Raw genomic sequence first — 57151 nt, forward strand, 5'->3', positions numbered from 1 at the left:
TGAATGCCTCGTCGTACTTCGTCATGAAAAACACCCCAAAGATTGGATCAACGTCCAACTTTTGGGGTGCAGTTCAAGTTGGCTCGCGCCGTTTTGCTTTCAGTCCCGCATTGCGCGGGGCTGCCCCTCGTCAGACAAGCGCGCGCAGGCGGTCGACGTTTTGGTCGATCTGCTGCTTGAGCGGCGAACGCAGGGCGTGGAGGCCAATGCTATCGGGATATCGCCGGCCAGCAGGTCCAGCAAGGTCAGCACGGACTGGAGGCCGGCGCTGACGCGGAGGAGATCGTCACTGGCTTCGAGGATTTGGTCTTCGAGGGTGACGGCTTTACTGGGTGGGGGTGCGCTGGCTTGGCGCGGTGGCGGAACTGGGCGCGGTCGGCCTTGGCCAGGTTTTCGGCTAGTTGGGCCTGCTTTTGGGCGATGGTGGGCTCTTGGGGGCTCGGGAAAGCGTTACGTTGGACGCTTCGGCGCCCAGGAGGAACCATGGATGCCCCTCTATGGGAGTATGCGATCACGGCCAAAATCAGCCGTAGATTCGGTTAAATAGCGTATGTGGCGCCAAACGAGCGCATTCTCCTATTGTCATACATTCATTCGAGACTGACTGTGCAGGACGTACTGACTACCAAGTTGTCAACCATTGAAGACTAGCTTAGCGACGAAGCGGTTCTTTGCCACTTCGATGTTAATCCGACCTTTAAGAGCTTCCGCCTGCAGTGGTCGCCTCAGGAAACCGAGTTCTTCTGCAGGTTGGCGCGTGCCGCCCACGATGCGGGCTTGGACTGGTGGCATATGAGCAAAGGCCGCGCTGCAGTTCGCTTTGGGCGGAAAGAACCCGGCTCCGACCGTGCTGTGGCCGTACTGGGCGTCATACGTGGCGTGCGAGAACGAAGCCTGCGCTGGCGACGACCTGTTGGCCAGTTCGCTCTACGTAAGTCGATGCAGATCACCGAAGAGCTCGTGGCCCAAGTCGAGAGCACTCTGCTAAGCGAGCGCGAAGCCATCGACCAGTTTTTTGGATCGCGTACGGGGCGTGACGCGCTTTGGCCCGATCAGCTCGGTGTGGATCGAGGTGACGAGGATGCCGAGGAAGAGGACTCGGCCGGTGCGGTAGACGACGCGAGCGAAGTAGCCATCGGCCGCGCCAACAATATCATTTACTACGGCCCTCCTGGCACCGGGAAGACGTACACAATTAACCAGCATCTAGGACGGGAGTACATCCAAGACATCCCCCAGGGCGAAGACCCTGCTATGCAGCGTCAAGTGGTGCTCGAACAACTAGTGTCTCGCAGCTGGTGGGAAGTAATAGCGGCAGCCCTGATCGAGATGAATCGGCCCGCTCGCGTGGGAGATATCGCGAAGCACACGTTTGTGAAGGCGATGATTGCTGCGAGCGGAAGCCAAGCCAACATCCATCCCAGAATCTGGAGCGCACTGAATCCCCACGCGGTGGCCGACTCCATCAACGTCAAGGAAGACCGTCGAATGGCGCCCGCCGTTTTCGACAAATCCCCTGATTCCGAATGGCGGCTGGCAGGCGATTGGCATGACCACTGCGAGGAGCTGATTGAGCTCGTCAAGAATTTCAGGGACGGGGATGCCAAGTCCTCATCGGAACGGAAGCCAGCCCATGCGGAGCGCTTCAGCTTCGTGACATTTCATCAGTCTTACGGTTACGAGGATTTCGTGGAAGGACTTCGACCTGTCCTGGATACAGAAGCGCGAGGCGGTGATGTACGTTACGAAATTCGTGACGGAGCCTTCAAGAAGCTCTGTCAGCGTGCTCGTGTCTCGCCGAACCAGCGCTTTGCCATGGTAATTGACGAGATCAACCGCGGAAACATCAGCAAGATCTTCGGAGAGCTCATCACTCTGATTGAACCTGACAAGCGGGAAGGTTCGCCGGGTGCTGTCACCGTGACACTTCCATACTCCGGCGAGCAGTTTTCCGTGCCGCCCAACGTAGATGTCATCGGATCCATGAACACGGCCGACCGGTCCCTAGCCTTGCTGGACACGGCACTTCGCCGTCGATTCGAATTCGTTGCAGTCATGCCGGACACTCGAGATACGGACGGGAGCCCTTTGGGACAATTGCGAGTGGAGACGGGCGACAGAGTCATCCACATTCCCCGAATGCTCGCGACCATCAATGAGCGCATTGAAGCGTTGTATGACCGTGACCATGGCATCGGTCACGCCTATTTCGAATCTTTAAAGTCAGCGATCAAAGAAAAGGACGATCCCTTCAAGGAGTTGACGAACATCTTCCGCAACCGAATCCTTCCTCTCTTGGAGGAGTATTTCTTTGAAGATTGGAACAAGATCCGCCTTGTATTGGCCGACAATCAGAAACCACCGGCGGCGCAGTTCATTTCGGAAAGCAGCAATCCTGCCGGGGACTTCCGGCGGTTGTTTGGCGCGAATCACGGACTAGACACGGATTTAGGGAGGGCCCGCTACAGTCTTAACGAGAAGGCGTTCGCTAATCCGGACGCCTATATCGGTATCTACGCGAACGCGCAGTCCTGATGATTGCTCAAGATCCTGTCTGTGGCATCTCAGTTCGCGAATTTGATGCCGTCGTTTCGGATAGCCCCGGCATCACCTTCGATGACCGGCTGCATTCGGTTCCAATACCCGTTTACGAGTGGCTGGAACGGCAGTGCCTTCGCTCCAGCGACGAGGGGAGTCATGGTTGGGCGAGGCCGGTATTGCGGCAGGGGCGCCGTGCGGTGCAGTTTACTGGTCATGTAGGCGTCCTTCGCGGGCCAGGGAATTTCTGTATCGAGATATTACCCAAAATAAGCAAGCGCGGTGCTGAATCCATCACGGAGTCACGCAAACTGCTCATCGAGATGCTGTCGTCCCTTGGAGGACTCCGGCATTTGCTCGTTGCCAACGCTTCAATTGCGGCGGCGCGGATGCCATTGCTCGAAGTCTTTCTAATGGAGTTCCTGCAGGCGGTAAATAAGGTGGTAAAACGTGGCATTGCCTCTCAGTACCGCCACCAGCAAGATAATCTATCAGCCCTGAGAGGCAAGCTTCTGATAGCCTCCCAAATCCAGCATAATGCCTGCCGAAAGGATAGGTTCTACGCCGAGCATGACGTGTTTTCGGCGGATCGCGCCGAAAACCGCCTACTTCGCTCCGCGCTCGATGTTGCATTGAAGTGGTGTCGATCTGCGCAGACTGAACGCGCCGCACGGGAGCTTATCTTTGCTTTCAATGATCTTCTACCGTCGCGTGATCCCAAAAGCGACTTCCAGCATGTTCGACTCGATCGCAGCATGGACCACTACGCTGCGGCACTGGCATGGGCACGGCTAATCTTAGAAGAACGCTCCCCTGTGACGGGACGAGGCGAGCATGAGAGTGCATCCCTGCTGTTTCCCATGCCTGCCTTATTTGAGTCATTCGTCGCCCAGCATCTCGCATCCGCCATCTCTCCTTCACTAGCACTTAAGAGTCAGGTTCAGAGCCGTTACCTGGTACAACACAAAGACGAACACTGGTTCCGAATGAAGCCAGATCTACTCTTGAAGGAAGGCGAACGTAATGTTCTGCTGCTCGACACAAAGTGGAAATTACTTGACGGCATGAAAGGCAATAGCGTAGACAAGTACAAATTATCGCAAGCGGATATCTACCAGCTTTTCGCATACGGCCATAATTACCTCGGTGGAAATGGAGACATTGCACTCGTGTATCCAAAAACCGACGAGTTTAGCGTGCCGCTTCCTGCATTCGAATTCCCGTTAGCCACTGGACTAAAACTTTGGGTACTTCCCTTCTGCCTTAAGCAGCGGAGACTTTGCGTACCACAGCACCCTAAGTTCGAGAAATGGTTCAACTATGACGAAGCGTGCAATGAATCTTGAAATCGCAGCAAAGGTGGCATCCGTTCTAATCGGGATATTTACGCTCGCCAAGATCTTTCTCGAGATAAGAGGAGTTCGCCGGAGTCGCGCGCGCGACGAATATAGATTCGCAAAGGAATTCCTTTCATCAATAGAGGAAGAGAATATCCATCCTTTCGCGAGAGAGAAAGGCTATCAAGCCATATCCGGCGATGCCAGCCTTAAAGGGGAAGAGGTAGCCTATTTACTTTCTTTAAGAGAGCCAGAAAAGGCGCTCAGGAACTATGTAATGGGTCGATCCTATTTAAAGCATCTTCCGAATCGCGGCAACTTGCAAATTGATTTCGACAAAAAATATAAGGCAGAGAAATCAAGAAATCTCAGGAAATGGTCGTATACAACTATCTACGCAGCATTCTCTTTTGGCACCATGGCGCCGCTGATTTTTTCGAAATATATCTCAGATAATATAGCCAACATTTTCGCATTGTTTTTCATTTTTGCCATCACGCTGTTCCCAATTGGGCTGATAGCTCTACGGGAAGCTGCCAGAATTCATCGCGCAGAGCGCCTGGTTGAAAGCCAACACCGACATACACAGATTATCGCAGTCGACCCCCAGTGGTCCCACAAGGATCGATCCCGCTTCTCGGGGCAGTAAATCAACGCCGTTGCTCGGGGCGTTGGCGCCTTTGCATCTTCGGTCTATGCGTCGTTGCGTGTGTACTTCGCAGCAAGCGCGGTGGCTGGGAGAGCCTTGAGGCTCCGGCTTGTAGCGCAAGTACCAGGACGGCGCGAGACCAATTGGCTCGCGCCGTTTGCTCTTCAGAGCCGCCCATCCGCTGCGGGTAAGCAGGCTTTACCTCGTCAGACCAGCGCCTGCAGGCGGTCGGCGCTTTCGATGAGCTGTTGCCTGAGCGGCAAAAGCAGGGCGTGGAGGCCGATGCATTCGGGGATGCTGTCGCTCTGCAGGTCCAGCAAGGTCAGGGCGGACTGAAGGCCGGCGCTGACGCGCAGGATGTCGTCAGTGACTTCGAGGATGTGGTCCTCGAGGGTGACGGCTTTGCTGGGTGGGGGCGGGGCGGCTTTGGCTTGGCGGCGGAACTGAGCGCGGTCGGCTTTGGCCAGGTTTTCGGCTAGTTGGGCTTGTCTTTGGGCGAGGGTGGGCTCTTGGGGAGCCGGGGTGGTGGGTTGCATTGCGAACCTCCTTGCATCGGTGATAGAGGCCCGCCGTCCGCTGTCAATCGGGTGGGCGAGCGCGAAGCAGGGTTGACAGACCGGATGCAAGGGCCGGCGAGCCCGGGGGCTCCCCCGCCACTGCCCGCCCGTAAGGGTGTGCATAGGCGAAAGACGAGAGGATACCGCCTCGTGGCTCGTCCGGCTTGCATGGATTCAGGCTGTCAAACCTGGTCGACCATTGTGTTGGTGACGCGACCAGTCTCCACCGACAGAGCTTCCGGACCAATGCGGCAATTCTCAAAGATCCCTCTCGGCCGCAATTGGCAAAGCCCAAGTACATGCCTGCGCAGGCTTTGCCAGAACGAACCCCACTGCCGGATTCCTTATGTGGAGAATGGAATAGGTTGGATTTGATGTCACGACTCACCGGCGTCACCCGTACGGGGTAAGCGGAATGGTGTCCGCACCAGCATTTTCCTAATCTGCGGCATAGAAGATCGACCACGAACTCCACTACCAGCCAAGCATTGAAGAACCCCTGGGCCGTTCAGTCGCCCGGCAGACATGCCCCCGACCCCTCTAATTCGAGAAGCCCTCCAAGCCATTGCTTGCAGACGTCGCGCGCTACATAATGACCAAAAATATCAGAAATTTCTGATTGCAGTCATCGGTAGACGTCGCAGTCGCGGGGGAAAAATTGCGCATTCCACATGTCACGCAAGCGACCATCAGGTCGGCATTGGACGAGTTCGATCGGGTGCTGCGTGGTACCCAGAAATGGGAAGATTGGGAAGCCAAGAAGTCGCAGCTTTACGCGATCTCCGATCAAGGAAAGCTGTATCCGCCTACGCAGGTCCTATCGATGGCGACAGGTGTGCCCGTTTCACGTTTTAGCGGCGGCGAGCAAACAAACGCTTATCTTGAGAACCTGGGCTTCAGCATTGTCCGGCTCCCTAACGGGAGCCCCTCGTTCGCGGGGTTCGAACCGCCAAAGTTCGCACTGGGACGCGTCTACCATCGGCAAACGGAGATACACGATCGCTTTGGCGGCAGCCGCCAGAGCGGCATAGCGCCATCCAGCAAAGTACCAGCCATCTTCATGTTCACCGGCGAAAGCGGCGAGCAGTATGGCTACTTTGACGGCCGCGACGAGCTCGGCATGTTCTCGTACACAGGGGAGGGGCAAGTCGGCGATATGGAATTCAAACGTGGCAACCTTGCCATCCGAGAGCACGCCGCCAACGGGCAGGCGCTGCACCTCTTCAAATCACTGGGGAAAGGCAAGGGACAGGAGTATCTGGGCGAGCATGTCTGTTGCGGCCACAGGATTCGTCATGGCCCTGACAGGGAAGGGGCGCAGAGAAACATTATCGTATTTCAACTCATTCCAGTCGCGCTGGTGGACGAGGAGAACATTACGCTGCCCGAAGATGAGGCTACGGATGAGCCTGCGCCTTCCAACTTGGAAGAGGCTCGCAAGCGCGCCATTGAGGCCATTCACGAATTCGGCGACGAAATGGGCAAAGCGGCGCTACGAAAGCTCTATCGGCGCAGCAAGCGAGTACGGGACTACGTTTTGCTGCGAGCTGAAGGCATTTGCGAGTCATGCCAACAGCCAGCACCGTTTAAGCGAAAGGACGGCTCAGCGTATCTCGAACCACATCACACCACACGTGTGTCAGATGGAGGACTTGATCATCCGCGCTATGTTGCAGCCATATGTCCTGCCTGCCATCGCCATATTCATCACGGGGTCGGCGGAGATGAGAAGAATCTTGCGCTGATTTCCTCTATCGCTGCCAAGGAACCTCCAGCATGACAGCGCCCAAAAAGCTACGGGTCTCGCTACATTGCCATGCCGTAGCTGTGTGCCTGATGGCTTGAACACGTGAAGGCGTGAAGGCGCCAAGCCCATCCTGAAGCCCCTGTCTATGAGGCGCTGAAATGGATGGGGCTGTACGTGCGGACCTACGCTTCCCAACGATGGCGGCGGTGAGTCGCGGGCCGCCGCGAACGCCCGGTGATGCCGGGCAAGGCTCGCTAGGCGCCATAGCCATAGTCGCGAGGCCTAATGCAGCTAGAAGGGAGGTAGCGTTTGGAAGTTCTCGTTGAAACTTATCGCAATTCTGGGGGGCCGTCCCACGCGCGCGTAGTGGCGACCTCTCTGTAGGGTCGGGCCTGCACCGGCTAGTATTGGAATACTCTTCCATGCACGTAGTCCCCACAGATGCCCAGTAATCCAGTCAACCTCCAGTGAACGCTAGTTGAGCGCATGAGGACGCCCGATTACCAAGCTGCGTGGCATCGGCTCAGATTTCCTAGTAACGTTCCACCGACATTTCTTAGGTGATCGACTCCGAATCCGAGGCGGGCCTGCTCCTAATAATCACATTACCAGTCCGAGCGAAAATCTCCGCCCGCTTCAGGAGATTATAATCCAGCAATTCTGCTTTGCCTAAACTGCATTTTAGCAAAGTAATGAATTCCCGAAAATCCATTAAATGAAAAAAAGACTCCGTCATCGCAGTGGCTCCGCGCATCTGCTGCCCAATATCTAGCCAATCGCCCCAGTGCATCAGCTCAGTGACCAAAACTATGCAGTGCGGTGGAAAGGCCCTATCGACGGCAATCTCCTTTCCGGCTTGATCAAATATTGGTGCTCCCTGCTTAAATGCCTTGGCCGCACCGACAAGCTGAGTAATGGCTTTACTAATCTGCTTCTGCGTCCCTTTTGTCTTTCGCTCTTGATTCTTCTGATACCCCGCTTGCAGGACTGACAAATCTTTTGTCTCGAACAGAAAAGCCCCATGTAAGTAATGCGAAAATACGTCTGTTAGCTCACGCCTCCTTTCTCCAATCTGAACCTCCGGATTTTTGTAAAGAGTCAAAGGAAAAACGGATTCCATCGCCGCCCAAACTGCGCGCTCCAGCATTTCTCCTTCGTTGCTGTCATTGATGACCACTGTTTGTGATTCGCGAATGCTTACAAACGAGACTTCGTTGGCGGTCCAGGGACCGAGTGCTAACTGGCTTTGCACTATTTCAATCTGTTCTGAGTTCTCCGTGATTCGGGAACTGTCAGCCGAAATGCCGAAGCAGTCGAGCGCATGCGAGGCGAAGTCACAGAATGGACCCACATATAGCCCGGGTATATTGCCTAGTAAGGCTATGGCTGCCCTAGATGACTCGTCGTCGATATTTGCATCGGCCCAGGCCACGCACACATCCATTTCATTAAACAGAAAAACCGGGAAGCGTTTTTTATACAACATTTTCATCAACGCCTCATGCTCCTCCTCGTGGCGCTGCACACCCGAAATGAACAGGGGTGTATCTGGCATATCGCAGATACGTGCGCCTACACATACATAAGTATCCTTTTTTCCAAAAACCAATTGTAAAGCGCAACCCGCGATAAGTGCCTTGATGCTATTACTAGGCGCTTTTATCAGGACCGCGAAATCGTCTCCATTCGCAGGAACGAACCATACGGATGCTTCTTCGGAGCGCATTTCATCGTGGACGCGAGTGCTTGGGATATGCATAGATTCGTCGAGCTAGCTTTGTTGAGAAGTTCGGATCCCGCGACGCGCCGCTGTCGTCACGGGCCCGTCGCTGCACTTCAAATACTGAACGAGGTCCATGATGCGGCCAAAGACGGGCGACCAAGTAGTGCGATCACAAGAATAAACAACTCTACCGTGCGGGATTGCCTGCTGCCGCGATCGACTCTGCTATATAAGCAAGCCACAGTTGCCCATCGATTTGACGATTTTGAGTATCAATCGGAATCGGAATCACTTGATTTCTAAACCGTGAATCGATCCGCAAGCGTCGCAGCAGTAGTCGATGCTGCTCTTGCACCGATCCATCGACGGCGCGACACACCCAGTAGAGGGTACGTCCTTGCTCTTCAATCAGCTCTCGGAATAATCCATTAATATGACTATCATCAGAGTTAAATGCGAAGCCCACAACGATCACCGCATCCGACGTCGCAAAACTGTCAAACAACTCGACATATCGACGGGACATCTCGACGGAAGTTAATGGTTTGAGGCCGCTTTGCGTCAAAATAAAAGGAACGTATATCTGATCTTGCGGGCAATCCTCCGGGTTCGCGCATCGCAGAACAGAGTTCTTGTACGGGTTATAATAATCCGACACACTTCCATTTAGGTGCAGCACATCCCCAAGCTGGATTTCCAATCTTTCAGAAACAGACTCCAGAATGCTATTGTAGTTTGCGGTGCCGATGGCTGATATGTCGAGATCCAGCTCTTCGAGGCGGGACAAATCGTGGTAGTAGCCCTGGCCTGGGAGTTGCTCCATATCCGGAACCTGAGCGGCAATATAGTCACGAGCTGCGCGCAAAAAGATTGCCATCCGCGTAAATTTTGCCCACTCCGTCTTCGGGGAATAAAGGTATCGAAAATGACTATCAATCAGAGACTGATAATCCAAAACCGTGGTGAACAGATTCTCCAGTGCACGCTGGGCGATTGCAGATAACAGTTGGGTAATGGATGATTCCTCGCCAGCCGGGAAGTCTCGATCCTCCTCCAGCAAAAGCTCCAGCGCAGTCGTGCCGACCTTATTGAACTCCAATCTGAACATCCCAGATATATCGTCAAAAATTGGAATATCATCCGGCGCCGATTCAAATAGCTCTTGATTGAGGCGCTGAACCAACGTCTGGCCATGCGCGCCCACTAGCAGCTGCAAAAAGGCGCTTGCGTAGCGTTTTAAATCATCGGAGTTATCAGCAGTGCGGATAGTGTCCAGCATTGCCGAATAGAACTCTGAACTAAATAGTCGAACATCGTCGGCGAGTATCTCGTTTAGTCGAATGGTATGTGTATAGAGCCTGCTGCCAAATTCTTCATTGAGCGCTTCCGCATATTTTCTCGACACGAGCTCACGGTCAATGCCAAGCTGCTCGATGGCTTGATCACATTCTTCATCAAATGAATTTAGACGCCTGATTATCTCGCCTCTTCTATACTCAATGGAGGATTCGATAAGGCTTGTAAATTCGTTTCGCCCGAACGCGTGAATGCGGCTTTCCGCATAATTTTGTGGCAACCAATTCGTCGCGTAAGGCGACATTGCATCTATTCTTCGCAGCTGCTCCCGCAAAGCTGACTTGTATTCGCCAGGATCTTGACGAAACAAGTCAATGGCAAATTTTCCGCCCGAAGGAAGTCCATAACCGATCTCAGCTCCAGCCCCGAAGAAGAATCCGACCCTCATCAATCAACCCCTTCCGTCAAGAAAAAACTAGCAACAGGGCCAAGGCCCCAGTGATATTGGTTAGCAGGTTATCTTTCCCAACCATATGTAAGTCAATGCCTACCGATGGGTCCGAACCAAGCCTACACTCCTAAACACTTCCAACTCTCGCCATCCTGGTATGTAGGCACTCATGAGGGCCTTAAACATGCGGCCGTGAGTCGGAACCCGCAGGTGCAAAAGTTCATGGACAATGACAAAGTCCTGGAAAGCAGAATCTTGACTGGCAAGATCCGAAGCCAGAGTCACAGTTCCTGCCGATGAGCAGCCCCCCCATTTACGCCTCATCTCTTGCACACGAATGGCGCGTGGGTTGACACGTAACTTGACCGCCCATGCCAACGTTCGGCGCCGCAATTCCTGCATGGGATAGAGGGACGACTTCACTGGTCAGGCTCCGCCAACAGCAGCTTGACGATCAATTCAACAACGCGGGCGTGCTCATCCTGCAGCAAGGCAAGCAATGGCTTATAGAGCGATGCTCGCAGCCTTCGCTGTTCATCTGCGTTGACCATTGCATTCGGGAAGCGGCTGAGCAGTTCCTCCGCTTCCTTCGCGAGCGCCATCGCGTCAATAGTGGCAGTGTTGATGGCCAGATCATCGCGCAAGACCCAGCTCACTGCGAAAGCGCGTGCAGATAACTCTCGACGATCACGTCCTCATATGGGTCGTCTTGCGCCATGTTGCTCTTCTCCAAGGTTGCAGAGTTCGCCGGCGTGCGGCCGGCGAGCAGTCGTCGGACATTGTCCTCGTCATGATTGCTGACCGACATCCCACTTTCGAATGGCAGTTTGGGGCGCGCCGAATATCCAACGTACAAGCCATCGCCGCATTCATTGCCTTTGCCGGTCACCTGCTGTCTACTGGCATCGTCGACGGCATATCGAATCCAGCGCACCTATCGCGAGCTGTGCCTTGGCCCCTGTAATTATGGCGTGCTCGGTGTTTGTCCGTTTGATGCGCGTGCCTCGCCGGGTAGGCTTCTCCGAAGGTGGCTTGGGGAGTGGGCGCCTAGTTTCCCACTGAGCGTCGCCCCGAGCCCACACGAGCTCATCCCCTGGACGAGCATTGGGTAGACTCGGTTTCGGGGACGCCCTTCCAACGGCCAACTTCGCCCAATATCCGCGTTCTGGACGGGGTACATTGAGCAATGTACATACCCTGGCCATATAGCTGCCGGGCTCTCTTCTACCTGACCAGACTGCAATATCTCCAGCGTTCTGAAGGCCAGGTTCCACGGACATCTGGCTTCTGGGATGACTGGGCTGCGGCCAAGTCACACGCTCGCGGTACCCACGACATCCAGTGCCCAACGCAGCATCGGCCAGAACCGTGGTGGCAACAGCTCTTGGGCTCTATCAAGCGGTACCCACCGAAACTCGTGATGTTCTGGGCGACCAAGCTCGGAACTGACCGGGAGACTCACATCACCCTGGCTCGACAGCGCAAGGTATAGACGCGCGACCTTTCCTTTCGAGTACGGCTCGGTCTCGTGATAGTCCTCGCCCCAAGGCAATTCCAGGTCAGACAGCCCGGTTTCCTCCGCGGTCTCGCGGAGTGCCGTCTGCAACAGTTCTTCGCCAGGCTCTGGCAGCCCTTTCGGGAAGTCCCAGTTCCGATACGCACGTAGCACGAGACAGCACCACTGGCCGTCGAGTTGGCGCATCACCACCAGGCCTGCTGAACGCTTTACTACGGTCATTTTCCAATAGGTTTGCAGCGATGGTCAGCCTGGGTTCGCTCGGCGAACGGGTGTTCCTCAGACCCCGCTCAATCGTCGACCAGGATAAAGGTGCTCCCCATACTTCGTCACGATATTCAAGAAGTGGACTGATAGCTGCTCCGCCTCTTCAACCTGAGCAGCAAATTCATCCAGGGTCAGCTCAATCGATTTGTCCTCGCGATTTGGCGACATGTCCCAATCGAGAGGGACGAACACGAGCAGAGGCGTGGCGTCGGACAGTCGACCCGACTCGGTGAACAAGTGCTTTCCCGGCACGCCCCATCGTCCGTGAGCGTATTCGTTGCGAAGCCCTCTAGCCTTGTGCGCGCGGGCGAACCAGTGACGGAATTCCTTTTGCCCCTCATCATGAGAGGTGAACCAGGCGGCGGACACCAGCTCTTCAAGCGCTGTCAGCCGTTCATGCAGCCTTGATGTCCCTGGCTTGAGCAGCTTCCAAATGCTGGCGTCGTCTTTGTGTGCCCAGTACCCGAGTTGGAGGCCGACATTGAAATCTAGGCGTGCGATAGCATGTACGAGGCGACCCAGAAGCAAATGGAACGCGCTATCGAAATCATTTAGGGCAATCTCGGCCCATGCGTTTGAGCGCTTAGGTGGCATGCTGCGATGGTGCTAACGTTGCACGTATCGCGCAAGAAAATCGCGATAGCTGTCCAAGCAATTCACTTGCACCTTGTATCGGCCGGAAAGCGGTAGGGAGCCCTTACGAAACGAAGGTCTTCCAAGGCCATCGTACCCCAACTCCAGTTGAGCGTTTCCCGCGAGAAGCTCACACCAGCGCCGGACGTCTGTTGCCAGTTCGACCAAATCTTCTCGCAATAGACAGTGGTCGGTAAGCTGACCGTGGAAGATTTTGTTTCGTACTGCCAGCGCGTCTGAAACTATGCGCCTCAGGCCACCATACTCGGCGCCTACTATTTGCTCCACGGATAGCGGGTAAAGTGCGTCGATACCACGTTCAAAGCCGTCGAAATACACCCGCTTGTTGTCGCTCAACACTCCTCTAAGACCGGCGACGTGATGGTCGTCAAAGTCATCTGACTGAAATATGAGGTAGGTGAAGAGCTTCCGCATCTGACGCTCCATCTTTATGATGGACAGCGCGAAAACGTCGACTGCTCGTGTCGGCAGTTGGCTTTCCGCAATCATGTCGATGGTTGCGAACTCTTCTGTAAAGCTCAAGGCGCCTCCTTTCCGGGTAACCGCAGTCTCTTGCCACTCTGCCTACTGAAGCTCTTGTAGCGCTCGAACCAGCGCTATTGCCGCCGCCTTATGCCGCTCAGACCGGCCTAGCAGGTCCACAAATTGTCTAACAACCGTATCCTCCTCAGCAGCACCACGGGTCTGCACTTGCAAAAAATCTGCGACTTTTTGCAAATTTCTGGACACGAATTTGAACTCCGCGTGCTCGAATCTCGAAAGCTGACCGACATCAATCTGCAATGAGCCTGATAGTTCCGACAACGTTAAGCCGAGCGCTTTCCGCCGCAGCCGTAGCGCTCCTGCGAGTTCTTCTGCTTCTTGAACTGACTTGCGGTTTCTTCGCATCTTGCATATTATTTTGCAAATATTTTTGCAAATTGGCAAGCATGGCTATCTACGTTGACGACGAGCGCATCCCATGGCGAGGTAAGCAATGGTGCCATCTGGTTGCAGACTCTCTGGCCGAACTGCACGAGTTCGCTCGCCGTCTCGGCTTACGGCGCACCTGGTTTCAGGAGCGCTCGGTCTATCCTCACTACGACGTGACAGTGAGTGTCAGAGATAAAGCCCTGACGTTGGGTGCCTCGATGGGAGACCGGAGCACAATCATCACGTGCGCAAAGCAGCTAAAGGCCGAGCTTTACGCGGAACGGATAGCTGTGCCACAGTCCTAGGTAGAAAAATAGCTAGGAGGGTCACCCGTCATGTATCTCCCCGATGAAGTTTCGGGCAACCAGCGCCTGTCGCTTGCTGAGTACGAAGAACGCGCGTCTGCCTCAAACCAGTTTCAAGGAAAGCCCGGCGCATTCAATCAGCTCCGATACGGATTCTTCGGTGAGATTGGCGGAACCCTGGCTGCGATAAAGAAGTCGAATCGCGACCTTGGAGCCGCCGAACAAGCAAACGTCACCGAAGAGCTCGGTGACGCGCTCTGGTACCTGACAACCGTTGCCGTGGAGTGCAATCGGAGTCTGAACGACGTTGGCGTTGCTGCACTGAAAGAGCTACAACGCCGCCTAGAAGTCGACAACCGTAGTTCCATGGCTGGCAATCTCACGTTTTCGGAATTCGACGGGCTTACGGAGTACTGTCGGAGCAAAATTTCCCCCGACACACGCACGGAGACACTTTGTCGGCTGGGGAAGCATTGTGGTCAACTGATGGGACTCTCCGACCCCGAGGACCTCGGCGGCACGCTTGGCCTGCTTGGGGAACTGCTTGCAGATATGATTCTTGTCTGCGCCCAATTCGACCTAAAGTTTGCTCAAGTGGCACAGGCCAACTTGGAAAAGTTTGAATCTCGGTGGCCCAAGGAAGGCACTAAGCATCATCCGTTATTCGACGAGTCGTATTCGGCGCTGGAGCAACTCCCTCGGGAGTTTAAAATGCGGTTCGTCCAAGTTTTCGATGCGGACGGTGTCCCTTACGTCATTCAACAGATGAAAGGGGTAAACATCGGCGACCGCCTCACCGACAATCGCACCGAGCCAGACGGCTACCGATTCCATGATGTCTTCCATTTGGCGTACATCGCGCACCTTGGCTGGTCGCCTGTCATTCGTGGTCTTCTGAAGCTGAAGCGGAAGAGCAATCCCCAAGTCGACCGGGACGAGGACGGTGCCCGGGCCATGATTATCGAAGAGGGCATTGCCACGTGGATATTCAACCATGCGTTCCAGCGGAAGTACTTCACTGATACCCCTCCTGGCAAGCTGGAGTATGGAGTGCTGAAGCAAGTGCGGGAGATGGTGAGGGGATATGAGGTGTACGAATGTCCTCTCTGGCAGTGGGAGAAGGCCATTCTTGAGGGCTTCGAAGTGTTCCGTCAGCTTTGCGAAACAGGCGGTGGCGATGTGACGGTAAATATGACCGAACACACCATCACGTTTGAGCCGATGCAGGACGAAGAGAAGCCCACGCTGGCTATCGTTCCCAGAAAAAAGAAGATGGTCGTAGGGGCCGCGTTGCCGCCTGCGAATGATTGAAGAAAGAGTATGACCCCCCGTTCGTTCGTTGCCGCGCTGTCCGAGATTAACTTGGACGGCGTATTCAATCCCTACAGGAACCGCTGCGAAATTCACGACCTTGCGGACGCCCCAGCGGTACGCCGCAGGAACCTGCGCACCTATCTGAGCGCCATTGAACAGCTGGGAGTGGACACGATTTGGATGGGCCGCGACCTTGGGTACCGGGGCGGCCGGCGCACAGGCCTTGCGCTAACCGATGAACGACGGCTCGATGCTTTTGCACACTCGTATCCAGGCGCCACGCCGGCCAAGGCCACCAAAGGGCCTGTGGTTGCCGAGCGTACTGCTGCTGAGATTTGGGCAATCTTGGAGCGCCTCGAACGCCGCCCGCTCTTGTGGAACGTGTTCCCCTTCCATCCGCACGAGGCCGATGACCCTCTGACAAACCGGAAATTTTCCGCGAAGGAATTGGCTGCTGTTTCCGAGCTGAATCACGCGCTCTTCGCTTGGCTGGGCATCCGCCGAATTATCTGCATAGGCCAAGACGCAGCTAGCTACGCGCGGTCCTTTGGTATCAGCGTCGAGTGCGTTCGTCATCCGAGCTACGGCGGTGTGGCCGACTTCCGCAGGGGTATGCAGGAAATCTATGGCGACAGCTTGGCGCCCGTCGCCGGTACCCAGCAAGCCGCATTATTTTGAGGCAAGCCCCAAGACAGTCTTCGCTTTGGCGACACCCCCCCATTCCTTAACGTCCAACACGGCGTGCGAGGAAATGCAGGTGAGCGTCCCCATCTTGAGCCCCGCTTCCTTGGCCACGAAAGATTGAAGCTGCGCCAACCCCAATAGATTGCCAAGTGCACGGGCACAGTAGTGGTGCGACCGGTACATTGCGGTGAGATGTACGGCGTAGCCCTGCGCTTCCTTAACGCGTTTAAAGCTCAAGTGGGAGAGACATGGCATGCCGAGCCATTCGCGCCCATCAATTGCGGCGTTGTAGGTCGGGACGTCTCCCTCAAAATTGTCGTTGTCCTCCTGACCCGATGCCAAATCCACACCCGGGTCGGCGACGCCCAGTTCATACGACGACGTATAGGAAGCGATGGAGCCGTCTTTCTTCGCCGGCTGACCTTTGTCACTCAGGCGTTGGACAAGCAGTTCCAGAGGATTGAAGGTGTCGGTTCCATCCTTGGTGGCGCGCTCAATCATACGGAGCGCATACGTGCCCCACGTCCCTTGCTTCTTCCCGCGCTTAAGCATGGCCTTGTATTTGTCATAAAAGGCGGGACGCTCGTGACGGCGATACAAGTCCAGCGGGAAGATAGTCCCCGCCACCGTGCGGAGTGTCAGGTCCCGAGGAGCGAGCGCAGCATCGACTCGCTGCATCACGAGCACGTCGTCTGTGGCAATCGTCAGCGGGTCTTCGATTTCCAGGACGATGTTCATCGCCTTCCGTTTCGGGGCTTGCTCAAGATATTTGGCAGCAGCAAGCCAAGTCGGTACTACTCGTGAATGCGTGTCGAAAAGAACGGCCATGTTTTATTTTTACACCAAGAAACCCTCTTGCATATGCAGCAGCAGGTGTCGTTCCGGCACCCAAGCATGCCCCTGATTTCCCCATCCTTCGCCCCACGAATTCCGAAGCAGGACGTGCGCCTCGCCCGATGTGCGATGCGTCCCTACGCCTACGGCGACCATCGCATGGAATTGGTCGGGTATGACATAAGGGTCAAATTCAACAATACCGTCAGCAGGATAAAACAGCGACTTTGTAACCGCTACAATCACACCTACGGCGTGCCCCTGTCGGATATGAGCCACAACTTCCGGCAGCGACAAATCGCGCTTTTTCGTCTGGCTCACGTACAGCGGCCTCAGGTCGGCCGGAGGCGCCATCAGGGGGGCATCGTGCGTATCCCCACAATAGGGGTATATGCCTTCTTCCGGCTGTCCAGGGCTCTCAACGGCGGCGAGAATCTGCTCCATGGTGAAGCCGTCGCCTGGCTGCCAGTCCTGGCCAAGGCGTGCCGCGTGGTGACACATAAACTCCACGCTCAAATGCGGCGTCGCATTGGCGAAGGCATTCAGGTCTGACGTTGTGAACGCTAGGCACGTCGGACGTCTGCCCTGATTGCGGGAGGGGCCAAGTCGGTCAGAATGATTCACGTCAACTTCAATCATTCCTGACCTCGCACGTTCTCCAACCTACGTTGGCGTTCAGCCCGCGATAGACCGCCGTTCGGGTTCAGGTCATCAAACTCCGCGCTAAAAGACAGCGTGTCGTGGCTGTCTCCGCCCTTGACCCAGGGGGCTGTCTCATGAACAGCGATGTCGGCACGTTTAAGAGCGGCGCTTTCAGCCCCAACGATTCCATTGGTTGGGGCCAGTTCGTAACGCATTGTTCCGCTGCCCAGACCACCCACCACGATAGGAGCATCGCTGCGCTTGGATACCGTCCTTGCGTCGTGGACGAAAGGTTCGAGCGTAAACCCTTCACACCGCAACTCGTCCACTGTCCACAAATGGCCTGTACCAGCGTGATTTGGAAGGTCCAACACGAAGCGGTCGGTGGAGGCCGGTTCGATAATGCGGTCCTTGTCGGACTTGTCGAGAATCCAGACATCTCCCGTCAGCTTCACGGATGTGTCTTGAATGTTCAGCGCGTCCAGCTTCAGGGCCTTAGGCTTATTCGCAAGCAGGCGTTGCACGGAGGCTTGCGAAATCACCTCCATGCGAGCAAGCGACCAAGCCATCGCTTCGTAGCTCGTCCCCAAGCGGAGAGACAACTGGTACACGACATACGGCTTCTCGAGATGATTCTTCGACCACCCCTTCATCCGCATGATGGCGATGACGAGCCATCGCGGTGCCAGCAACGAGTAGGCAAACTGGTTCGCCTGGCGCTCGATGAGGTGCGCGCTCATCCCGATTTCTACCGTGTCGTCGGTAGTGCTGTCATGACCGAGGAAGTAGTGCCCTAATTCATGGGCACATGTCATATGCACCAAGCCCCGCGGACGGTCCACGTTGACGAGAATTCCGGCTTCACCGTCTTCCCGAAGGAAGCCGCCGAGCAGCTTCTTTAGCGGCCGATACATGACCGTTACTTCGGCCGCGCTAGCGAGCAGCGTTGGGTCGACGCGGGTGTAGCCTTGATTGATGCGGTCCTTGGCTGAGAACTCCTCCAAGACTTCCGCGGCGCGGCGTGCGGCCCCCAGCAATTCGTCACGAGCCATCATGGACCTCGACGTTTGGATTTGCCGGAGCTGCGCAGGAAGTCAGCAAAGCGGCCCAATTCTTCAAGGTCCTGCTCACTTAACCCATGAGTCGCGCGAGCCAGAAACGCAACCTTCGCATCGGTCTTCGACGACTCTCCCGTGAGCAGGTATGCCACTGTTTGCCCGTACAACTGGCTCAGCTTGTCGAGTTCTACAGCTTCGACCTTTCGAATGCCGGCCTCGATGTTGGTTACGGCCGGCCTGGAGATTCCAAGCGTTGCCGCGACGTCTTCCTGCGAAAGACCAACGTACTCACGCGCCTCTCTCAGCCTCTGAGCCAAAAGCAGACGCTGTTCGTCGGCCGAGTCAGCCTTCTCTTGGCTCATTTCTTCGTCGCCAAATGCTCAAGGACCTTGGCCGACAGAAGATTCACGAACTCGTCCTTCGTCTTGTAGCCGCCGGCCTGAATGACGGTGTTGGGCAATTTCGTCTGCACAATTTTGTCGAGGGTGAGCAGTACTTCGACCGCAGTCATGGATTCGATTGGTTCCAGCAGTTCATCAACGGTGCTCGGACCCCCCCCCGCAGGTATCAACGCGTGGTCATCCCAGAAAATTTCCAACGCCGATTTGATTTGCGCTTCGAGGTTTGCCATGGATGCTCTCCGGAGTGCAGAAGTCGATGTACGAAAATCGTACAAACAAGGTTCGATTTTGTCAACCGAACTTCTTTAGACCGGAAATGTGCGGCACGGGTGGGGGGAAGGTGTGCCGGCTTGGAAGGACTACGAGAGCGCCGAATTGATGTCGACGAAATATGCTTAAAGAAGCATTTTGATTAGTTAGTCCGACATCCTAAATCCTTGAATACAAGAGGATTTACGGAAATGTCGGACTAACTATTTGGCGCGTCGGACTAACTAATCGAAGTCACCAGCGACCGACCCTTACTTTACGGGGGGAATAGCACTCCACCGTCACCGACTTCGCCAGATTCCATGTTTCGCAGACACGTGGGAGGCACCGATGCAAGCCATAGAATTATCCATAATTCGGGACTATCAATAAAAGAGACCCATAAACTTCTCAGTTTATGGGTCCAAGATTCTCAGGTTATGGGTTTATCTACACTACATCAATCAAACATCAATATTCCGCGCCACCAACGCATTGGACTCAATAAAATTCCTCCGCGGCTCCACCTCATCCCCCATCAGCGTAGTGAAGATCTGATCCGCCGCAATAGCATCCTCAATCTGCACCTTCAACAGTCGCCGCTGGGTAACGTCGAGCGTCGTCTCAAACAGCTGCTCAGGGTTCATCTCACCAAGACCCTTATAGCGCTGACGCGAAACTCCGCGTTCGGCTTCAGCCAGCAACCACTGCATCGCCCCATGGAAGTCATTGACAGTCTGATCCCTCAGCTTGTCCCCTTCCCCGCGTTGCACCTTAGTCCCCTCAGGCGTCAGCCCCTGGAACGTCTTGGCCGCATTCGACAGCGCCGCATAATCCGCCCCGTGAACAAAGTCCGCATCCAGGTGCGACAACCGCACATTGCCATGATGCCGCCGCGCAATCATCAGCCGATGCTTGTCAGTCTTCTCATCAAACTGCGCATACACATCAGCCGTACCATCGTCGTTGACCGCAGCCCCAATCAACGTCTTGGCATGCATCTCCGCCAGCTTAGCCTTCAGCGCCACCGCTGAAGCCTCCGCCGCCGCAGCACTATCCAGATCCAGCGTCACGCCGTCCGCAATGGCACGCAGGGCGTCGGTATCCACCACGCGCGACAAGCGGCCAATCACGCCCTCGGTCAGCTGATACTGCCGCGCCAGCTCGGTCAGCGCATCCCCACTGATCTCCGACCCATCCGGCCGCACCAGTGACGCCTTCTCCATCGCCAGCTTCAGCAGGTAGGCATTGAGCTCGACATCATCCTTGATATACCGCTCTTCCTTGCCATGCTTGATCTTGTACAGCGGCGGCTGCGCGATATACACATAACCGCGCTCGATGATGTCAGGCATCTGCCGGTAGAAGAACGTCAGCAGCAGCGTGCGGATGTGCGAGCCGTCCACGTCCGCGTCGGTCATGATGATGATGCGGTGGTAGCGCAGCTTTTCCAGGTTGTAGTCGTCCTTGCCGATGCCGGTGCCCAGCGCGGTGATCAGCGTCAGCACTTCCTGGCTGGACAGCATCTTGTCGAAGCGGGCGCGCTCTACGTTCAGGATCTTGCCCTTCAGCGGCAGGATGGCCTGGAACTTACGGTCGCGGCCCTGCTTGGCGGAGCCGCCTGCGGAGTCGCCCTCCACCAGGAAGAGTTCTGACAGGGCGGGGTCTTTTTCCTGGCAGTCGGCCAGCTTGCCGGGCAGGCCCATGCCGTCCATCAAGCCCTTGCGGCGGGTCATTTCGCGTGCCTTGCGGGCGGCTTCGCGGGCGCGGGCGGCATCTACGATCTTGCCGCAGATGATCTTGGCGTCGCCCGGGGTTTCCAGCAGGAAGTCGTTCAGGGCCTTGCCGACAAGTTCTTCCACGGGCAGGCGCACTTCAGACGAGACCAGCTTGTCTTTGGTCTGTGAGCTGAACTTGGGCTCGGGCACCTTGACGGAGAGCACGCAGGACAGGCCTTCGCGCATGTCGTCGCCGGTGGTTTCCACCTTGGCTTTCTTGGCGACTTCGTTTTCTTCGATGTACTTGTTGATGACGCGGGTCATCGCGGCGCGCAGGCCGGTCAGGTGGGTGCCGCCATCCCGCTGCGGGATGTTGTTGGTGAAGCAGAGCACCTGCTCGTTGTAGCCGTCGTTCCACTGCATGGCCACTTCCACGGCGATACCGTCTTTTTCGGTATTGGCGTAGAAGATGTTGGGGTGCAGCACGCTCTTGGAGCGGTTGATGTATTCGACAAAGCCCTTCACGCCGCCGGAGAAGGCAAAGTCTTCTTCCTTGCCGGTGCGCTGGTCGACCAGCTTGATGTGCACGCCATTGTTCAGGAACGAGAGCTCGCGGATGCGCTTGGAGAGGATCTCGTAGTGGAACTCGACGTTGGTGAAGATCTCTTCGTCGGCCAGGAAGTGGACTTCAGTGCCGCGCTTGTCGGTGGCGCCGATGATCTTCATCGGCGAGACTTCAACGGGCTGGCCGTCGGGGCCGGGCACAGTCTCGACGATGCGGTTCTGCACGTCGCCCTTGGCGAATTCGATCAGGTGCACCTGGCCATCGCGGCGCACGGTCAGGCGCAGCCACTTGGACAGTGCGTTCACGCAGGACACGCCCACGCCGTGCAGGCCGCCGGATACCTTGTAGCTGTTCTGGTTGAACTTGCCGCCGGCGTGCAGCTCAGTCATGGCGATTTCCGCCGCGCTGCGCTTGGGTTCGTGCTTGTCGTCAAACTTGACCAGGGGCGGGATGCCGCGGCCGTTGTCGACGATGGAGATCGAGTTGTCGCTGTGGATGGTGACCTGGATCTCGGTGCAGTAGCCGGCCAGCGCTTCGTCGATGGAGTTGTCCAGCACCTCGAACACCAGGTGGTGCAGGCCGGTGCCGTCGGAGGTGTCGCCGATATACATGCCCGGGCGCTTGCGTACCGCCTCCAGGCCTTCCAGGATCTGGATCGAAGAGGCTCCGTAGGTGTTTTCCTGTTGCGGTTTCTGCTGTTCGGTCATGTCTTTCTACTCAACGGCTGATGCGAAAACCCGGCCGCGCCGGCACACTGGCAGGGCGTCTGGCTTTCCGCATGGCGGGTTACTAAAAACGGCAAAAGGGGCAGATCGTTTTCGATCCTGCCCCCGCTGCGAAGAGACGTCCCGCGATGAGGCGGGTGTCGTAGCGTGCCGTTTGCTGCTCCGGTATCTCTGTATCTGTAGTCCTGTTACCGGATCATCAGATGCGCATCGGCATGACGACGTACTTGAAGTTGTCGTCTTCCGGCACGGTAATCAGCGCACTCGAATTCGAGTCGCCAAGGCTGACCTGCACCTGCTCGGTCTTCAGGTTGGCAAGCACGTCGAGCAGGTAGGTCACGTTGAAGCCGATATCGAGCGCGTCGCCCGAGTAATCGAGTTCCAGCTCTTCCTGCGCCTCTTCCTGGTCGGCGTTGGTGGAGCTGATCTTGAGCATGTGCGTGTCCAGAATGCAGCGCACGCCCTTGAATTTGTCGGTGGTCAGGATCGCGGTGCGTTGTAGCGCCTGCTGCAGGCGCACGCGGTCGATCGCGAAGGCGTTCTTGTAGCCCTTGGGGATCACGCGCTGGAAGTCGGGGAACTTGCCTTCGACCAGCTTGGAGATCAGTTCGATATTGGCGAACGTGAACTTGACCTGGTTGGCGGCCAGCTGCACCGTCACCGGATCGTCGTTGTCTTCCAGCAGGCGCTGCAGTTCCAGGATGGTCTTGCGCGGGATGATGACTTCCTGGCGCGAGCCGACGCCGGCGGCTTCGGTTTCCAGTTCAACGCCGCAGTAGGCCAGGCGGTGGCCGTCGGTGGCGACTGCCATGACCTTCTTGCCTTCCACCACCAGCAGCATGCCGTTCAGGTAGTAGCGGATGTCTTGCTGCGCCATGGCGAAGTGGACCATCGCCAGCAGGTGCTTGAAGGTCTTCTGCGGCAGGCTGACGCTGGCGTTGAATTCGCTGGCTTCAGCAACGGTGGGGAATTCCTCTGCGGCCAGCGTCTGCAGGGCAAAGCGGCTCTTGCCGGATTGCACGGTCATACGCTTGTCGTTGAGCGACAGGGCCACGTCGCCGTCAGGCATGGCGCGCAGGATGTCCAGCAGCTTGCGCGCGGCCACGGTGGTGGCAACGCTGTCGCTGCCGACGCCGCATTCCGCATGCGTGGTGATCTGGATCTCGATGTCGGTCGAGAGGAAGGAAACGTTGGACCCGGACTTGCGAATCAGCAGGTTGGCCAGGATCGGGAGGGTGTGGCGGCGCTCCACGATGCCGCTCACGATTTGCAGCGGACGCAGCAGGTTGTCTCGCGAGGTTTTGACCAATTGCATTGAATTTATCCTTCGTCGTTTGTAATCGGCGACCGCAGAACGCAAACAACTCCGAATTCACTTAGGAATCAAGGAGTTAATATGCCATTGTACCAAGGATAAGCCGCTGCGGTGAAGCGGGGCGGGACCGGCGGGCGGGCCAGCTGTGCACAAAAAGCCACGCTGGCGCAAACCGTACTTGCCATCCCGTCCCGACTCACCGCAAAGCCTTATCAGTGGCCATTTTCCGGACACTTGCCCCGGCGTCGCTGACGTTAATTCCCCAGGCGCCACGGGATGTCCGTGGCGCGCACCCTACAGTATGCCAGCCCCGAGGGGCCGGCCCTTCAAAACGCCTTCCCGGGGGTACCCCGGGCATCGGCCATGCATCAGCCCTTGAGCGTTTGCTCCAGCACGTGCAGCTCGTGGTTCAGCTGCGCGTCCTTGCTGCGTTCGTCGGCAATCTTGCGCACGGCGTGCAGCACGGTGGTGTGGTCGCGGCCGCCAAAGAGCTCGCCGATCTCGGGCAGGCTCTTCTGCGTCAGCTCCTTGGCCAGGTACATCGCAATCTGGCGCGGCCGTGCAATATTGGCAGGCCGCTTTTTCGAGTACATGTCAGCGACCTTGATGTTGTAGAAATCCGCGCAGGTCTTCTGGATGTTCTCCACGGAGATCTGGCGGTTCTGCACGGTCAGCAGGTCCTTGAGCGCTTCGCGCGTCACCTCGATGGTGATGTCCTTGCCGTGGAAGTTGCTGAAGGCCAGGATCTTGCGCAGCGCGCCTTCCAGCTCGCGCACGTTGGAGCGCAGGTGCTTGGCGACGAAGAACGCGACCTCTTCGGGCACGTTGACGCTTTCCGCGGCGGCCTTCTTCATCAGGATGGCCACGCGCATTTCCAGCTCGGGCGGCTCGATGGCCACGGTCAGGCCCGAGTCGAAGCGCGAGATCAGGCGGTCATCGATGCCGCTGATTTCCTTCGGGTAGGTATCGCTGGTGATGATCACCTGCGCCCGGTTGGCGATCAGGGCCTCGAAGGCGTAGAAGAACTCTTCCTGCGTGCGGTTCTTGCCGGAGAAGAACTGGATATCGTCGATCAGCAGCAGGTCGAGCGAGTGGTAGTAGCGCTTGAACTCGTCGAACGCCTTGCGCTGGTAGGCCTTGACCACGTCGGACACGTACTGCTCGGCGTGGATGTAGCGGATGCGCGCGCGCGGGTTCTCCATGAGCATGTGGTTGCCGATGGAGTGGATCAGGTGGGTCTTGCCCAGGCCGACGCCGCCATAGAGATACAGCGGGTTGTACGACTTGCCCGGGTTGTTGGCCACCTGGATGGCCGCGGCGCGCGCCAGCTGGTTGGCTTTACCGGTGACGAAGTTGTCAAAGGTCAGGATCGGGTTCAGGCGCGAGCGCTCATGCACCGTGTCGCTGGGCTGGTGGCCCGGCATCGGCGTGGCGCCGCCCATCTGGGGCTGGTGCTGCGGGGACTGATGCTGCGGGTGCTGCGGCTGGTGCTGCGCCTGGCGGTAGGAGCGGGCGCTGGCCTCGGCGGGGTCCATGTGGACCACGTCGATCTCGGCCATGTCGGCGCCGTGCTGCGCGTGATGCTGGCCCGGGTACTGACCCTGGGCGCGCGCGCCGGCCGGGACCGGCGCCGCTGAGGGCATGCCGGCGGGGTTACCGTACTGCGGCTGGCCCATGCCGTACGCGGCTGCGGCGGGGTAGTCGCCGTAGCCGGGCTGCCCCGGCTGGCCGGGCATGGCAAACGGGGGCTGGCCGTTCATCGGCTGGGCGCCGGGATAGCCGCCCATGCCCGTACCCGGTGCTGCGTGACCATCCATGCCGCCCGGGCCCATGCCGGGCTGGGCCGGCTGCATATAGGCAGCGGCACGGCCCGACGCGGCGGGATCCAGCACGAACTGGACGCTGACCTGCGCTTCCCAGTACTCGCAGGCCAGTGCGGTGATGCGCCCCGAAAACTGGCTCTTGACCCAGTCCAGCTTGAAACGGTTGGGCGCGGCAATGCGCAGCGCGTGCGTTTCTTCATCGAACGCAACGGGCGCCAGCGGCTTGATCCACGTTTTGAACTGTTGCGGCGTCAGCTCGCGCTCTAGTTGCGCTGCTGCCGCCTGCCAGAAATCTTGCATTGTTTGTTGTTTGGTAATCGCACCCGGGTCCGCTTCTTCAGCAGCCCGGGCACGCCACAAGCGGCGTATATGCCGCGCTATCCGGGCCGCCCCAGCCGTATTGGGAATTAATTCCCTTCGGCTAGGCCTCCGCGGCATGCCATGCAGCCGCCAGCGAGCCTTCAGGCTCGCCGCACTGGCGTGCGTTCAGTCATGCGTTGCCGCGGTGGGGGCCCGGGTTGCGCCTGCGCCACGCAGCCCGTGTTGTGTTTGGACCCGGATTGTATACCCGCCGCTGAGTTATCCACAAAGGATAAGTCTGTGGACAACTTGTGCAAATGCGGTGGATTTGTGTGCACAACCCTTGCCGTGATGCGGCTTTGCGGGGTGTGGAAATGGGCAAAATCTCAGGCAAAACAGGGACTTCGCCTGTGGATGACTGCGCTGGAGGTGGCCTTCGGGACACATGCAGTTACCCACCGGCTGTTGTGGACAATGGGGCACCACGGGCCACAGGGCGCTGTGGCAATTGTGCCCTTGCACACAGACTTGCGCCTTGACAGCGCCGGAGAAAATCGTTTAAATGGCGGGTTCTGCGATGCGGCAGGGGATCACGTATGCGCATCGCCGGTCTGGCCTGTTCGTGCCGTCCGCGCTAACAGGTTAGCTACCTGCACACGCGTAAGCACGGCCGGCAGCAAGACAGAACCAGAATCGTCGGATACGCCGCTGCAGTTCCTCGCAAGCGGCAGCCCCATGCGAACCATACGCGGCGGCCACGGCACCCCGGCACCGGCCGGAGTCGGGCGAGCCAAGATCAACCAGAGAGTGCAACATGAAACGTACCTACCAACCTTCCGTTACCCGCCGCAAGCGTACCCACGGTTTCCGCGTGCGCATGAAGACCCGCGGCGGCCGTGCCGTCATCAACGCACGTCGCGCCAAGGGCCGCAAGCGCCTGGCCATCTGAGGCCCGGGCGACCGGCCTGACGGCGCGCCCGGCGCCGGCTGCAGCGTACCGCAGCCGTGCCGCGCAGCCGTCAATGCCCACCGCCTCGGCTTCAGGTCGGCCGGCAGCTTGCCGCAGGGCGCCGCTTTTGCGCCAGCAGTAGTATTCGCCAGCGCTCGCCAGTGTCACCCAGCGTGTCAGCCCATGCTTTCCCCAAAGCCGCGAGGCTAACAAAGACGGATGAGTTTTCATCCGTTTTTGCTTTGCGGCCCCGGCGGCGCAGCCCGCATTTCGTGCTCTATGTGCGCGCCAATGACCGTCCGGAAGGACGGCTTGGCGTGGTGGTCGGCAAGAAGTTCGCGCCGCGCGCGGCTGAGCGCAACCTGGTGAAGCGCATGGCGCGCGAGCTGTTCCGCCAGCGCCGTGAGCACCTGGCGGGGCGCGACGTGCTGCTGCGCCTGCAAGCCAAGTTTCCGCGCGCGGAATTTGCGACGCGCGCGGCGGTCCGAAGGGCATGCGCGGCGGAAATCGCCAGCCTGCTCGACGTAGCGGCCAAGCCGCTGCCGCCACCCGCACCGCCTGCCTCGCCCTCGGCACCGCCACCCGCGGCGCCACCGGCGAGCCCCTCGCAAAGCCTGCCACCAGGCCTTCCGGCCTGAACCGCCTGCCATGAAGCGAATCCTGCTAGTCCTGCTGCGTATCTACAAGATCGCCCTGAGTCCCTACCTGGGCTCGCAGTGCCGCTTCCTGCCGACCTGTTCCGAGTACGCCCGCGACGCCGTCATCCACTACGGCGCCGCGCGCGGCAGCTGGATGGCCGCCTGCCGGCTGTGCCGCTGCCATCCTTTCGCCCAAGGCGGGTATGATCCCGTGCCGGGCACGGAAGCTGACGACACTGCCAGGCCGGACACCCACGCGGGCCGTTCCGTCCATGCCGCCGCAGGCCATGCGCCTGTTGCGATCCGTCTGCCCAGACCCTGATTTCTCCGACCACAGCCAGACATGGATATCAAACGCACCATCCTCTGGGTCATCTTCTCGATGTCCCTCGTGCTGCTCTACGACAACTGGCAGCGCTCCCAAGGCCATGCGTCGATGTTCTTCCCGAGCACGACCCAACAGGCCGCCTCGGCGCCCGCCGCCAGCGGCGCTGCCGCGCAGGGCGACGTGCCCAAGGCCAACGTGGCGCCAGGCGCAGCGGGTACCGCTGCCCCGGCCGCGCCGCAGGCCGCGGCCCAGCCCACCGGCGAGAAGGTCGTGGTGACCACCGACACGGTGCGCGCCGAGATCGACACCGCCGGCGGCATCGTGTCGCGCCTGGAGCTGCTCAAGGAGCATGAGAAGGACGGCAAGCCGGTGGTGCTGTTCGAGCGCGACAACGTGCGCACCTACATGGCACGCTCGGGCCTGATCGGCGGCGACCTGCCCAACCACACCACGGTGTTCACCGCCGCCCCGGGCCCGCGCACGCTGGACGGCGCCGAGCAGCTGGAAGTGGCGCTGACCGCCGAGAAGAACGGCGTGAAGCTGGTCAAGACCTATGTGTTCCGCAAGGGCAGCTATGTGGTCGACACCAAGTTCGCGGTGACCAACGCGGGTGCCGCGCCGGTCTCGCCGACGCTGTACCTGGAACTGGCGCGCGACGGCAGCAAGGTCGAGCAGTCGCAGTTCTACAGCACCTTCACCGGCCCTGCCGTCTACACCGACGCCGACAAGTACCACAAGATCGACTTCGAAGACATCGCCAAGGGCAAGGCCAGCGTGCCGGCCGCCGCCAACAACGGCTGGGTGGCGATGGTGCAGCACTACTTTGCCTCGGCCTGGATCCCGCAGACCGGCAAGGAGCACAGCTTCTACGTCCAGCAGATCGACCCGCACCTGTACCGCGTGGGCGTGCAGCAGCCGCTGGGTGAACTGGCCCCGGGCGCCACGGTGACTACCGATGCACGCCTGTTCGCCGGCCCGCAGGAAGAGCACATGCTCGAGAAGATCGCGCCGGGCCTGGAGCTGGTGAAGGACTATGGCTGGCTGACCATCCTGGCCAAGCCGCTGTTCTGGCTGCTGGAGAAGCTGCACGGCTTCCTGGGCAACTGGGGCTGGTCGATCATCGCGCTGACGGTGCTGATCAAGCTGGTGTTCTTCCCGCTGTCGGCGGCAAGCTACAAGTCCATGGGCAAGATGAAGGACCTGCAGCCGCGCATGACGTCGATCCGCGAGCGTTACAAGAACGACCCGCAGAAGATGAACCAGGAGATGATGGGGCTGTACAAGACCGAGAAGGTCAACCCGCTCGGCGGCTGCCTGCCCATCGTGATCCAGATCCCGGTGTTCATCGCGCTGTACTGGGTGCTGCTGTCGTCGGTGGAAATGCGCGGCGCGCCGTGGCTGGGCTGGATCCATGACCTGTCGGTGCCGGATCCGTTCTACATCCTGCCGATCGTGATGGCCGTGTCGATGTTTGTGCAGACCAAGCTGAACCCGACCCCGCCGGACCCGGTGCAGGCCAAGGTCATGATGATCATGCCGCTGGTGTTCTCGGTGATGTTCTTCTTCTTCCCGGCCGGCCTGGTGCTGTACTGGGTGGTGAACAACATTCTGTCGATTGCGCAGCAATGGCAGATCAACCGCATGCTCGGCAAGGGCAAGGCGGCAGTGGTGGCGAAGAGCTGAAGCTGTTGCAGGTTGCGGCACGTGAAAAGCCCGGCAGTGATGCCGGGCTTTTTGTTTGGCGGATCGGGGCGCTGACAGCCATCACCCCTCGTTGATCACCGCCCGCCTATAGCGCAACCATGTCGAAATCCGCTTTCGCCATGCCGCAGTCCGGGCAGCTCCACTCCAGCGGGACCGCGCCCCACGGTGTGCCGGGCGCGATCCCGTGCTCGGGCATGCCGAGCGCTTCTTCATAAACGAATCCACAGATACGGCACTGCCAGATGGTCATGCGGCCCCCCGCAGCGAGGGCGCTCGGGTGGAGACACCGGCGGCGCGCGCGGTGTTTTCGATTTCTTCGACCAGCGGGGCGATGCGCGCCAGCTCGGCGCGGTTGTCGTCGTCCCACGGATGGAAGCCGGGGCGGAAGTAGCTGAGCCATTCCGGGATCATCTTGGGCAGCACCGCGGGCGAGGCCCACAGGAAGCGCAGCACGCTGCCAAACCCGGTCAGCTTGTTGCGGCAGCCCTTGTCGCCCATCACCAGCGCGATGTGGAACACGAACACCATGGCCCAGAACGTCACGGTGGTGGTCAGCATGGTGAAGGTGCGCAGGAAGTAGCGGTAGGGGCCGGGCTTCATCACCGTGTTCCAGACATCGTAGGCCACCGCCTTGTGCTCGGTTTCTTCCAGCGCGTGCCAGGTCCACACCTGCCGGTAGCCGGTCTCGGAGGCCGCGCCCATGTGGCGCGGATCCTGCAGCAGGCCGCCGGCCAGCATCGCGGTGTAGTGCTCCAGCGCGATGGTATGGGCCAGCTGCCACGACTTGGGCAGGATCTTGCGCAGCAGGTCCAGCAGCTTCCACACCGTGCGGTCCAGCGCCGCGGCGGGCAGGCCGGCGTCTTCCATCAGCCGGTTGTAGAGGATGTGCTCGCGCGTGTGCATCGCTTCCTGGCCGATAAAGCCGGCGATGGCGCGGCTCAGTTCGGGGTCTTTCACCTGGTCGCGGTAGTTGCGCACGCTGTCCATGAAGAAGCGCTCCCCGGCGGGGAAGAAGATCGACAGCGCGTTGATGAAATGGGTGACGTGACGGCCCCGTTCGTGCCAGTCGCTGATGCGTTCTGGCGGCAGGTGGGGATGCACGTCGCGGCGGACTGGCATCATGGCGGTCTCCTTGGGTGACGGCCGGCGCGTGCTGCGCCGGCGCAATTCATTGGCTGGCGAGGAATGGCAGCAGGTCTGCCGCCACGCGTTGCGGGTCTTCTTCCATCGGCACGTGGCCAAGCCCCGCGTAGCGGCGCAGCTGCGCGCCGGGGATGCGCTCGGTGAAGGCCTGCGCGTGCGCGGGCGGGATCCAGCGGTCGCGCTCGCCCCACAGCACCAGCGTGGGCGCGCGCACGCTGCCGAGCAGGTGGGTGTCAAGCTGGGCAAAGTCCAGCCTGGGCACCATCTTGCCGACGGCCTCGCGGCTGCCTTCGGCGTAGAAGAAATCAACGTAGCGGCGGAAGGTGGATTCCGGCACGCGCGAGGCATCGCCATAGACGTCGCGCGTGGCGGCGCGGATGATGAACTCGGGCAGCATCCACGGTGCCGACCAGCGCACCGGCGCATGGCGGAACAGGTCGATGTAGATCGGCAGCCGCATCGGGAAGCCGGCGGCGTCGATCAGCACCAGCTTGTCGACCGCATCGGGCCGGCGCACCGCCAGGTCCCACGCGATCAGCCCGCCCAGCGAATTGCCGATGATGCTGGCGCGGCGCACGTTCACCGCGGCCAGGAAGGCATCGATGAAATCGCGGTAGCGGTGCACGTCCATGGTTTCGATGCGCCCGCGCGCATCGCGCAGCGGCCCGGTCAGCCCGAACGGGGCGATGTCGAGCCGCAGCACGCGATAGCGCTGCGCCAGCATCGGCACCATCCCCTGCCACGTATGCAGCGAAGCGGCGAAGCCGTGGATCAGCACCAGGGTCTCGCCGTCGGCGGGGCCTTCATCGGTGTAGTGCACCATCGCATCGAGCACGCGCACCCAGCGCGAGGCTGGCAGCGCATGGCGCTGCGCCAGCGTGGCGCGCGACAGGCTGAACAGCCCTACGCGGCCTTGCCCGAACCAGCGCGTCAGCGCCCCCGGTGGCGCCAGCAGCGCAGCATCCTGTTCGATCGCAAGCCGGTTCACGGGCGCTCTCCCTGGCCGATCGAGGCCGGTGCCGCAGCGGGGCCCAGATCGCGCTTGCGGCGCGTTTCGCGCACCACCAGCGACTGGTAGGCAGCCGGCAGCAGCCGTGCCATGGCATCGGCGGCGTAGGCGTCAGGTCCGATCAGCACGCGCCGGCGGTTGCGGCGCACGCCTTCCAGGATCACGCGCGCGGCCTTGTCGGGCGAGGTGATGAAGAATTTCTCGAACTCATCCTTGCCATGCTGGGCGTCGCGCACCAGGAAGCCGTTGACGCTGGATGACACACGGCTGGCCTGGGCGATATTGGTCTTGATGCCGCCCGGGTGCACGGTGGTGGCCGACACGCCGCAGTCCATCAGGTCCAGTTCCTGCCGCAGCGATTCGGTGAAGCCGCGCACCGCGTACTTGCTGGCGTTGTAGGCGCCCATGCCGGGCTGGGCGAAGATGCCGAAGATGCTCGATGTATTGACCACGTGGCCGTCGCCGCTTGCCTTCAGGTACGGCAGGAAGGCCTTGGTGCCGTACACCACGCCCCAGAAGTTGATGCCCATGATCCATTCCAGGTCGTCGTAGCTCATGCCCTCGACGGTACTGGACAGCGCCACGCCGGCGTTGTTGAAGATCAGGTTGATGCGGCCGTGGGCCTCGGCGGCCGCGGCGGCCCACGCGTAGACCGCGGCGCGGTCGGCCACATCCACGGTGTGCTGCGTGATGCGGGCCTGCGGTGCGGCGGCCATGGCCTGGGCCACGGTCTGCGCCAGCCCGGCCTCGTTGCGGTCTGACAGCGCCAGGTGGCAGCCCTGCCGTGCCAGCGCCACCGCCAGCGCACGGCCGATGCCAGAGCCGGCGCCGGTGATGGCGGCAACCTTGTTGCGGAAGTCCTTCATGTCCGGTCTCCTTCCGGTGATGTCGTTCTTTTGGGTGTGAATCGGGGGGAATGCGCGTGTGCATCAGGCACCGGCGACCGTGGCGATATCGGCCGACCCGGGCTGCATTGCGGTCTCGTCCGGCAATGCGTGCCGCACCGGGTACAGGTCGTATTCGGTCATGCGGAAGCTCGCCGTAGCGCGGCGGAACTGCCAGGTGAAGCCCGGCCACAGCGTGGTGTTGCGGCCGCTGCGCGGGTCGATGTACCAGCTGGCGCAGCCGCCGGCGGACCAGATCGCATGGCCCAGCCGCCCCTGCAGCCGTTCGTTGAAGCGGCGCTGCACCGGCTCGCGCACGTCCACCGCCTGCACGCCTTCGCGGCGCATCTGCTGCAGGGCGTCGACGATGTAGGCCACCTGCGACTCGATCATGAACACCATCGAGCTGTGGCCCAGGCCGGTATTGGGGCCGACCACGAAGAACAGGTTGGGGAAGCCCGCCACGGTGGTGCCCAGGTAGGCCTGCGCGCCGTCGCGCCAGGCATCGACCAGGTCCACGCCGTCAAGGCCCGAGATCACGCCGCGCGGCATCGGGTCGGTGGCATGGAAGCCGGTGCCCAGGATGATGCAGTCGGCGGGCCGGCGCGTGCCGTCGCGCAGCACCACCGCGTCGCGCTCCACGCGGGCAATGCCGGTGGTGACCACGTCCACGTTGTCGCGCGTCAGCGCCGGGTAGTAGTCGTTGGAGATCAGCACGCGCTTGCAGCCGATGGTGTAGTCCGGCGTCAGCGTCGCGCGCAAGGCAGGGTCGCGCACCTGCCTGGCCAGATGGCGGCGCGCCACGCGCTCCACCACCTTCATGATCCTGGGATGCAGCACGAAGCCCAGCACGCGCGATTCCAGCATCCAGTAGATGCCGGTGCGCACCAGCGTCTGCGTGAACGGCAGGCGGCGGAACAGCCAGCGCTCCGCCGCGCTGACCTCGCGGTCCGGCTTGGGCATGATCCACGGCGGGGTGCGCTGGTACAGGTCCAGCTGCGCCACCTGGGGCGCGATCTGCGGCACGAACTGGATCGCACTGGCGCCGGTGCCGATCACGGCCACGCGCTTGCCGGCGAGCGCATAGGCGTGGTTCCAGTGCTGCGAGTGGAAGCACTCGCCCTCGAACGAGTCCAGCCCGGGGATATTGGGGTAGGAAGGACGGCTCAGCCCGCCCATGCCGGAGACCAGCACGCGCGCCCGCACCACCTTGCCGTCGGCCATCTCCAGGCGCCACACCTGCGCGGCCTCGTCCCAGGCGGCGTGGCGCAGTTCATGGTGCAGCCGCAGGTGCGGGCGCAGGCCGAAGCGGTCGGTGCAGCCTTCCAGGTAGGCGCGGATCTCCGGCTGGGTCGAGAACATGCGCGACCAGTCCGGGTTCGGCGCGAATGAAAAGGAATACAGGTGCGACTGCACATCGCAGGCGCAGCCCGGGTAATGGTTGTCGCGCCAGGTGCCGCCGACTGAGCCGGCCTTTTCGAAGATCAGGAAGTTGCGCTCGCCGCGCTCGCGCAGCCGTATCGCCATGCCGAGGCCGGCAAAGCCACTGCCGATGATGGCAATGTCTGTGTGCTCAAGGGCAGGGGATGCCTGCTGCGGCAACTCCGCGGGTGCATTCATGGGCGCTCCTCACCGTTATTACAGTGTTTATTGTGACATTGATTGATGTCATCGTAGGAAGCGCAGGGCAGGTGGTCAATGCCGTGAGTTGAAGGATGGTTCTAATTTCTGGGGATTTCCAGCGGCGTTTCACGCACATAAAACAAGGTGATGCCACCCCGCAGGCGCTTGCGCCGTGGGATTCGGTCGTGCGTTTGAAACCGGGAGATTTTTTTCAGGCTTCGCGGATCACGAAGGCGTGGCCGCAATATCGGGGCGCTAGGCCGCCTGTCCCTTGCGGCGCCAGCCGTGCGGCGTTTCACCGGTCCAGCGCTTGAAGGCGTGGGTGAAGGCACTCTGCTCGGAATAGCCCAGCCGCATCGCGCACTGCGCCAGGCTGATGCCGGGATCGGCAAGATACTGCTCCGCCAGCGCGCGCCGCACGTTATCCACAAGCTGTGAATAACTGATGCCCTGCGCCTGCAGCCGCCGCTGCAGGGTGCGCACGGGCATGCCCAGGTGCGTGGCCACGTCGGCAATCGGCAGTTCGCCCTGCGGCAGCCGCCCGCTGATATAGGCACGCGCCTGCGCCAAGGCGTCGGCCCCGGCCGGCGCGATCTGCTGCAGCTGGGTATCGGCGATGCGCGTCATTTGGGCCTGCATGCCCGCGTCGGCCTGCAGCGACGGCAGGTCGAGCAAGGCCCGTTCGATATGCATGGCATGGCGCGCGGCGTTGAAGACCACGGGGCAGCCGAACACCTCGGCATGCAGGCGGGTATCGGCCGGCGCGGGATGCGGGAATTCCACCTGGGTGGCCACGTACTGCTCACCGATCAGCCAGCGCGCGAACACCACCCAGGTTGCCATGTGCAGCTCATGCGCATGGCGCGACAGCGGGCCATGCCGGGCTTCCCAGGTCATGCAGGCGGCCTGCGGCGTTTCGATCAGGCGGGTGCCGCCGATATCGTTGGCCAGCACCTCATAGCGGATGCCTTGCAGGATGGCGTCGCGCACGGTGGGCGTGGTCAGCACCACGTAGCCCATCTCGGCATAGTGGCGCGGCGCGAAGGCGGCGCCGGCGCGCAGGCCGACATCGGGATCGCCGGTGACCTGCTCCAGCCAGTCGAGCAGCGCCAGGTAGGCGGCACCGGGAATGCGCGTGGCGGTCTGCGCACCGGTGGCGTGCAGCAGCTCGGGCGGCACGCCGACGGCGCGCAGCTGGTCGGCCGGGGCAATGCCCTGGCGCGCGCCGTGGTCGAGCACGGCGCGGAGGTAGGCGAGCGAGACGGTGCCCAGTGCGGTGCCCGCTTGCGCACCACTGGCACCGCCGTCGAGCTGGTTGGCGCGTGGCATCAAATCACCTGTCGTGCGGGATCAAGACCGGGCACCGATCTTTATCCAAACTCCGGGTAGCGTCAATGCGGGCCTGCCCCCGCCTGAATACAAGAGACCGACGCATGGAGACAATATGGCCCCCAATCATCCACACCGCCGTGCGGATGCCGATGCCGAGGCGCTGCACGCGCTGACGCGGCGCGGCTTCCTGAAAGTCGGCCTCGGCTTCTCGGCCGCGCTGGCCTGTACCGCGCTGGTGCCGTCGCTGGCCGGCTGCTCGTCGGCAGATCCCGCGCCGCAGGCCGGCATGACCTGGCTGCGCCCGCAAGACGTGGCGATGTTCCGCGCGCTGCTGCCGGCCATCGTCACCGAGCTGGCCGAAGCGCCGCCGCCGCGGCGCGCGGCCCTGGAGCAGGACGCGCTGCGCAATATCGACGCGACCTGCGCTGCGATGGGCGCGGGTGCGCAAGCCGAGCTGCGCAAGCTGTTCGGCCTGCTTGCCAGCATGCCGCTGCGCTGGGCGCTGACCGGCATCCGCCAGGACTGGAGCGCGGCCACGCCCCCGCAGGTGCAGGCCTTCCTGGCGCGCTGGCGCGCCAGCCGCCTGGCCACGCTCAATGCCGGCGCGGTGGTACTGGTCAAGCTCACCAGCGTGGGCTACTACGTGCTGCCGGCCGCGTGGGCGGGCAGCGGCTATCCCGGCCCCAACGCGGCCGTCTACAAGGCGCTGCACGCCTGATCCCCGACATGGCCATCGACAATCTCTACGACGCCGGCATCGCCGCCGGCTGGAAGGTACTGGACGCTGCCACCTTCACCACCACGCGCACGCTGGATGCCGACGTCGTCATCGTCGGCAGCGGCGCGGGCGGCGGCATCAGCGCCGAGGCGCTCAGCCGCGCCGGCCTGCGCGTGGTGCTGCTGGAAGAGGGCGCGCTGCGCACCTCGGACAGCTTCCGCGACATGGACGAGAACCGCGCCTATCGCGAGCTTTACCAGGAGGCCGCGGCCCGCACCACGGCCGACGGCGCCATCGCCATCCTGCAGGGCCGCTCCGTCGGTGGCAGCACCACGGTCAACTGGTCATCGAGCTTCCGCACGCCGCCGCAGACGCTGGCGCACTGGGCCACGCACCACGCCGTCACCGGCCACAGCGAGGCCGACATGGCGCCGTGGTTCAGGAAAGTGGAAGAGCGCCTGGGCATCGCGCCATGGGCGATGGCGCCCAATCCCAACAACGACGTGCTCAAGCGCGGCTGCTCGACACTGGGCTGGGAATGGCACGTGATCCCGCGCAACGTGAAGGGCTGCTGGAACTCCGGCTATTGCGGGCTGGGGTGCCCGGTCAATGCCAAGCAGTCGATGCTGGTGTCGACCATCCCGGCGGCACTGGCCAGCGGTGCGACGCTGGTGCACCGCGTGCGCGTGCGCACGCTGGACCATGACGGCAAGCGCGTGCAGTCGGTCACCGGCGAAGCGCTGGGCGCGGACGGCTATACGCCCACCGGCGTCGGCGTGGTCGTGCGCGCCAAACACTTCATCGCCGCCGGCGGCGCCATCAACACGCCGGCGCTGCTGCTGCGCTCGCGCGTGCCGGACCCGCATGAGCGGCTGGGATTGCGCACGTTTATCCACCCGGTGAATATCAGTATCGCGAAAATGCCAGAGCGCATTGATCCCTATTATGGCGCACCGCAGTCGATCGCTTCCGACCACTTCCAGTGGAAGGATGGCGCCACCGGGCCGATGGGCTACAAGCTGGAGGTGCCGCCGATGTTCCCCGGCATCAGCGCGGGCGTGCTCAACGGCGTGGGCGAGGCGCTGCGCCGCGACATGGCGCAACTGCCCCATACCAACGCCATGCTGGCACTGCTGCGCGACGGCTTCGTGCCAGAGAGCACGGGCGGGCGCGTGCGGCTGGCGGCCGACGGCAGCCCGCTGCTGGACTATGAGATGAGCGACTACGCCTGGGACGGCGTGCGGCGCGCGTGGCTGAGCATGGCGCAGGCGCAGTTTGCCGCCGGCGCGGAGCGGGTGCGGCCCGCCCACCTGGACGCCGCCGAGTACCGCAGCTGGCCCGAGGCGCGCGACGCCATCGCGCAACTGCCGCTCAAGCCGTTCCGCACCGCGCTGTTCACCGCGCACCTGATGGGCGGCTGCGGCATGAGCGACGATGCGCGCGGCGGCGTGGTGGACAGCCATGGCAACCACCACCAGCTGGCCAACCTGTCGGTGTTCGACGGCTCGGTGTTCCCGACCAGCGTGGGGGCCAATCCCCAATTGTCGGTGTTCGCGCTGACGGCACAGAATGCGCACGCGCTGGCACGGCGCCTCACGTCATGAGGTATTGGCCGCGCAAGCCTGCAATGTCCTGCGTTGCAGGCATCCGGCATGGCTGCTCGATGCAGGCTGCGGGCGACATTGTTGTGCGATTCCCCACGCCAGTGGCGCAATTAGAATGTCCACTCCAATTCAGCTCTTGTGAAACGCTCGAAGCGCTGGATAGGCTTCGTACAGCTGTTTCAAGCATCCGTATGCCGTCAGAGCAGGGAGCGGAACAGCGTAGCAAATTGCTAAGGGGTTTACGGCAGCAACAACGAGAGACGCCCCCATGAAGACCGGCAAAAGCTCGGCAGGAGACACCAAGGCCCGGATTCTCGACGCCACGGAAAAGCTGTTTACCGAGGTCGGCTATGAAGCCACCTCGCTCAGGCAGGTCACGTCGCGCGCCATCGTCAACCTGGCCGCCGTGAACTACCACTTCCGCAGCAAAGACATCATGATGCACGCCGTGCTGAGCCGGCGGCTGGACCCGCTCAACGCGCGGCGCCTGGCGCTGCTCGATGCGTGCGAAGCGCGCTGGCCCGGCAACAGCATCCGCTGCGAACACGTGATGGGTGCGCTGTTCGTGCCCGCGCTGCAGATGGCACGCGACCCGTCGGTGGGCGGGCCGTCGTTCCTGCGGCTGCTCGGGCGCGTGTATTCGGACACCTCGCCCTTTATCCAGCAATACCTGCTGGAGCACTACGCCCCGGTGTACGGGCGCTTCTTCGACGCCTTCTCGCGCGCCATTCCGGGGCTGCCGCGGCATGAGCTCGGCTGGCGCCTGCAGTTTGCGCTCAAGGCGCTGGCCGGCGTGCTGGCCGGCGAAGAACTCACCAACCTGCTGCCGGCGTTCACGCAGGGCCGGCAGATGAGCGATGCGCACGTGCTGGCCCAGCTCACCGCCATGGTGGAAGCCGTGCTGAACGTGGCGCAACCCAGCGCGGATGAGTTCTCGGCGCTGCAGTCGGTGTTCGAGCTCGGCGAGCAGCAGCAGGCCGAGCAGCGCGCCAGCAGGCTGGCCGCTGCGCAGTCTGCCGATGACCCGGGTGCCAGTTATGCCGCAATGGCGGCAACGATGGGCGATGCGGCCAGCCAGACCGCCGCCGCCCTCGGCAAGGCCCGCATCAGCGCACGCACCGTGCGCAATGAGGGCACCAAACGCGCAGCCGTGACCAGCATGCCGGTCCGCGCGCGCGAGCAGACCGTGAGCTTCCCCAGCAACCCGCTGGATGACTGGATGCGAATGCGCACCAGGACATAGCGGCGCGCGCCGCGCCCGGTTACCGCCGGGCCGGCGCCACCGCGCTCACGCAAACCTGAACCGTCGATCCATCCAGCGAGGCCACGCACAGGCCCCGCGGACCCCGTGCGCCTTATCGGATTTTCCAAGGGCGCGGCGGTGGCCCCGTTCGTCCCTGCGTTGCCCGCGCTCCGCCTCCTGGCGGACATCTTGAGGAGGAAGCTGCCATGTCGATCCAACCGCTTTACCTTGCCGCCGTCGCCGGTGCCGTCATCGGACTGCTGGCCGCACCGCTGGCCATGCCCCCCGTGGCCATGGCCCAGACGGCCACAACCACCGCCGCCGCGGGCACGGGCTATGACGGCCAAACATCCGCACAGCAAGCCGCACTGTTCTCGCGCCAGGTCGCCAGCGGCGAACTCGCGCGGCTGTCCGATGAGCAGGTGCTGGCCGTGTTCCAGGCGCTGCAGCCGGATGCGCTGCTGAAATGGGCCCGTGCCGAGATGAACCGCTATCCCGAGTACGAGTACTGGATGTCGCGCCAGGAGCGGCTCAACAACCAGTGGCAGGACCAGCCCGCCAAGATGCAGATCCGCTACCGCCACCAGCCGCGCCAGCTCTATGCCAAGTGGCTGCCCGGCGGCGCGCAGTCGGGCCAGGAAATCATCTACGACGAGACCCGCCGCAAGGACGAGATGTACGGCCACCTGGGCGGCGTGCTGGGCTTCACCTCGATGTGGATCGCGCTGGACGGCACCCTGGCGCGTTCGCAGTCCAACCACACCGTGCGCGACCTGGGCTTCCAGTTCGTGCTGTCGATGCTGGAGCGCGATGCCAGGTCCCTGCGTGCCGCCGGCCTGTCCGAGAAATACAGCAAGGCCGAGATCGTGCAGGAGCAGGGCGTGCGCATGGTGGCGCTGACCTGGGACCTGCCGGCCGGCGCGCCGCAGTACTACGCCAAGAAGGTGCAGCTGATGCTGGACCTGAAGCATCCCTATATCCGCGTGGAAACGGCCTGGGATGCCGACGGCAACATGGTCGAGAAGATCGTGTTCGACAAGCTGGTGCGCAAGACCTTCGAGGCCTCGGCGTTCGATCCGGCCAATCCTGACTATCGCTTCTGATATCGGCAAAGCGGCGCGCACCGTGCGTTTGAATCGGTGGCCGCGCCGCTTTGCCGCGCAGTCTGTGCAACACCCGCAATCCACAGCCACATGCGGCATGCACGCCAGGCGCGCCTGTTTGGAACGGCCGCTCTATTGACGCAAAAACACGCGAGCGGCGAGAGTCGCCGCACCCGGGAGGGATCCGGCCGCAGAGCCGGACACCAGATCCAGAAACAGGGGTCGCCAGGAAAAAATCAGGAGACAGGCAATGACCATGTCGATGCTTCGACGCAGTACTTTGGTTTTGACAGGGGTGAGCCTTGCCGCGGCGCTGGCCGGCTGCGGTGGCGGCGGCGGCGATGAAGAGGCGCCGCGCGCCGGCACGCAGGCACCGCAATGCGCTGACACGGGCACGTGCCCCGCGCAGGGGCCGGTCACCATCGGCGGCCCGCCGGGGTCGTTGTGCCCGGCGGCACTGGACTACAGCACCACCTTCACCGGCGGCTCCGGCGCGGGCGAACTGGTCAAGCTGCGCTTCGACACCGCGGCCCGCACCTACCAGCTGGAGATCATCGAGTCGCCGGTGCCCAAGCAACCCGGCAGCGTCAGCCCGACGCGCGCGGGCGTGACCTTTACCGGCACCTTTGCCAACATGACCTCGCTGCCGACTGCCGAGCAGAACCGCTGCGCGGTTGCGCTGCAGACAGCAACGGCGTCTGACGGCACCTCGCAGGCGAATATCGACAGCGCGAAGCCGCCGGTGATCTTCCTGGGCAACGGCGTTGCCGGCGGCGGCATCCCGGGTGCCACCATCTCCTATCCGGGCGTGCTCGGGCTGGGCGCGATCCCGGCCACCACGTTCCCGTTCTACCCGGTGCTGGCATTCGCGCAGACCGAGACCGACTTCACCAAGGTGGCCGGCAGCTACAACCTGCTGGGCTACCACCAGGTGCCGTCCGGCGGCTCGCTGACTTCGTCGAGCCACTTCACGCCCGCGACCGCGCAGACCACCGAGACGCTGAACGCCGACGGCAGCTGCACCGCCGCGGCCGGCAGCTGCCTCAGCACCGGCAACAGCTGGAAGCTGCGCAGCGCCGATGGCGCCTTCGAAAGCAGCAATGCCGATGGCAGCCGCCGTTACCCGTCGTTCCAGAGTGCGGCCATCACCAGCAACAACGCCAGCCGCGCCAAGGGGTTGATGGTGGTGGGCAAGCTCAACGGCGCGCTGGTGCCGCTGCTGGTGCGCACCGGCTACGCGCAGATCTCGCTGCTGCCGCTGACGGTCAATGTCGACGACGAATCGGGCCTGGCACTGATGGCGCCGGCGAAGGCGCTGGCCAGCGGCCGGCTTGACGGCGGCTATATCGGCTCGGGCAGCGACTTTGTCTACACCGCCTCGCTGGTCAAGGGCGCGCGCGTGGAGCTGCTGGACCCGATGACGATGAACCAGACCGGAGCCTTCCAGCTCGACTTCACGCAGAACGCGCCGGGCATGATCGCCACCACCGACAACAGCGGCACCACCGGTGCGCTGATTGCCAGCGGCCGGGTGTTCAGCCACCTGTCCGGCGCCGGCAGCGCCAGCCCGACCTTCCGCGTCGGCGTGCTGGCAGCACCCTGAGTCCACCAAGAACACACAAGACCGAGGAGACCACGCCATGCAACCCCATCGACTGATCCTGCCGCGGGCCTCGCGCCCATCCACGGTGCCGGCGCGTGCGCTGGCCGTGGCCGCCGCCGCCATGCTCGCCGCCTGCGGTGGCGGCGGCGGCGACGACGCGCCGTCCACGCCGGCCGCCGTGCAGACGCGGCTGTGCCCGGCATCGCTCGACTACACCACCACCTTCACCGGCGGCACCGGCTCCGGCGAGCTGGTGAAGGTGCAGATCGACACCACCAAAAAGACCTGGCAGGTGACCTTCGTGGATTCCTCGGTGCCGCGCCAGACCGGCACCGTGCAGCCCACGCGCAGCGACCCCACCAACGGGCAGAACGTGATGCGCGGCACGCTGAAGGCGGAGACGGGGTTGCCGACCGAGAAGCTTAACCAGTGCGCGTTCGAGCTGAGCGGCGCCAGCCTCGATCCGACCCGTCCGGCCAAGCTCTTTGTCGGCGAAGGCGTGGTGGGCGGCACCATCCCGGGCGCGCGCATCCAGTTCAACGGCGTGCTGGGCGCCGGCGCGGTGCCGGACACCACCTTCCCGTATTTCCAGTTCATCGGCTTCGCGCAGACCGAGACCGACCTGTCGAAGATTGCCGGCCAGTACAACGGCACGGGCTTCCACGAGGTGCCGTCCAAGCAGTTCCAGCTGGTGGCGCAGGACTACCGCATGGCGCTGGCTGCCGATGGTTCGTTCACCGTCTGCGACAACGCCACCAACACGTGCGAGCGCAAGGGCAACAACTTCGTGCCGCAGGCGAGCGGCGCGCTGCTGTCGACCAACTACAAGGCCGAGAGCCAGCCGCCCACGCTGGGCGGCACGCTGGGCAAGGCCTACCTGATCGTGGGCAAGCTGCGCGGCCAGCTGGTGCCGATCATGATCCGCGTGGGCTATGCCAATGACACGCTCGCCAACGGCCCGCTTGGTGCCGACGACGAGATCGGCATCGGCATGATGGCGCCGGCGGTAGCGGTCAGCGAGGGCACGGTCAACGGCGAATACGTCGGCGTCGACAGCAACTTCAACTACCGCGTGACGGCACTGATCGGCGCCGCGGCCACCATGATGGATCCGTTCCGGCCGCACGATGCGTCGCTCGCCATCCCGTACCGGCTGGACTTCTCGCAGCAGGTGCCCGGCGTGGTCCGCACTTCGCGGCGCGATGCACCCGCAGGCTCGCCGCCGACCGGCAAGCTGATGTTCACCGGCGGCGTGTTCGGTTTCCTGGAACAGCGCGACAGCGGCCCGTACTTCACCGTCGGCGCATTCGTGCAGTAAGCACGCTACCAGGCCCGGGCCATTGCAGCCCGGGCCACTGCGCCACGATTCGACCATACAGAGACATCCAATGCCGGGGGACACAAGATGAAAACCATACGCCTCACGCTCACACTGATGCTGGCCGCGCTGGCCAGCTTCGCCCTGCCTGCCCATGCCCAGAAGAAGGGCGACAACGTGGTATCCGCGGGCTGGTTCCATATCCAGACCCACGGCCAGAGCGGTCCGCTGACCACCACCTTGCTCGACGTGCCGATCAACTACCCGCTCGGGCTGCCATCCAGCTTCACCGCACCGGGCAGCAGCATCTCGTCATCCAACGCCAATACGCTGGGGCTGACCTTCAGCCACTTCGTCTCCGACCATATCGCGATCACCGCGGTGGGCGGCATCCCGCCGGAGTTCAAGCTCTACGGCCACGGCGAACTGATCCCGCCCGGCCCGGCCGGCGCGCTCGGGCGCCAGAGCCTGGGCGATCCGTCGCTGAACCCCATCGTCACCAAGGCACGCCAGTGGAGCCCGGCGGCGATGGTGCAATACCACTTCCTCGATCCGGGCACGCGTTTCCGCCCGTTCCTGGGGGTGGGGGTGTCATACAACTTCTTTACCAACATCGAGGTCAATCCGGCGTTTGCGAGTTCGGTCAACAACAACCTCGGCGCGATCCTGGCGGCGGGGGCGGGCATCCCGGGGCCGACGTCGGTGAGTGCGGATGCATCGTCGTCATGGGCGCCGGTGTTCAATATCGGCGGCACCTACAACTTCGACGAGCATTGGGGGCTGACGGCGGCGGTGACTTATATCCCGCTGAAGACGACGTCGACGATGACGATCAAGGCGGCCGACGGGACCGTGCTGTCGACGTCGAAGACCAAGCTGGAGCCGAATCCGCTGGTGTTCTTTTTGGCGGCTTCGTACAAGTTCTGACGGCTGAAAGAAGAAAAGCCAGCGGCAGTACCGCTGGTTCTTGATTGACCGATTGTGGTCTCCCTCTCCCGCTTGCGGGAGAGGGGAGCAAACCAGCGGCGCGGGAAGCGCTGCAGGCTGACCTTACTGCGTGACGGTGCCCGACGTAGCAGGCGTCCCCTGCTGCGCCACCGGACTGCTCTCCTGCAAGCCACCGCCCAGCGACCGGTACAAGTCGATCGCATTGTTCAGCCGCAGCTGCCGCGCCTGGATCAGCGCCTGCTCGGCAGTGAACAGCTGGCGCTGCGCATCGAGCTCGTCCAGGTAGCTGGCGATGCCGCTACGGAAGCGCAGGCGCGCCAGTTCATAACGTGCCTGTTCCGCGTTGCGCACCTCTTCCTGGCCGGTGACCTGGTCTTCCAGCGTGCCGCGCGCCACCAGTGCATCGGCCACTTCCGCGAAGGCCGTCTGGATGGTCTTCTCGTAGTTGGCGATCTGGATGTTCTTGCGCACATTGGCCAGGTCCAGGTTCGACAGGTTGCGGCCATAGTCGAAGATCGGCAGCACCAGTTGCGGCGCAAACGACCACGCGCGCGTGCCAGCATCGAACAGTCCCGAGAACGTCGGGCTGATGGTGCCCGCGCTGGCGGTCAGCGTGATGCGCGGGAAGAACGCCGCGCGCGCCGCGCCGATATTGGCGTTGGCCGACAGCAGCAACTGCTCGGCCTGGCGGATATCGGGGCGCTGCTCGAGCAGCTCCGACGGCAGGCCGGCCGGGATGTCGCTGATGATGCGCTCGTCCGACAGGCGCACCGGCGCCGGAAGGTTCTCGATGCTGCCGATGGGCTTGCCCACCAGTACTTCAAGCGCGTTCTGCGCCTGCGCGCGCTGGCGCGCCAGCTGCGCCGCGGCCACGCGGGCCTGCGCCACCAGCGATTCGTTGTCGCGCAGGTCCAGCGCCGAGGTGGCGCCCGCCTCGAAACGCTGCTTGGCCAGGCCGTAGGTGCTTTCACGCGCCTTCAGCGTGTCGCGCGCCAGGTCGTACTGCTCGGCGAAGGAGCGCTCGGCCAGGTAGGCCTTGGCAACTTCCGACACCAGCGAGATCTGCGCCGAGCGGCGTGCCTCTTCGGTGGCGAAGTACTGCGCCAGCGCGGCATTGGACAGGCTGCGCACGCGTCCGAAGAAATCCAGCTCATACGACGTGATGCCCAGGCCCACCTGGTAGACCTCGGTCACGCCGGGCTGGCCGAGCACCGTTGCCGACTGGGCAGCGGTGGTGCGGGCCCGGGTGTAGCCGCCGGTCGCGTTCACCGTGGGCAGCAGGTCGGCGCGCTGCACCTGGTACAGCGCGCGCGCTTCCTCGATGCGCAGCGCGGCGGTGCGCAGGTCGCGGTTGTTTTCCAGCGCGGTCGCGATCAGCGTCTGCATGCGCGGGTCGCGGAAGAACTCGCGCCAGCCGATGTCGACGGCGCGGCGGGTCTCGCCGCTCTTCACCTCGGCGGTGGCGTAGCCCTCGGGCGCCACCGGGAAGCTGTCTGCCACCGGCGGGGCAGGGCGGTCATAGTGGGGCGCGAGCGTGCACCCCGTCAGAACGCCGGCCACCAGCAGCAGTGTGGTCAGAGTCTTGGTCATGTTCAGATTTCCTCTTTCGGCTCGTGCCACTTCTGGTCCAGCATGCGCTGGCGCGCACTGCCCTTGAAGCGCTTGCGCACCACCACGAAGAAGACCGGCACCAGGAAGATCGCCAGCACCGTGGCGGTGATCATCCCGCCAATCACGCCGGTACCGATGGCGCGCTGGCTGGCCGAACCCGCACCGGTGGCGATCGCCAGCGGCAGCACGCCCAGGATGAACGCCATCGACGTCATCAGGATCGGGCGGAAACGCAGGTGCACTGCTTCCAGCGTGGCTTCGATCAGGCCCTTGCCCTGCGCCTGCAGGTCTTTGGCGAATTCCACGATCAGGATGGCGTTCTTCGCCGACAAGCCGATCGTAGCGATCAGGCCCACCTTGAAGTACACGTCGTTGGGCATGCCGCGCAGCGTCACGCCGAGCAGCGCGCCGAGCACGCCCAGCGGCACCACCAGCAGCACCGAGAACGGGATCGACCAGCTTTCATACAGCGCGGCCAGGCACAGGAACACAATGATCAGCGACAGCGTGTACAGGATCGGTTCCTGCGAGCCGGCCAGGCGTTCTTCATAAGACTGGCCGGACCACTCGAAGCCGAAACCCGGCGGCAGCTTGGCGAAGTTCTCTTCCATCACGCGCATGGCTTCACCGGTACTGCGGCCCGGCGCGGCCTGGCCCGCCAGCTTCACCGCCGGCATGCCGTTGTAGCGCTCCAGGCGCGGCGAGCCCATCACCCACTTGGAGGTCGCGAACGCGGCAAACGCCACCATGTCGCCGTTGCTGTTGCGCACGCGCAGCTTGGTCAGGTCGTCCGGCAGGCGGCGGTCCGAGCCTTCTGCCTGCACGATCACCTTGCGCACCCGGCCTTCATAGATGAAGTCGTTGACGTAGTTCGAGCCGAACGCAATCGACAGCGTCGAGTTGATGCTCGCCACCGTGACGCCGAGCGCCTTGGCCTTCTCGCGGTCGATGTCGATCTGCAGCTGCGGCGCATCTTCCTGGCCTTCGGGGCGCACGCCCATCAGCACCGGGCTCTGCGCGGCCATGCCGAGCATCATGTTGCGCGCTTCCATCAGCTTGGCGTGGCCCTGGCCGGTGCGGTCCTGCAGGCGGAAGTCAAAGCCCGAGGAGTTGCCCAGCTCGGAAATCGCCGGCGGGTTGAGCGGGAAGATAATCGCGTCCTTGATGAACGACAGCGCGCCGAAGGCACGGCCGACCAGCGCCTGCGCGGTCTCGCCGTCGCCGGTGCGCTCCTTCCAGTCCTTCAGGCGCACGAACGCGATACCGCCGTTCTGGCCGCGGCCGAAGAAGGAGAAGCCAGCCACCGTGATCATCTGGTCAACCACCTTGCTTTCCTTCTGCAGGTAGTAGTCCTCGATCTGCTTGAGCACGCCGATGGTACGGTCCTGAGTGGCGCCGTTGGGCAGCTGCACCACGGTGATCATGTAGCCCTGGTCCTCGTCGGGCAGGAACGACGACGGCAGGCGCTTGAACAGCACCACCACGCCGACGATGATGACCGCGTAGATGATCAGGTAGCGGCCGGAGCGCTTGAGGATGCGCGCGACCACGCCCTGGTAGCTGGTGGCCGAACGCGCGAAGGTGCGGTTGAACCAGCCGAAGAAGCCCGTCTTCTCATGGTGATGGCCGGCTTCCACGGGCTTGAGCAGCGTCGCGCACAGCGCCGGGGTCAGCGTCAGCGCCAGCAGCGCCGAAAACGCCATCGACGAGATCAGCGACAGCGAGAACTGGCGGTAGATGTTGCCCACCGAGCCCGAGAAGAATGCCATCGGGATGAACACCGCGGTCAGCACCAGCGTGATGCCGACGATGGCGCCGGTGATCTGGCCCATGGCCTTGCGCGTGGCTTCACGTGGCGAGAGTCCTTCCTCGCTCATGATCCGCTCGACGTTCTCGACCACCACGATGGCATCGTCCACCAGGATACCGATGGCCAGCACCATGCCGAACATGGTCAGCACGTTGATCGAGAAGCCGAACGCCAGCAGCGCGCCGAACGTACCCAGCAGCGCGATCGGCACCACCAGAGTCGGGATCAGCGTGGCGCGGAAGTTCTGCAGGAACAGGTACATCACCAGGAACACCAGCACCACGGCTTCGAGCAGGGTCTTGATCACTTCCTCGATCGAGATCTTGACGAAGGCCGAGGTGTCGTAAGGCACCGAGTACTGGTAGTCCGCCGGGAAGTTCTTGGACAGCTCTTCCATCTTGGCGCGCACCGCGGTGGCCGTGGCCAGCGCGTTGCCGGTCGGGGCCAGCTTGATGGCGATGGCCGCCGACGGCTTGCCGTTGGTGCGGGCCTGGGTCGAGTAGTCGGCGCCGCCCAGCTCGACCCGGCCCACGTCCTTGATGCGCACCGAGGACCCATCCGGGTTGGTGCGCAGCAGGATGTTGCCGAACTGCTCAGGCGTGGTCAGGCGGCTTTCGGTGGTGACGGTGGCGTTGAGCTCGGTGCCCTTGGGCGAGGGCGTGCCGCCCAGCTCGCCCACGGCGACCTGGATGTTCTGCTCGCCCACCGCGGCGGTGACGTCGGTCGGGGTCAGGTTGTAGCCCGTCAGCTTGGCCGGGTCCAGCCAGATCCGCATGGCGTACTCGGTGCCGAACAGGTCGGCCTGGCCCACGCCCGGCACGCGGCGGATCGAGTCGATCACCTGCGCCGAGACATAGTTGCCGAGCTGGATCGCGTCAGCCGTGCCGGACTTGGACGACACGGTCAGGAACATCATGTAGTTGTTCCCGGCCTTGTCCACGCGCACGCCCTGCTGGCGCACTTCAGCCGGCAGGCGCGCTTCCACGCGCTTGAGGCGGTTCTGCACTTCGACCGAGTTCAGGTCGACGTTCGAACCCGGCGCGAAGGCGATGGTGATGCTCGCCAGGCCGGACGACTCGCTGGTGGAGTTGTAGTAGAGCAGGTTAGGGGCGCCGTTGAGCTCCTGCTCGATCACCGAGGTGACGGAATCCTCCAGCGTCTTGGCCGACGCACCCGGGTAGGTGGCGGTGACCGAGATCGTCGGCGGGGCGATGTTCGGATATTGCGCGATCGGCAACTGCAGGATCGCCAATATGCCGCCCAGCATGATGATCAGCGCGAGCACCCACGCGAACACCGGCCGGTCGATAAAAAACTTGGCCATAAACTGGCTCCCTCTTGGTCTAGCGGTCTAGCCGTATTTGCCGTATTGGTGGTACGGCAGGGTTCAGCCTTGCTTGGCGTCAGACTTGGCTTGCTGCGGGCCCTCGGCCTTGGGGGCCGAGGCCGGCGCCGCCGGGGCGGAGGCCGTCGCCGCGGCCGGTGCCGAGGCCCCGGCCGGCTTGAACGGCACCGCCTTGGCCGGCGCACCGACCTTGACCTTCTGCAGGCCCTCGACGATCACCTTCTCGCCGCCCTTCAGGCCTTCGGTCACCACCCAGCGGTCGCCAATGGCCTGCGGCGCCTTGACCGGCACCGCCGCGACATTGCCGTCCGTGCCCACCACCATCACGCTGGCACCCTGCGCGCCGCGGATCAGCGCCCGCTGCGGCACGGTCAGTGCGTTCTCGTCCACGCCCTGCTCGATCTTCACGCGCACGAAGGTGCCCGAGAGCAGCTCGCGCTTCGGGTTCGGGAACTGCGCACGCAGCGTGATCGCGCCGGTGGTCGGGTCGACCGTCATGTCCGAGAACAGCAGCTTGCCGGTGTGCTCGTACTCGCGGCCGTCTTCCACGAACAGGCGCACGTTGGCGCCGCCGTTGACGCCCTTGACCACGCCGGACTCGATGGCGCGGCGCAGGCGCGTGACTTCCGAAGCCGGCTGGGTGAAGGTGACCCACATCGGGTCGACCTGCTCCACCAGCGCCAGCTTGGTCGCCTCGCCCTTGCCCACCAGCGCGCCCTCGGTCACCAGCGCACGGCCGGCGCGGCCGCTGATCGGCGCGGTCACGGTGGTGTAGCCCAGGTTGATCTGGGCGGTGCGCACCGCCGCCTTGGCCGAAGCCACGTCGGCGTTGGCCTGGCCGGCGGAGGCCACGGCGTCGTCGTACTCCTGCTTGCTGACCGCGTTGACGGCCACCAGGGGCTTGTAGCGGTCGGCCTTCAGGCGCGCCGAGACGGCATTGGCCTCGGCGCGCTGCAGCGCGGCCTGTGCCGAAGCCAGCGTGGCCTGGTAGGGTGCCGGGTCGATGCGGAACATCACCTGGCCGGCCTTCACTTCGCCGCCCTCGGTGTAGTTGCGCGACAGCACGATGCCTTCGACGCGAGCACGCACTTCGGCCGTGCGTATGCCTTCCAGGCGGCCCGGCAGTTCATTGACGACGGCGACCGGCGACGGCGTCACGGTCACCACACCCACTTCCGGCGGGGGCGGAGCGCCGCCTTCGGCCTTCTTGTCGCCACAGGCAACAAGCGCCACGGCAGACAGCGCCGCTAGTGCATAGGCAGCAACGCAACGGATACGTTGGGACTTCCTCATCGATAACCCCATGATGGCAATTTGAGATCTGCCGCATCGTCCCGACCTGTCATCCGACAAACGGAAACGACACAGCCCGCCGCACGGTTTGCGGCGGACAAAAGCGTGATGCTAGCCACAATTCGCGGCGTCGCAATGTCAAATGCGACGAACGGTGGCTTTTATGTAACGACTGGATTCATGACCGGCTGGCCTGCGGCAGGGATTGCCAGCTGTGCTGGGTATGTCACAGAAGGCGGCTGGCCGAATGCCGGGCAAGCGCGTATTATATATACATTCAAGCATGTATGTTAAGTCGATGTTGCAGAAGGGCCTTTCGGCGCACAACCTGCGCAGCGGGGCCGCTGGAATACGGATCCTGGCCCCGGTCAAACCCAACCGGCCAGTCCGAATTGCCTCCCTACCCGTTCGGAATCACGGCGCAAACCGCCGGCTCGGGTTAGGATGCGCGCCGTCGTGTCGGCTCGCAAGCTGCAAGCACATTGGCATGTGACGACAACGACCCGCCGGCGCGTGCGCCGGCCCGTGCGGCTGCCACAGCGGGGCCGCACCCAGGGAGAACTAACAAGGCTGGCCATGACGGCTCGATCGCGTCATGCCGCCGGCACCAGAGACAAAAATGGTCAGACGTACCAAGGAAGAGGCGCTTGAAACGCGCCACCGGATTCTCGACGCGGCCGAAGCCGTGTTCCACGCCCGCGGCGTGGCACGCCCGTCGCTGGCCGACATCGCCGAGGCGGCGGGTGTCACGCGCGGCGCGATCTACTGGCACTTCAAGAACAAGAGCGATGTGTTCGCCGCCATGTGCGACCGCGTCAACCTGCCCGTGGAAGCGCTGTGCGACCCCGAGCGGCTCGCGCGCCAGGAAGACCCGCTCGGCGGCATCCGCGACATCTGCGCCTATGTAATGCGCCAGACCGTGGTCAACCCGCGCTGGCGCCGGGTGTTCGAGATCATCTTCCACAAGTGCGAAATGGTGCAGGACAACGGCGCCATCTTCGAGCGCCAGCGCCAGTCGCACCAGGAAGGCCTGATCAAGATGCGCGAGCACCTGCGCCTGGCCCTGGAGCGCGGCCAGCTGCCCGCCGACCTGGACCTGGACCTGGCCGTCAACGCCTTCCATGCCGCCATCGGCGGGGTGCTGGCGCACTGGCTGTTCTCGCCGCAGGACTTCGACCTCGACGCCAACGCCGAGCGCATGTCCGACGCCTTCATCGATACCCTGAAGTTCTCACCGGCGCTGCGCCACGGCTACGTGCCGCGCCCGATGGCGGCGCTGGACCGGGAACTGTCCACGCTGTGCCAGCAGGCCTGCCCGAACGGCCAGCCGGGCGGGCTCGATACCGGCGACCTGGTCCCCTGAGCCGCGCGCTCAGCCGCGCATGGCCTCGCGCCAGCGCGCCAGGAATGCGCGCTTGCGCATCGCGTCCTGCGCGGCCAGCAGGCCCGGGCCGACGCTGATCGGCTTGAGCGCGTAGCCCAGCCGCTCGGACAATGCCGCCGCGGTGTGCACGCTGTCGGTATCGGTGCGGATGGTGTAGAGCTGCGAGGTCGACTTGGCCAGCAGCGCCTGGCCCTCGCGCGAGAGCAGGTAGTCCAGCCACAGCCGCGCCGCATTGGGCCGCGGCGCGCGCCGGGCAATAAACGCCACCCGCGACATCACCAGGGTGTAGTCGCGCGGGGCGATCACGTCGATGGCCGCGCCACGCTCCATCAGCGACAGCGCGTACGAACCCAGCAGGTTGTAGCCCATCACCAGCTCGCCGCTGGCGATGCGCTCGATCATCTCGGCAGTGGACGCCGACAGCTGCACCCCGGCGCGCCCCAGCGCCTGCGCCAGGTACCAGAACTCGCTGCCCATGCGCGCATCCTGCTGCGCCAGCAGGTAGCCCACGCCCGAGCGCTCCACGTCATACGTCACCACCTTGCCATGCCAGCGCGGCGCGTGCTCCTGCAGCAGCCGCGCCAGCCCGCTGCGGCTGCGCGGCGGGCGCATGCCGGCCAGGTGGTGGCGGTTGTAGACGATCACCGCGGGCTCGAAGGTGGTGCCCCAGGCCTCGTCGCGCCACACCGCCCAGCCGGGCAGGCCGCCGCGCTCGGGCGAGGCGTAGCGCTGCGCATGGCCGTCGTTGACGAGCTTGATCTGCAGGTCCATCGCCGTGCTCCACAGCACGTCGGCGAAGGCCGCACCGGGCGCGGGCCGGCTGCCGCCCAGCGCCGCGGTCTCGGCCAGGAAGCGCTGGTTCAGCTCGATCGTGTTGAGATCCTGGTAGTGCACGCGCATGCCCGGGTAGCGCGCCTCGAACGCGGCGATCAGCGGCTGCGCCACTTTCAGGTCGGTCGATGCATAGACCGTGACCATGCCTTCGCGCATGGCGCCGGCGATGGTGGCGTCATACCCGGACGGATACCCCGGCGGTGGCGCCGGGGGCCTAGACTGGGCATGAAGGGGCCACGCAGCCGACAAGGTGGCGCCGGCCAGCAGCGATGCGCCCAGCAGGCGGCGGCGCTGCCCCGAGGCAGGCGGCTCGCAGGCGCACGGCAGGGACGGCGGGGGTGGACGCGTGGGCACGGTGGTCGGAAACGGAAGAACTGCCTGTGGAAGGGAGCGGGCGCACGGACAACACGCGCCGGGACCAGCGGGGCGGGGGTATTATAGGCGCCCGCGGCGGGCGCGCTCCATCGGTGCAGCCCCCTGTTGTGCGGGCGTTTTCCGCCGCCGCGACTGAAACATGGACCAAACCGGCAGAGGAGGAGACCGGCATGCGCATCCTGCTGGTGGAGGATGAAATCGAACTGGCACGCTGGGTCGCCCGCGCGCTGGAGCAGGGCGGCTTTGTGATCGAGCATGTCGCCGACGGGCTGCAGGCCGAGGCCCGCCTGCAGGCCGAGGAATACGACGCGGTGCTGCTCGACCTGCGCCTGCCCGGCAAGGACGGGCTGGCCGTGCTCAAGTCCATGCGCGCGCGCGACGACCGCACCCCGGTGCTGATCCTGACCGCGCAGGACACGCTGGACGAACGCGTGCGCGGCCTGAACCTGGGCGCCGACGACTACCTGCCCAAGCCCTTTGCCATTGCCGAGCTGGAAGCGCGGCTGCTGGCGCTGATCCGCCGCAGCCGCGGGCGCGCGCATCCGCGCTTGCAGTGCGGCACGCTGGTGTTCGACGGCGAGACCCGCAGCTTCACGCTGGACGGCGCCCCGCTGGCGCTGACCCCGCGCGAATCGACCCTGCTGGGCGCGCTGCTGGCACGCAGCGGCCAGCCGCTGACCAAGGCGCAGCTGCTCGACAAGGTGTTCTCGCTCGACGCCGATGTCTCGCCCGACGCGATCGAGGTGCTGGTCTACCGGCTGCGCAAGAAGCTGGCCGGGCACGGCGTCACCATCGTCACCCTGCGCGGCTTCGGCTACCTGCTGGAGCCCGAGGCCGGGCGCTGAAGATGGCGCGGCGCCATCGCGTCCCGTCCTGGCGCCGCGGCAGCCTGCGCCGGCAACTGCTGTTGCTGCTGGTGCCGGCGCTGGCGGCGATGATGGCGATCGACACCTGGCTCACCTACGGCACCCTGCGCGACGCCGCCAACACGGCTTATGACCGCTCGCTCTATGGCTCGATCCGCGCCATCGACAGTGCCATCGGCATGGCTGGCGACAACGTCCAGCTGACCCTGCCCGATGCCGCCATGGAGATGTTCGAGACCGCGGCGCAGACCCATGTGTTCTACCGCGTGTCGACCGAGCGCGCCGGCCAGGTCGAGACCGTCACCGGCTACGACGACCTGCCGCTGCCTGCCGGCCCCCTCGTCAACAACCAGCCGCGCTTCTACGACGCCGAATATTTGGGCGAGGCCGTGCGCATCGCCGCGATGGCGCGGCCGGTATACCGCCCGGACGCGCGCATGCGCGTGATCATCCAGGTGGCCGAGACCGCCGAGCCGCGCACCACGCTGATCGGCACGGTCTGGCGCAGCGCGCTGGCGCGCGACCTGCTGCTGATCCTGCTGAGCGCCGGCATCCTGGTGGGCGGCGTCACCTACGTGCTGCGCCCGCTGGCGCGCGTGCGCGACGACGTGGAAGCGCGTTCGCCGGACGACCTGGCCCCGCTCACGTTCGAGCGCGTGCCCGCCGAGGTGCGCCCGCTGGTCGACGCGGTCAACCTGCACGTGTCGCGCTCCGCGGCGATGGCGCAGTCGCAGGCCCAGTTCATCGCCGACGCCGCGCACCAGCTGCGCACGCCGCTGGCCATCCTGAAGACCCAGGCCGAATACGCCCAGCGCCAGCTGCGCGCGCCCGACCCCGAAGCCGCGCGCCAGGCCGCTGGCGAAGCCGTGGGCGGCATCGTCACCCAGCTGGAGCAGGCCGCGCGCCTGACCAACCAGCTGCTGGCGCTGGCGCGGGTACGCCAGCACCACGGCGAAGCCGCCCAGGAAGCCGATGGCATCGACATCATCGACGCCGTCACCGTGGCCGAGCAGGTGGCGCTGGACTACTTGCCGCTGGCGCGCGGCAAGCAGCAGGACTTCGGCTGGGAGCCGGTGCCGGGGCTGAAGCTGCCGGTGCGCGCCGACCCCGCGCTGCTGCGCGAGGCGCTGGCCAACCTGGTCCACAATGCAATCCAGTACTCGCCACGCGGCAGCCGCATCACGCTGTCGGCCACGCGCGCCGACCAGACCGCCTGCCTGGTGGTGGAAGACGATGGGCCAGGCATTCCGGCCGAAGAGCGCGAGAAGGTCTTCGCGCGCTTCTACCGGCGCGTGGGCAATGCGGAGCCGGGCTCCGGGCTGGGGCTGGCGATCTCGCGCGAGATGGCGGCGCGCTTTGGCGGCACGGTGGAGCTTGGCGACGGCTTGCAGGGCACCGGCGTGCGCGCGGTGCTGAAGCTGCCCATCGGCGAATAACCCCTAACCATATAACTCCTCCGCCACCGTCGGATGCAGCTGCACCGTGGTCTGCAGGTGCGATTCGCGCACGCCCAGCCGCAATGCCACCGCCAGCGTCTGCACGATCTCGGGCGCGGCGTCGTCCATCAGGTGCGCACCGAGCACGCGCCCGCTGCGCGCGTTCAGCACCAGCTTGAACATCGACTGGTGGGAGGTGCCGGCAAAGCGGTTTTCCAGCGAGACAAAGCGCTTGACCACGGTGCGGATGCGATCGGGCTTGCCGGCGGCTGCGATCGCCTGGGCCTCGGTCAGGCCCACGGCGCCGATGGCGGGCTCGCAGAACACCGCGGTGGGCACGAAGTCGAAATCGGCGCGTTCGCCGCGCCGGCCGTACAGGCGGTCGGCCAGCCAGCGGCCCTGCGCGGTGGCCACCGGGGTCAGGTGCAGGCCGTCGACGGCGTCGCCGAGCGCGTAGATGCCGCGCACGTTGCTGCGGAACTGGCGGTCCACGCGGATGCCGCCCTTGTCGCCAAAGTCCACGCCAAGCGCCTCGAGCCCGAAGCCCTGCACGTTGGAAATGCGCCCGATCGCCGCCAGCGCGGCCTGCGCGCGCACAGCCTCGGTCTGGCCCGGGCGGTCGGTGGGGCGGTAACACACTTCAACCGCGCCGTTGGCCTGGCTCAGCAGGTGCACCCTGGCGTTCAGGTGCAGGCGCACGCCGCGCGCGGTCAGTGCCTCGGCCAGCGACCGGGAGATGTCGTGGTCGAAGTGGGGCAGCAGCCGGTCGCCGGCAACGATCAGGTCTACCTTGACGCCGTAGCGCGACAGGATCGAGGCCTGCTCCACGCCGATGTAGCCGCCGCCGATGACCGCGATCGAACCCGGCACGGTCTGCCAGGTGAAGACGTCGTCGGAACTGGCGGCCAGTTCGCCGCCCGGGACTTCGAGGTCACGCGGGCGCGCGCCGGTGGCAATCAGGATGCGGCGCGCGTGAATGGTCTCGTCGCCGACGCGCACTTCGTCCTTGCCGGTGACCAGCGCGTCGCCGCGCAGGATTTCCACGCCGGATTCGTGCAGGCGCTGGGTGTAGCCCGCGTTCAGCCGCGCAACCTCGGCATTGACGCGCACGATGGCGTCGCGCCAGTCCTCACGCCCGCCGGTATGCGACAGGCAGCCCGACAGGATGGCCGACCAGCCGGCGCCGTAGGACAGCATCTTCTTGGGCACGCAGCCGCGGTTGACGCAGGTGCCGCCGATGGCATCGCGCTCGACCAGGATCACGCGTGCGCCGTGCGCGGCGGCACGCCGCGCGCAGGCCACGCCGCCCGAGCCGCCGCCGATCACCACCAGGTCTGCCTTGCGCACCTTGTCGTTGCGCCGCGTGCGGCCGTCGCGCACGCGCGGCACCTGCTCCACCGGCGGCGCCGCGCTGACCTCGCGGGCGCGCCGCGGTTCCTTGGCCCCGGCGGGGGTTGTCTGGCGCTTAGTCATCCATGCCTCCTGTCGCGGCACGCGGGCCGCATCGACAACAATCAGGCCAGCGCCAGCAAACGAATCACTAGGCAGCGGGCCGCAGTTCGGTATTCAGGATCGACGGCCACTCGCGCAGGAAAGTTTCCCCGTCGCGGCGGCCCAGCTCGTAGGCGTGCGTCATGGCATCGGGCCGGGTGTAGTCCCAGCTCGAGATCGGCACGCGCTGCGAGGGCTGCAGGTACAGGCGGCGCTGGCCGCCTTGCTCAAGCACGAAACGGCGCGGGCGCGGATACAGCCTTGTCACCAGCACCAGCACATTGCCCGGGGTGGCATCGAGCGCGTCCACGGGCACGTTGTCGACCAGCCCGCCGTCCAGCACCGGGCGGCCGCCGCGGCGCAGCACCGGCGTGAACGGCGGCGTGGAGGCCGACTGCAGCAGCAAGTCGGCCAGCTGCTCGGGCGAATCGCAGTCCTGCGCGCGCACGAACTCCGGCCGGAAGCCCAGCTTGCGCCCCAGCCGCGGGTGCAGCGTCTTGAGCACATGCTTGTCGATGTTGTACGCCAGCAGCCCCGCTGCCACCGCCAGGCGCGGGCCGCTCCAGCGCGGGATATGGGCCACGCCGATGCGGATCTCCGGCGCCTGCTGCAGGTGCGAGAGGCGCCCGTCGGCGAAGATCGTCAGCAGCGCGGTGCGGTAGATGCCGTAGTGCGGGAACACGCGCTCATTGCGCAGCAGGTTGCCCCAGTAGGCATTGCGGCGGTTGTTGGACAGCACCTCGCGGTAGTAGTCCATGGTCTGGTGCGAGTCGTGCGCATAGACCATGCACGCCGTCGCCGCACCGGCCGAGATCGCGGCGATCACGCGCGGGCGCAGCTCCAGTTCCGGCGCGACCGTGTCCCACCAGCCCGCCTGCCACCAGCAGCGGTTGCCGCCGCCGGCAAAGACGACCTGGTCGAAGGGATGGGTGTGGCCGGAAGTCATGGACGCTGGCGTTGCGAGCGGATCAGAGCAGGG

Annotated in this window: 51 protein-coding genes (1 of these 51 cut by a window edge); 21 read left to right on the plus strand and 30 right to left on the minus strand. The window is 63.2% G+C overall.

Annotated features, from left to right (window positions below):
* The first annotated feature begins 939 nt into the window (after positions 1–939).
* The 3 genes from AC3WVS_RS28320 to AC3WVS_RS28330 are packed head-to-tail and all read left to right on the plus strand — an operon-like array spanning position 940 to position 4524.
* Positions 940–2535 carry an McrB family protein gene (locus AC3WVS_RS28320; protein WP_492321289.1) on the plus strand — a complete coding sequence of 532 codons (1596 nt, stop codon included), beginning with the start codon at positions 940–942 and terminating at the stop codon, positions 2533–2535.
* Positions 2535–3884: an McrC family protein gene (locus AC3WVS_RS28325; RefSeq protein WP_492321290.1), complete on the plus strand. Its 1350-nt coding sequence runs from the start codon at positions 2535–2537 to the stop codon at positions 3882–3884. Before AC3WVS_RS28320 ends, AC3WVS_RS28325 begins: the two co-directional genes overlap by 1 nt.
* A complete protein-coding gene (locus AC3WVS_RS28330; protein WP_492321291.1) occupies positions 3874–4524 on the plus strand; it encodes a hypothetical protein in 651 nt (216 codons plus the stop codon). The genes AC3WVS_RS28325 and AC3WVS_RS28330 overlap by 11 nt, the downstream gene beginning before the upstream one ends.
* A 206-nt stretch (positions 4525–4730) precedes the next feature.
* On the opposite strand, the gene AC3WVS_RS28335 is transcribed toward AC3WVS_RS28330, so the two are convergent.
* Positions 4731–5060 (minus strand): DUF1484 family protein, encoded by a 330-nt coding sequence (locus AC3WVS_RS28335; protein WP_492321292.1) that lies wholly within the window; start codon positions 5058–5060, stop codon positions 4731–4733.
* Between the two features lie 721 nt (positions 5061–5781).
* Here AC3WVS_RS28335 and AC3WVS_RS28340 point away from each other — a divergent pair.
* Positions 5782–6861, plus strand: a complete 1080-nt coding sequence (locus tag AC3WVS_RS28340) for an HNH endonuclease (protein ID WP_492321293.1) — start codon at positions 5782–5784, stop codon at positions 6859–6861.
* A gap of 523 nt (positions 6862–7384) precedes the next feature.
* Here AC3WVS_RS28340 and AC3WVS_RS28345 read toward each other — a convergent pair.
* The 8 genes from AC3WVS_RS28345 to AC3WVS_RS28380 form a co-directional block, all read right to left on the minus strand.
* Positions 7385–8587, minus strand: a complete 1203-nt coding sequence (locus AC3WVS_RS28345; protein WP_492321294.1) for a hypothetical protein — start codon at positions 8585–8587, stop codon at positions 7385–7387.
* Positions 8588–8738: 151 nt separating this feature from the next.
* Positions 8739–10295, minus strand: a complete 1557-nt coding sequence (locus AC3WVS_RS28350; RefSeq protein WP_492321295.1) for a hypothetical protein — start codon at positions 10293–10295, stop codon at positions 8739–8741.
* A 99-nt stretch (positions 10296–10394) separates the two neighbouring features.
* On the minus strand, positions 10395–10700 hold the full coding sequence (locus AC3WVS_RS28355; protein ID WP_492321352.1) for a M48 metallopeptidase family protein: 306 nt from the start codon (positions 10698–10700) through the stop codon (positions 10395–10397).
* Between the two features lie 17 nt (positions 10701–10717).
* Entirely contained in the window at positions 10718–10942 is a 225-nt protein-coding gene (locus AC3WVS_RS28360; RefSeq protein ID WP_492321296.1) for a hypothetical protein, read from the minus strand.
* Between the two features lie 8 nt (positions 10943–10950).
* The gene (locus tag AC3WVS_RS28365) at positions 10951–11187 is read right to left on the minus strand and encodes a hypothetical protein (protein ID WP_492321297.1); all 237 of its coding nucleotides are present in this window, start codon (positions 11185–11187) and stop codon (positions 10951–10953) included.
* A 423-nt stretch (positions 11188–11610) separates the two neighbouring features.
* Complete coding sequence (locus AC3WVS_RS28370; protein WP_492321298.1) at positions 11611–12036, minus strand: NUDIX domain-containing protein; 426 nt, start codon at positions 12034–12036, stop codon at positions 11611–11613.
* Positions 12037–12093: 57 nt separating this feature from the next.
* Positions 12094–12675 carry a hypothetical protein gene (locus AC3WVS_RS28375; protein WP_492321299.1) on the minus strand — a complete coding sequence of 194 codons (582 nt, stop codon included), beginning with the start codon at positions 12673–12675 and terminating at the stop codon, positions 12094–12096.
* Positions 12676–12687: 12 nt separating this feature from the next.
* Entirely contained in the window at positions 12688–13257 is a 570-nt protein-coding gene (locus AC3WVS_RS28380) for a hypothetical protein (protein ID WP_492321300.1), read from the minus strand.
* 407 nt (positions 13258–13664) lie between these two features.
* Here AC3WVS_RS28380 and AC3WVS_RS28385 point away from each other — a divergent pair, with 407 nt between their 5' ends.
* From AC3WVS_RS28385 to AC3WVS_RS28395, 3 genes are read left to right on the plus strand one after another with little or no spacing between them, the layout of a single operon-like run.
* Positions 13665–13952, plus strand: a complete 288-nt coding sequence (locus AC3WVS_RS28385) for a DUF4031 domain-containing protein (protein WP_492321301.1) — start codon at positions 13665–13667, stop codon at positions 13950–13952.
* A gap of 30 nt (positions 13953–13982) precedes the next feature.
* Positions 13983–15263, plus strand: a complete 1281-nt coding sequence (locus tag AC3WVS_RS28390; RefSeq protein ID WP_492321302.1) for a nucleoside triphosphate pyrophosphohydrolase family protein — start codon at positions 13983–13985, stop codon at positions 15261–15263.
* A 9-nt stretch (positions 15264–15272) separates the two neighbouring features.
* On the plus strand, positions 15273–15944 hold the full coding sequence (locus tag AC3WVS_RS28395) for a uracil-DNA glycosylase (protein ID WP_492321303.1): 672 nt from the start codon (positions 15273–15275) through the stop codon (positions 15942–15944).
* Here the strand turns inward: AC3WVS_RS28395 and AC3WVS_RS28400 are convergent.
* From AC3WVS_RS28400 to dnaA, 8 genes are all read right to left on the minus strand, one after another.
* Positions 15936–16688 carry a hypothetical protein gene (locus AC3WVS_RS28400; RefSeq protein WP_492321304.1) on the minus strand — a complete coding sequence of 251 codons (753 nt, stop codon included), beginning with the start codon at positions 16686–16688 and terminating at the stop codon, positions 15936–15938. The two genes, AC3WVS_RS28395 and AC3WVS_RS28400, sit on opposite strands and share 9 nt — an antisense overlap.
* A 99-nt stretch (positions 16689–16787) precedes the next feature.
* The gene (locus AC3WVS_RS28405; protein WP_492321305.1) at positions 16788–17423 is read right to left on the minus strand and encodes a C1 family peptidase; all 636 of its coding nucleotides are present in this window, start codon (positions 17421–17423) and stop codon (positions 16788–16790) included.
* Positions 17420–18481 carry an ImmA/IrrE family metallo-endopeptidase gene (locus AC3WVS_RS28410; RefSeq protein ID WP_492321306.1) on the minus strand — a complete coding sequence of 354 codons (1062 nt, stop codon included), beginning with the start codon at positions 18479–18481 and terminating at the stop codon, positions 17420–17422. The genes AC3WVS_RS28405 and AC3WVS_RS28410 overlap by 4 nt, the downstream gene beginning before the upstream one ends.
* On the minus strand, positions 18478–18846 hold the full coding sequence (locus AC3WVS_RS28415; protein WP_492321307.1) for a helix-turn-helix domain-containing protein: 369 nt from the start codon (positions 18844–18846) through the stop codon (positions 18478–18480). Before AC3WVS_RS28415 ends, AC3WVS_RS28410 begins: the two co-directional genes overlap by 4 nt.
* Positions 18843–19115, minus strand: coding sequence for a hypothetical protein (locus AC3WVS_RS28420; RefSeq protein ID WP_318234582.1), 273 nt, complete (start codon positions 19113–19115; stop codon positions 18843–18845). The genes AC3WVS_RS28415 and AC3WVS_RS28420 overlap by 4 nt, the downstream gene beginning before the upstream one ends.
* Positions 19116–19598: 483 nt before the next feature.
* Positions 19599–22124, minus strand: a complete 2526-nt coding sequence (gene gyrB, locus AC3WVS_RS28425; RefSeq protein WP_492321308.1) for a DNA topoisomerase (ATP-hydrolyzing) subunit B — start codon at positions 22122–22124, stop codon at positions 19599–19601.
* A 217-nt stretch (positions 22125–22341) separates the two neighbouring features.
* Positions 22342–23457, minus strand: a complete 1116-nt coding sequence (gene dnaN / locus AC3WVS_RS28430) for a DNA polymerase III subunit beta (RefSeq protein WP_492321309.1) — start codon at positions 23455–23457, stop codon at positions 22342–22344.
* Between the two features lie 368 nt (positions 23458–23825).
* A complete protein-coding gene (gene dnaA, locus AC3WVS_RS28435) occupies positions 23826–25580 on the minus strand; it encodes a chromosomal replication initiator protein DnaA (RefSeq protein ID WP_492321310.1) in 1755 nt (584 codons plus the stop codon).
* An 814-nt stretch (positions 25581–26394) separates the two neighbouring features.
* On the opposite strand from dnaA, the gene rpmH reads away from it, so the two are divergent.
* The 4 genes from rpmH to yidC all read left to right on the plus strand — a co-directional run bounded on the left by rpmH (position 26395) and on the right by yidC (position 29178).
* Positions 26395–26529: a 50S ribosomal protein L34 gene (gene rpmH / locus AC3WVS_RS28440; protein ID WP_008650850.1), complete on the plus strand. Its 135-nt coding sequence runs from the start codon at positions 26395–26397 to the stop codon at positions 26527–26529.
* A 173-nt stretch (positions 26530–26702) separates the two neighbouring features.
* Positions 26703–27167, plus strand: coding sequence for a ribonuclease P protein component (gene rnpA / locus AC3WVS_RS28445; RefSeq protein ID WP_492321353.1), 465 nt, complete (start codon positions 26703–26705; stop codon positions 27165–27167).
* A 10-nt stretch (positions 27168–27177) separates the two neighbouring features.
* Positions 27178–27489, plus strand: a complete 312-nt coding sequence (gene yidD / locus AC3WVS_RS28450) for a membrane protein insertion efficiency factor YidD (protein WP_492321311.1) — start codon at positions 27178–27180, stop codon at positions 27487–27489.
* 21 nt (positions 27490–27510) lie between these two features.
* Positions 27511–29178: a membrane protein insertase YidC gene (gene yidC / locus AC3WVS_RS28455; RefSeq protein WP_492321312.1), complete on the plus strand. Its 1668-nt coding sequence runs from the start codon at positions 27511–27513 to the stop codon at positions 29176–29178.
* Between the two features lie 106 nt (positions 29179–29284).
* On the opposite strand, the gene AC3WVS_RS28460 is transcribed toward yidC, so the two are convergent.
* The 6 genes from AC3WVS_RS28460 to AC3WVS_RS28485 all read right to left on the minus strand — a co-directional run bounded on the left by AC3WVS_RS28460 (position 29285) and on the right by AC3WVS_RS28485 (position 35187).
* On the minus strand, positions 29285–29449 hold the full coding sequence (locus AC3WVS_RS28460) for a rubredoxin (RefSeq protein WP_035817912.1): 165 nt from the start codon (positions 29447–29449) through the stop codon (positions 29285–29287).
* The gene (locus AC3WVS_RS28465; protein WP_492321313.1) at positions 29446–30321 is read right to left on the minus strand and encodes a metal-dependent hydrolase; all 876 of its coding nucleotides are present in this window, start codon (positions 30319–30321) and stop codon (positions 29446–29448) included. Before AC3WVS_RS28465 ends, AC3WVS_RS28460 begins: the two co-directional genes overlap by 4 nt.
* Before the next feature lie 46 nt (positions 30322–30367).
* Complete coding sequence (locus tag AC3WVS_RS28470; RefSeq protein WP_492321314.1) at positions 30368–31330, minus strand: alpha/beta fold hydrolase; 963 nt, start codon at positions 31328–31330, stop codon at positions 30368–30370.
* The gene (locus tag AC3WVS_RS28475) at positions 31327–32217 is read right to left on the minus strand and encodes an SDR family NAD(P)-dependent oxidoreductase (protein ID WP_492321315.1); all 891 of its coding nucleotides are present in this window, start codon (positions 32215–32217) and stop codon (positions 31327–31329) included. Before AC3WVS_RS28475 ends, AC3WVS_RS28470 begins: the two co-directional genes overlap by 4 nt.
* 63 nt (positions 32218–32280) lie before the next feature.
* Positions 32281–33855, minus strand: a complete 1575-nt coding sequence (locus AC3WVS_RS28480) for a flavin-containing monooxygenase (RefSeq protein ID WP_492321316.1) — start codon at positions 33853–33855, stop codon at positions 32281–32283.
* Positions 33856–34113: 258 nt separating this feature from the next.
* A complete protein-coding gene (locus tag AC3WVS_RS28485) occupies positions 34114–35187 on the minus strand; it encodes an AraC family transcriptional regulator (RefSeq protein ID WP_492321317.1) in 1074 nt (357 codons plus the stop codon).
* A gap of 115 nt (positions 35188–35302) precedes the next feature.
* Between AC3WVS_RS28485 and AC3WVS_RS28490 the strand changes: the two genes are divergently transcribed.
* The 7 genes from AC3WVS_RS28490 to AC3WVS_RS28520 all read left to right on the plus strand — a co-directional run bounded on the left by AC3WVS_RS28490 (position 35303) and on the right by AC3WVS_RS28520 (position 43706).
* Positions 35303–35908, plus strand: coding sequence for a hypothetical protein (locus AC3WVS_RS28490; RefSeq protein ID WP_492321318.1), 606 nt, complete (start codon positions 35303–35305; stop codon positions 35906–35908).
* 8 nt (positions 35909–35916) lie between these two features.
* Entirely contained in the window at positions 35917–37512 is a 1596-nt protein-coding gene (locus tag AC3WVS_RS28495; protein ID WP_492321319.1) for a GMC family oxidoreductase, read from the plus strand.
* Between the two features lie 268 nt (positions 37513–37780).
* A complete protein-coding gene (locus AC3WVS_RS28500; RefSeq protein WP_492321320.1) occupies positions 37781–38755 on the plus strand; it encodes a TetR/AcrR family transcriptional regulator in 975 nt (324 codons plus the stop codon).
* A 206-nt stretch (positions 38756–38961) separates the two neighbouring features.
* Positions 38962–39858 carry a DUF1571 domain-containing protein gene (locus AC3WVS_RS28505; protein WP_492321321.1) on the plus strand — a complete coding sequence of 299 codons (897 nt, stop codon included), beginning with the start codon at positions 38962–38964 and terminating at the stop codon, positions 39856–39858.
* 250 nt (positions 39859–40108) lie between these two features.
* Positions 40109–41461 (plus strand): DUF2957 domain-containing protein, encoded by a 1353-nt coding sequence (locus AC3WVS_RS28510; RefSeq protein WP_492321322.1) that lies wholly within the window; start codon positions 40109–40111, stop codon positions 41459–41461.
* A 37-nt stretch (positions 41462–41498) separates the two neighbouring features.
* Positions 41499–42779, plus strand: coding sequence for a DUF2957 domain-containing protein (locus AC3WVS_RS28515; protein WP_492321323.1), 1281 nt, complete (start codon positions 41499–41501; stop codon positions 42777–42779).
* 87 nt (positions 42780–42866) lie between these two features.
* Positions 42867–43706, plus strand: coding sequence for an OmpW/AlkL family protein (locus AC3WVS_RS28520; RefSeq protein WP_492321324.1), 840 nt, complete (start codon positions 42867–42869; stop codon positions 43704–43706).
* A 123-nt stretch (positions 43707–43829) separates the two neighbouring features.
* Here the strand turns inward: AC3WVS_RS28520 and AC3WVS_RS28525 are convergent, their stop codons facing one another.
* The 3 genes from AC3WVS_RS28525 to AC3WVS_RS28535 form a co-directional block, all read right to left on the minus strand.
* Positions 43830–45317 (minus strand): efflux transporter outer membrane subunit, encoded by a 1488-nt coding sequence (locus tag AC3WVS_RS28525; protein ID WP_492321325.1) that lies wholly within the window; start codon positions 45315–45317, stop codon positions 43830–43832.
* 2 nt (positions 45318–45319) lie between these two features.
* The gene (locus tag AC3WVS_RS28530) at positions 45320–48472 is read right to left on the minus strand and encodes an efflux RND transporter permease subunit (RefSeq protein ID WP_492321326.1); all 3153 of its coding nucleotides are present in this window, start codon (positions 48470–48472) and stop codon (positions 45320–45322) included.
* A 63-nt stretch (positions 48473–48535) separates the two neighbouring features.
* The gene (locus AC3WVS_RS28535; protein ID WP_492321327.1) at positions 48536–49786 is read right to left on the minus strand and encodes an efflux RND transporter periplasmic adaptor subunit; all 1251 of its coding nucleotides are present in this window, start codon (positions 49784–49786) and stop codon (positions 48536–48538) included.
* Between the two features lie 619 nt (positions 49787–50405).
* Here AC3WVS_RS28535 and AC3WVS_RS28540 point away from each other — a divergent pair.
* The gene (locus tag AC3WVS_RS28540; RefSeq protein WP_492321328.1) at positions 50406–51149 is read left to right on the plus strand and encodes a TetR family transcriptional regulator; all 744 of its coding nucleotides are present in this window, start codon (positions 50406–50408) and stop codon (positions 51147–51149) included.
* 9 nt (positions 51150–51158) lie between these two features.
* On the opposite strand, the gene AC3WVS_RS28545 is transcribed toward AC3WVS_RS28540, so the two are convergent.
* The gene (locus AC3WVS_RS28545) at positions 51159–52253 is read right to left on the minus strand and encodes an ABC transporter substrate-binding protein (protein ID WP_492321354.1); all 1095 of its coding nucleotides are present in this window, start codon (positions 52251–52253) and stop codon (positions 51159–51161) included.
* A gap of 296 nt (positions 52254–52549) precedes the next feature.
* On the opposite strand from AC3WVS_RS28545, the gene AC3WVS_RS28550 reads away from it, so the two are divergent.
* Positions 52550–53224 (plus strand): response regulator, encoded by a 675-nt coding sequence (locus tag AC3WVS_RS28550; protein WP_010811352.1) that lies wholly within the window; start codon positions 52550–52552, stop codon positions 53222–53224.
* A gap of 2 nt (positions 53225–53226) precedes the next feature.
* A complete protein-coding gene (locus tag AC3WVS_RS28555) occupies positions 53227–54681 on the plus strand; it encodes a sensor histidine kinase (RefSeq protein WP_492321329.1) in 1455 nt (484 codons plus the stop codon).
* A 3-nt stretch (positions 54682–54684) separates the two neighbouring features.
* On the opposite strand, the gene AC3WVS_RS28560 is transcribed toward AC3WVS_RS28555, so the two are convergent.
* The 3 genes from AC3WVS_RS28560 to AC3WVS_RS28570 form a co-directional block, all read right to left on the minus strand.
* Positions 54685–56154 carry a dihydrolipoyl dehydrogenase family protein gene (locus AC3WVS_RS28560; protein WP_492321330.1) on the minus strand — a complete coding sequence of 490 codons (1470 nt, stop codon included), beginning with the start codon at positions 56152–56154 and terminating at the stop codon, positions 54685–54687.
* Positions 56155–56221: 67 nt separating this feature from the next.
* A complete protein-coding gene (locus tag AC3WVS_RS28565; protein ID WP_492321331.1) occupies positions 56222–57118 on the minus strand; it encodes a patatin-like phospholipase family protein in 897 nt (298 codons plus the stop codon).
* A 22-nt stretch (positions 57119–57140) separates the two neighbouring features.
* Positions 57141–57151 carry the 3' end of a PaaI family thioesterase gene (locus AC3WVS_RS28570; RefSeq protein ID WP_492321332.1) on the minus strand. 412 nt of this gene lie beyond the right edge of the window, so 11 of the gene's 423 nt are visible here — the last part of the coding sequence; the start codon falls outside the window, past its right edge; its stop codon occupies positions 57141–57143.

The sequence above is a fragment of the Cupriavidus sp. CPT47-8839-RL05A genome (genome assembly GCF_058792255.1).

Bases quoted from the DNA above. Each gene is read 5' to 3' on its own strand.
- AC3WVS_RS28325 (WP_492321290.1), top strand. From the start codon at position 2,535: ATGATTGCTCAAGATCCTGTCTGTGGCATCTCAGTTCGCGAATTTGAT.
- AC3WVS_RS28460 (WP_035817912.1), bottom strand. From the start codon at position 29,449: ATGACCATCTGGCAGTGCCGTATCTGTGGATTCGTTTATGAAGAAGCG.
- AC3WVS_RS28525 (WP_492321325.1), bottom strand. From the start codon at position 45,317: ATGACCAAGACTCTGACCACACTGCTGCTGGTGGCCGGCGTTCTGACG.
- rpmH (WP_008650850.1), top strand. From the start codon at position 26,395: ATGAAACGTACCTACCAACCTTCCGTTACCCGCCGCAAGCGTACCCAC.
- yidC (WP_492321312.1), top strand. From the start codon at position 27,511: ATGGATATCAAACGCACCATCCTCTGGGTCATCTTCTCGATGTCCCTC.
- AC3WVS_RS28515 (WP_492321323.1), top strand. From the start codon at position 41,499: ATGCAACCCCATCGACTGATCCTGCCGCGGGCCTCGCGCCCATCCACG.
- AC3WVS_RS28385 (WP_492321301.1), top strand. From the start codon at position 13,665: ATGGCTATCTACGTTGACGACGAGCGCATCCCATGGCGAGGTAAGCAA.
- yidD (WP_492321311.1), top strand. From the start codon at position 27,178: ATGAAGCGAATCCTGCTAGTCCTGCTGCGTATCTACAAGATCGCCCTG.
- AC3WVS_RS28495 (WP_492321319.1), top strand. From the start codon at position 35,917: ATGGCCATCGACAATCTCTACGACGCCGGCATCGCCGCCGGCTGGAAG.
- AC3WVS_RS28475 (WP_492321315.1), bottom strand. From the start codon at position 32,217: ATGAAGGACTTCCGCAACAAGGTTGCCGCCATCACCGGCGCCGGCTCT.
- AC3WVS_RS28530 (WP_492321326.1), bottom strand. From the start codon at position 48,472: ATGGCCAAGTTTTTTATCGACCGGCCGGTGTTCGCGTGGGTGCTCGCG.
- AC3WVS_RS28350 (WP_492321295.1), bottom strand. From the start codon at position 10,295: ATGAGGGTCGGATTCTTCTTCGGGGCTGGAGCTGAGATCGGTTATGGA.
- AC3WVS_RS28355 (WP_492321352.1), bottom strand. From the start codon at position 10,700: ATGCAGGAATTGCGGCGCCGAACGTTGGCATGGGCGGTCAAGTTACGT.
- AC3WVS_RS28335 (WP_492321292.1), bottom strand. From the start codon at position 5,060: ATGCAACCCACCACCCCGGCTCCCCAAGAGCCCACCCTCGCCCAAAGA.
- AC3WVS_RS28375 (WP_492321299.1), bottom strand. From the start codon at position 12,675: ATGCCACCTAAGCGCTCAAACGCATGGGCCGAGATTGCCCTAAATGAT.
- AC3WVS_RS28520 (WP_492321324.1), top strand. From the start codon at position 42,867: ATGAAAACCATACGCCTCACGCTCACACTGATGCTGGCCGCGCTGGCC.
- dnaN (WP_492321309.1), bottom strand. From the start codon at position 23,457: ATGCAATTGGTCAAAACCTCGCGAGACAACCTGCTGCGTCCGCTGCAA.
- AC3WVS_RS28540 (WP_492321328.1), top strand. From the start codon at position 50,406: ATGGTCAGACGTACCAAGGAAGAGGCGCTTGAAACGCGCCACCGGATT.
- AC3WVS_RS28390 (WP_492321302.1), top strand. From the start codon at position 13,983: ATGTATCTCCCCGATGAAGTTTCGGGCAACCAGCGCCTGTCGCTTGCT.
- AC3WVS_RS28490 (WP_492321318.1), top strand. From the start codon at position 35,303: ATGGCCCCCAATCATCCACACCGCCGTGCGGATGCCGATGCCGAGGCG.
- AC3WVS_RS28505 (WP_492321321.1), top strand. From the start codon at position 38,962: ATGTCGATCCAACCGCTTTACCTTGCCGCCGTCGCCGGTGCCGTCATC.
- gyrB (WP_492321308.1), bottom strand. From the start codon at position 22,124: ATGACCGAACAGCAGAAACCGCAACAGGAAAACACCTACGGAGCCTCT.
- AC3WVS_RS28410 (WP_492321306.1), bottom strand. From the start codon at position 18,481: ATGATGGCTCGTGACGAATTGCTGGGGGCCGCACGCCGCGCCGCGGAA.
- AC3WVS_RS28500 (WP_492321320.1), top strand. From the start codon at position 37,781: ATGAAGACCGGCAAAAGCTCGGCAGGAGACACCAAGGCCCGGATTCTC.
- AC3WVS_RS28510 (WP_492321322.1), top strand. From the start codon at position 40,109: ATGACCATGTCGATGCTTCGACGCAGTACTTTGGTTTTGACAGGGGTG.
- AC3WVS_RS28330 (WP_492321291.1), top strand. From the start codon at position 3,874: ATGAATCTTGAAATCGCAGCAAAGGTGGCATCCGTTCTAATCGGGATA.
- AC3WVS_RS28485 (WP_492321317.1), bottom strand. From the start codon at position 35,187: ATGCCACGCGCCAACCAGCTCGACGGCGGTGCCAGTGGTGCGCAAGCG.
- AC3WVS_RS28560 (WP_492321330.1), bottom strand. From the start codon at position 56,154: ATGACTAAGCGCCAGACAACCCCCGCCGGGGCCAAGGAACCGCGGCGC.
- AC3WVS_RS28550 (WP_010811352.1), top strand. From the start codon at position 52,550: ATGCGCATCCTGCTGGTGGAGGATGAAATCGAACTGGCACGCTGGGTC.
- AC3WVS_RS28400 (WP_492321304.1), bottom strand. From the start codon at position 16,688: ATGAACATCGTCCTGGAAATCGAAGACCCGCTGACGATTGCCACAGAC.
- AC3WVS_RS28420 (WP_318234582.1), bottom strand. From the start codon at position 19,115: ATGGCAAACCTCGAAGCGCAAATCAAATCGGCGTTGGAAATTTTCTGG.
- AC3WVS_RS28535 (WP_492321327.1), bottom strand. From the start codon at position 49,786: ATGAGGAAGTCCCAACGTATCCGTTGCGTTGCTGCCTATGCACTAGCG.
- AC3WVS_RS28345 (WP_492321294.1), bottom strand. From the start codon at position 8,587: ATGCATATCCCAAGCACTCGCGTCCACGATGAAATGCGCTCCGAAGAA.
- AC3WVS_RS28465 (WP_492321313.1), bottom strand. From the start codon at position 30,321: ATGATGCCAGTCCGCCGCGACGTGCATCCCCACCTGCCGCCAGAACGC.
- AC3WVS_RS28565 (WP_492321331.1), bottom strand. From the start codon at position 57,118: ATGACTTCCGGCCACACCCATCCCTTCGACCAGGTCGTCTTTGCCGGC.
- AC3WVS_RS28370 (WP_492321298.1), bottom strand. From the start codon at position 12,036: ATGACCGTAGTAAAGCGTTCAGCAGGCCTGGTGGTGATGCGCCAACTC.
- AC3WVS_RS28395 (WP_492321303.1), top strand. From the start codon at position 15,273: ATGACCCCCCGTTCGTTCGTTGCCGCGCTGTCCGAGATTAACTTGGAC.
- AC3WVS_RS28555 (WP_492321329.1), top strand. From the start codon at position 53,227: ATGGCGCGGCGCCATCGCGTCCCGTCCTGGCGCCGCGGCAGCCTGCGC.
- AC3WVS_RS28320 (WP_492321289.1), top strand. From the start codon at position 940: ATGCAGATCACCGAAGAGCTCGTGGCCCAAGTCGAGAGCACTCTGCTA.
- AC3WVS_RS28415 (WP_492321307.1), bottom strand. From the start codon at position 18,846: ATGAGCCAAGAGAAGGCTGACTCGGCCGACGAACAGCGTCTGCTTTTG.
- dnaA (WP_492321310.1), bottom strand. From the start codon at position 25,580: ATGCAAGATTTCTGGCAGGCGGCAGCAGCGCAACTAGAGCGCGAGCTG.
- AC3WVS_RS28405 (WP_492321305.1), bottom strand. From the start codon at position 17,423: ATGATTGAAGTTGACGTGAATCATTCTGACCGACTTGGCCCCTCCCGC.
- AC3WVS_RS28480 (WP_492321316.1), bottom strand. From the start codon at position 33,855: ATGAATGCACCCGCGGAGTTGCCGCAGCAGGCATCCCCTGCCCTTGAG.